50 protein-coding genes and 1 pseudogene are annotated in these 55,521 nt (G+C 46.7%); 15 read left to right on the top strand and 36 right to left on the bottom strand.

Going from position 1 to position 55,521, the window contains the following annotated elements; genetic code table 11:
• Together TY10_RS07040 and TY10_RS07045 are read right to left on the bottom strand one after the other, a co-directional pair.
• Positions 1-2,288, bottom strand: a 2,288-nt coding sequence (locus TY10_RS07040; protein ID WP_155985754.1) for a hypothetical protein, incomplete at its 3' end; no start/stop codon positions are given.
• A gap of 75 nt (positions 2,289-2,363) precedes the next feature.
• Positions 2,364-5,207, bottom strand: a complete 2,844-nt coding sequence (locus TY10_RS07045; RefSeq protein ID WP_042162001.1) for a hypothetical protein — start codon at positions 5,205-5,207, stop codon at positions 2,364-2,366.
• A 251-nt stretch (positions 5,208-5,458) separates the two neighbouring features.
• Between TY10_RS07045 and TY10_RS30320 the strand changes: the two genes are divergently transcribed.
• Together TY10_RS30320 and TY10_RS32480 are read left to right on the top strand one after the other, a co-directional pair.
• Positions 5,459-5,650, top strand: a complete 192-nt coding sequence (locus TY10_RS30320) for a hypothetical protein (RefSeq protein WP_042162002.1) — start codon at positions 5,459-5,461, stop codon at positions 5,648-5,650.
• Between the two features lie 85 nt (positions 5,651-5,735).
• A complete protein-coding gene (locus TY10_RS32480) occupies positions 5,736-6,161 on the top strand; it encodes a DDE-type integrase/transposase/recombinase (protein WP_420329385.1) in 426 nt (141 codons plus the stop codon).
• Positions 6,162-6,506: 345 nt separating this feature from the next.
• On the opposite strand, the gene TY10_RS07060 is transcribed toward TY10_RS32480, so the two are convergent.
• From TY10_RS07060 to TY10_RS07095, 8 genes are all read right to left on the bottom strand, one after another.
• Positions 6,507-7,385, bottom strand: coding sequence for an amidohydrolase family protein (locus TY10_RS07060; RefSeq protein WP_042162005.1), 879 nt, complete (start codon positions 7,383-7,385; stop codon positions 6,507-6,509).
• A 12-nt stretch (positions 7,386-7,397) separates the two neighbouring features.
• Positions 7,398-10,547 carry a GNAT family N-acetyltransferase gene (locus TY10_RS07065; RefSeq protein ID WP_042162007.1) on the bottom strand — a complete coding sequence of 1,050 codons (3,150 nt, stop codon included), beginning with the start codon at positions 10,545-10,547 and terminating at the stop codon, positions 7,398-7,400.
• Positions 10,548-10,572: 25 nt separating this feature from the next.
• A complete protein-coding gene (locus tag TY10_RS07070) occupies positions 10,573-11,091 on the bottom strand; it encodes a hypothetical protein (RefSeq protein ID WP_042162008.1) in 519 nt (172 codons plus the stop codon).
• A 141-nt stretch (positions 11,092-11,232) separates the two neighbouring features.
• A complete protein-coding gene (locus tag TY10_RS07075) occupies positions 11,233-12,135 on the bottom strand; it encodes an LCP family protein (RefSeq protein ID WP_052350415.1) in 903 nt (300 codons plus the stop codon).
• A 157-nt stretch (positions 12,136-12,292) separates the two neighbouring features.
• Complete coding sequence (locus TY10_RS07080; protein WP_042162013.1) at positions 12,293-13,411, bottom strand: FtsW/RodA/SpoVE family cell cycle protein; 1,119 nt, start codon at positions 13,409-13,411, stop codon at positions 12,293-12,295.
• Positions 13,412-13,559: 148 nt separating this feature from the next.
• Positions 13,560-14,093, bottom strand: coding sequence for a hypothetical protein (locus TY10_RS07085; protein ID WP_042162015.1), 534 nt, complete (start codon positions 14,091-14,093; stop codon positions 13,560-13,562).
• A gap of 80 nt (positions 14,094-14,173) precedes the next feature.
• Positions 14,174-15,565 (bottom strand): sensor histidine kinase, encoded by a 1,392-nt coding sequence (locus TY10_RS07090; protein WP_042162016.1) that lies wholly within the window; start codon positions 15,563-15,565, stop codon positions 14,174-14,176.
• 3 nt (positions 15,566-15,568) lie between these two features.
• Entirely contained in the window at positions 15,569-16,276 is a 708-nt protein-coding gene (locus TY10_RS07095; RefSeq protein WP_337588337.1) for a response regulator transcription factor, read from the bottom strand.
• Between the two features lie 221 nt (positions 16,277-16,497).
• On the opposite strand from TY10_RS07095, the gene TY10_RS07100 reads away from it, so the two are divergent.
• Genes TY10_RS07100 through TY10_RS07115 form a run of 5 tightly spaced genes read left to right on the top strand, consistent with a single transcriptional unit; the run spans position 16,498 to position 20,594 of the window.
• Positions 16,498-17,577, top strand: a complete 1,080-nt coding sequence (locus tag TY10_RS07100) for a spore germination protein (protein WP_272945276.1) — start codon at positions 16,498-16,500, stop codon at positions 17,575-17,577.
• The gene (locus TY10_RS32010) at positions 17,462-18,046 is read left to right on the top strand and encodes a spore germination protein (protein WP_272945277.1); all 585 of its coding nucleotides are present in this window, start codon (positions 17,462-17,464) and stop codon (positions 18,044-18,046) included. The genes TY10_RS07100 and TY10_RS32010 overlap by 116 nt, the downstream gene beginning before the upstream one ends.
• Positions 18,043-19,212, top strand: a complete 1,170-nt coding sequence (locus TY10_RS07105; protein WP_042162017.1) for a Ger(x)C family spore germination protein — start codon at positions 18,043-18,045, stop codon at positions 19,210-19,212. Before TY10_RS32010 ends, TY10_RS07105 begins: the two co-directional genes overlap by 4 nt.
• 2 nt (positions 19,213-19,214) lie before the next feature.
• Positions 19,215-19,457, top strand: a complete 243-nt coding sequence (locus tag TY10_RS07110) for a hypothetical protein (RefSeq protein ID WP_042162018.1) — start codon at positions 19,215-19,217, stop codon at positions 19,455-19,457.
• A 27-nt stretch (positions 19,458-19,484) separates the two neighbouring features.
• Positions 19,485-20,594, top strand: coding sequence for a GerAB/ArcD/ProY family transporter (locus TY10_RS07115; protein WP_042162019.1), 1,110 nt, complete (start codon positions 19,485-19,487; stop codon positions 20,592-20,594).
• Between the two features lie 51 nt (positions 20,595-20,645).
• Here TY10_RS07115 and TY10_RS07120 read toward each other — a convergent pair whose 3' ends face one another.
• The 6 genes from TY10_RS07120 to TY10_RS07150 all read right to left on the bottom strand — a co-directional run bounded on the left by TY10_RS07120 (position 20,646) and on the right by TY10_RS07150 (position 27,784).
• Complete coding sequence (locus TY10_RS07120; RefSeq protein WP_042162021.1) at positions 20,646-21,458, bottom strand: SDR family NAD(P)-dependent oxidoreductase; 813 nt, start codon at positions 21,456-21,458, stop codon at positions 20,646-20,648.
• A 70-nt stretch (positions 21,459-21,528) separates the two neighbouring features.
• Complete coding sequence (locus TY10_RS07125) at positions 21,529-22,302, bottom strand: SDR family NAD(P)-dependent oxidoreductase (protein WP_042162022.1); 774 nt, start codon at positions 22,300-22,302, stop codon at positions 21,529-21,531.
• Between the two features lie 212 nt (positions 22,303-22,514).
• Positions 22,515-23,300 (bottom strand): cysteate racemase, encoded by a 786-nt coding sequence (cuyB, locus tag TY10_RS07130; RefSeq protein WP_042162024.1) that lies wholly within the window; start codon positions 23,298-23,300, stop codon positions 22,515-22,517.
• Position 23,301: 1 nt separating this feature from the next.
• Positions 23,302-25,251, bottom strand: coding sequence for a UDP-N-acetylmuramoyl-L-alanyl-D-glutamate--2,6-diaminopimelate ligase (locus tag TY10_RS31360; RefSeq protein WP_063510425.1), 1,950 nt, complete (start codon positions 25,249-25,251; stop codon positions 23,302-23,304).
• Positions 25,227-26,078: a carboxylate--amine ligase gene (locus TY10_RS07140; RefSeq protein WP_063510426.1), complete on the bottom strand. Its 852-nt coding sequence runs from the start codon at positions 26,076-26,078 to the stop codon at positions 25,227-25,229. Before TY10_RS07140 ends, TY10_RS31360 begins: the two co-directional genes overlap by 25 nt.
• A 965-nt stretch (positions 26,079-27,043) precedes the next feature.
• On the bottom strand, positions 27,044-27,784 hold the full coding sequence (locus TY10_RS07150) for an SDR family oxidoreductase (protein ID WP_042162028.1): 741 nt from the start codon (positions 27,782-27,784) through the stop codon (positions 27,044-27,046).
• A 180-nt stretch (positions 27,785-27,964) separates the two neighbouring features.
• Between TY10_RS07150 and TY10_RS07155 the strand changes: the two genes are divergently transcribed.
• Positions 27,965-28,546 carry a TetR/AcrR family transcriptional regulator gene (locus TY10_RS07155; protein WP_042162031.1) on the top strand — a complete coding sequence of 194 codons (582 nt, stop codon included), beginning with the start codon at positions 27,965-27,967 and terminating at the stop codon, positions 28,544-28,546.
• Between the two features lie 80 nt (positions 28,547-28,626).
• Here TY10_RS07155 and TY10_RS32485 read toward each other — a convergent pair whose 3' ends face one another.
• Positions 28,627-28,881, bottom strand: coding sequence for an EamA family transporter (locus TY10_RS32485; RefSeq protein WP_272945278.1), 255 nt, complete (start codon positions 28,879-28,881; stop codon positions 28,627-28,629).
• 46 nt (positions 28,882-28,927) lie between these two features.
• A pseudogene (locus TY10_RS32205) lies at positions 28,928-29,536 on the bottom strand (DMT family transporter); the annotation flags it as partial.
• A gap of 123 nt (positions 29,537-29,659) precedes the next feature.
• Here TY10_RS32205 and TY10_RS07165 point away from each other — a divergent pair.
• Positions 29,660-30,547 (top strand): LysR family transcriptional regulator, encoded by an 888-nt coding sequence (locus TY10_RS07165; RefSeq protein ID WP_042162033.1) that lies wholly within the window; start codon positions 29,660-29,662, stop codon positions 30,545-30,547.
• A 297-nt stretch (positions 30,548-30,844) separates the two neighbouring features.
• On the opposite strand, the gene TY10_RS07170 is transcribed toward TY10_RS07165, so the two are convergent.
• The 3 genes from TY10_RS07170 to TY10_RS07180 all read right to left on the bottom strand — a co-directional run bounded on the left by TY10_RS07170 (position 30,845) and on the right by TY10_RS07180 (position 34,050).
• Positions 30,845-31,510 carry a YdcF family protein gene (locus TY10_RS07170; protein WP_042162035.1) on the bottom strand — a complete coding sequence of 222 codons (666 nt, stop codon included), beginning with the start codon at positions 31,508-31,510 and terminating at the stop codon, positions 30,845-30,847.
• A gap of 557 nt (positions 31,511-32,067) precedes the next feature.
• Positions 32,068-33,276 (bottom strand): M20 metallopeptidase family protein, encoded by a 1,209-nt coding sequence (locus tag TY10_RS07175; RefSeq protein WP_042162037.1) that lies wholly within the window; start codon positions 33,274-33,276, stop codon positions 32,068-32,070.
• 312 nt (positions 33,277-33,588) lie between these two features.
• Positions 33,589-34,050, bottom strand: a complete 462-nt coding sequence (locus TY10_RS07180; RefSeq protein WP_238327497.1) for a GlcG/HbpS family heme-binding protein — start codon at positions 34,048-34,050, stop codon at positions 33,589-33,591.
• A gap of 181 nt (positions 34,051-34,231) precedes the next feature.
• Between TY10_RS07180 and TY10_RS07185 the strand changes: the two genes are divergently transcribed.
• The gene (locus TY10_RS07185; protein ID WP_238327493.1) at positions 34,232-35,146 is read left to right on the top strand and encodes a LysR family transcriptional regulator; all 915 of its coding nucleotides are present in this window, start codon (positions 34,232-34,234) and stop codon (positions 35,144-35,146) included.
• Between the two features lie 66 nt (positions 35,147-35,212).
• On the opposite strand, the gene TY10_RS07190 is transcribed toward TY10_RS07185, so the two are convergent.
• The gene (locus TY10_RS07190) at positions 35,213-35,623 is read right to left on the bottom strand and encodes a FixH family protein (RefSeq protein ID WP_042162039.1); all 411 of its coding nucleotides are present in this window, start codon (positions 35,621-35,623) and stop codon (positions 35,213-35,215) included.
• Between the two features lie 264 nt (positions 35,624-35,887).
• Here TY10_RS07190 and TY10_RS07195 point away from each other — a divergent pair, with 264 nt between their 5' ends.
• Genes TY10_RS07195 through TY10_RS31370 form a run of 3 tightly spaced genes read left to right on the top strand, consistent with a single transcriptional unit; the run spans position 35,888 to position 37,240 of the window.
• The gene (locus TY10_RS07195; protein ID WP_238327494.1) at positions 35,888-36,838 is read left to right on the top strand and encodes a hypothetical protein; all 951 of its coding nucleotides are present in this window, start codon (positions 35,888-35,890) and stop codon (positions 36,836-36,838) included.
• Positions 36,810-36,977 carry a hypothetical protein gene (locus TY10_RS31365; protein WP_238327495.1) on the top strand — a complete coding sequence of 56 codons (168 nt, stop codon included), beginning with the start codon at positions 36,810-36,812 and terminating at the stop codon, positions 36,975-36,977. Before TY10_RS07195 ends, TY10_RS31365 begins: the two co-directional genes overlap by 29 nt.
• Positions 36,974-37,240 carry a hypothetical protein gene (locus tag TY10_RS31370; protein ID WP_238327496.1) on the top strand — a complete coding sequence of 89 codons (267 nt, stop codon included), beginning with the start codon at positions 36,974-36,976 and terminating at the stop codon, positions 37,238-37,240. Before TY10_RS31365 ends, TY10_RS31370 begins: the two co-directional genes overlap by 4 nt.
• 70 nt (positions 37,241-37,310) lie before the next feature.
• Here TY10_RS31370 and TY10_RS07200 read toward each other — a convergent pair whose 3' ends face one another.
• A complete protein-coding gene (locus tag TY10_RS07200) occupies positions 37,311-38,702 on the bottom strand; it encodes a hypothetical protein (RefSeq protein WP_042162041.1) in 1,392 nt (463 codons plus the stop codon).
• 161 nt (positions 38,703-38,863) lie between these two features.
• On the opposite strand from TY10_RS07200, the gene TY10_RS07205 reads away from it, so the two are divergent.
• Positions 38,864-39,841, top strand: a complete 978-nt coding sequence (locus tag TY10_RS07205; protein WP_042162043.1) for an arsenic resistance protein — start codon at positions 38,864-38,866, stop codon at positions 39,839-39,841.
• Between the two features lie 107 nt (positions 39,842-39,948).
• Here the strand turns inward: TY10_RS07205 and TY10_RS07210 are convergent, their stop codons facing one another.
• The 9 genes from TY10_RS07210 to TY10_RS07250 all read right to left on the bottom strand — a co-directional run bounded on the left by TY10_RS07210 (position 39,949) and on the right by TY10_RS07250 (position 49,179).
• The gene (locus TY10_RS07210) at positions 39,949-41,274 is read right to left on the bottom strand and encodes an alpha-L-fucosidase (RefSeq protein ID WP_337588338.1); all 1,326 of its coding nucleotides are present in this window, start codon (positions 41,272-41,274) and stop codon (positions 39,949-39,951) included.
• A complete protein-coding gene (locus tag TY10_RS07215) occupies positions 41,259-42,356 on the bottom strand; it encodes a mandelate racemase/muconate lactonizing enzyme family protein (protein WP_042162045.1) in 1,098 nt (365 codons plus the stop codon). Before TY10_RS07215 ends, TY10_RS07210 begins: the two co-directional genes overlap by 16 nt.
• A gap of 76 nt (positions 42,357-42,432) precedes the next feature.
• Positions 42,433-43,200, bottom strand: a complete 768-nt coding sequence (locus TY10_RS07220) for an SDR family NAD(P)-dependent oxidoreductase (protein ID WP_042162046.1) — start codon at positions 43,198-43,200, stop codon at positions 42,433-42,435.
• Positions 43,201-43,239: 39 nt separating this feature from the next.
• Entirely contained in the window at positions 43,240-44,421 is a 1,182-nt protein-coding gene (locus TY10_RS07225) for an extracellular solute-binding protein (RefSeq protein ID WP_042162049.1), read from the bottom strand.
• A 50-nt stretch (positions 44,422-44,471) separates the two neighbouring features.
• On the bottom strand, positions 44,472-44,690 hold the full coding sequence (locus TY10_RS07230; protein WP_042162052.1) for a hypothetical protein: 219 nt from the start codon (positions 44,688-44,690) through the stop codon (positions 44,472-44,474).
• A 60-nt stretch (positions 44,691-44,750) separates the two neighbouring features.
• Positions 44,751-45,344: an NAD-dependent epimerase/dehydratase family protein gene (locus TY10_RS07235; protein WP_042162054.1), complete on the bottom strand. Its 594-nt coding sequence runs from the start codon at positions 45,342-45,344 to the stop codon at positions 44,751-44,753.
• Between the two features lie 15 nt (positions 45,345-45,359).
• Positions 45,360-46,274, bottom strand: coding sequence for a fumarylacetoacetate hydrolase family protein (locus TY10_RS07240; protein ID WP_042162055.1), 915 nt, complete (start codon positions 46,272-46,274; stop codon positions 45,360-45,362).
• 45 nt (positions 46,275-46,319) lie between these two features.
• Positions 46,320-47,093: an SDR family NAD(P)-dependent oxidoreductase gene (locus tag TY10_RS07245; RefSeq protein ID WP_042162057.1), complete on the bottom strand. Its 774-nt coding sequence runs from the start codon at positions 47,091-47,093 to the stop codon at positions 46,320-46,322.
• A 1,129-nt stretch (positions 47,094-48,222) separates the two neighbouring features.
• Complete coding sequence (locus tag TY10_RS07250) at positions 48,223-49,179, bottom strand: carbon-nitrogen hydrolase family protein (protein WP_042162059.1); 957 nt, start codon at positions 49,177-49,179, stop codon at positions 48,223-48,225.
• Between the two features lie 281 nt (positions 49,180-49,460).
• Here TY10_RS07250 and pdxR point away from each other — a divergent pair, with 281 nt between their 5' ends.
• Complete coding sequence (pdxR, locus tag TY10_RS07255) at positions 49,461-50,906, top strand: MocR-like pyridoxine biosynthesis transcription factor PdxR (protein ID WP_042162060.1); 1,446 nt, start codon at positions 49,461-49,463, stop codon at positions 50,904-50,906.
• Positions 50,907-50,976: 70 nt separating this feature from the next.
• On the opposite strand, the gene cyoD is transcribed toward pdxR, so the two are convergent.
• The 4 genes from cyoD to cyoA are packed head-to-tail and all read right to left on the bottom strand — an operon-like array spanning position 50,977 to position 54,905.
• Positions 50,977-51,303 carry a cytochrome o ubiquinol oxidase subunit IV gene (gene cyoD / locus TY10_RS07260; protein WP_042162063.1) on the bottom strand — a complete coding sequence of 109 codons (327 nt, stop codon included), beginning with the start codon at positions 51,301-51,303 and terminating at the stop codon, positions 50,977-50,979.
• Positions 51,304-51,933: a cytochrome o ubiquinol oxidase subunit III gene (cyoC, locus tag TY10_RS07265; protein WP_042162065.1), complete on the bottom strand. Its 630-nt coding sequence runs from the start codon at positions 51,931-51,933 to the stop codon at positions 51,304-51,306. It abuts the gene before it with no gap.
• Positions 51,933-53,924, bottom strand: coding sequence for a cbb3-type cytochrome c oxidase subunit I (locus tag TY10_RS07270; protein ID WP_042162067.1), 1,992 nt, complete (start codon positions 53,922-53,924; stop codon positions 51,933-51,935). The genes cyoC and TY10_RS07270 overlap by 1 nt, the downstream gene beginning before the upstream one ends.
• Positions 53,925-53,942: 18 nt before the next feature.
• Positions 53,943-54,905, bottom strand: coding sequence for a ubiquinol oxidase subunit II (gene cyoA, locus TY10_RS07275; protein ID WP_042162069.1), 963 nt, complete (start codon positions 54,903-54,905; stop codon positions 53,943-53,945).
• Between the last annotated feature and the right edge of the window lie 616 nt (positions 54,906-55,521).

The raw sequence follows: 55,521 nt of genomic DNA on the forward strand, positions 1-55,521 counted from the left end.
GAAGGATTAACCTCGATAACAATACCATGTTGTGCAACTTTATTTTTCACATAACGCTGCATATCTATGGTCATTTCCTTTTCCATCTCAGTAGTTCGCACAAAAATTGGGGCCATCAAACGCTCCAGATATACCTTGTCATGATAAATACGAATTACATCTTGAATTGCCTTATTAATTGGCTTGAATGTGGTATATATTGAATTTACATCTATTATTTCCTCAATCGGTTTGAATCTAAGTTGGTAAACTTCATAAAGCATTTCAATAGTTATATTAAAGTTAAAAGCATCATCTATAATAATTTTAGCTACTTCATTAATTTTGTGCTGTAAGTACGAATAAGTTCGAAAATTAATATCAGATGATCTAGTATATACCCCCCAAATCCAAAGAAGATTATCCAAATATTCGCCTCGTGGAAGAATTACCTGTTCATTATCTTGAATCCATCTGTCTACTGATATTCCAAGTGAAATTCCATGTCCAATGCGATCACCAGAATGAAACTTACAATAATCAATAACCTCATCAATACGACGAATTCCCGAATTTAAATGACGGTAATCCTCACCTGCATGGAAGGTGAAAAATAAACTTTGTTGCTTTATCTTATAACCATCGCGATCTAATAAAAGCATTTGATCGTTGTCACTATTGCGCGCTCTCTCAAATACTGGAGCAAATACCTGAACTGGAGTACTATTCTCTAAACTGGCTGCATCAAGGCCAACAATAAAATTAGATAAGTAAGGAATACGTTCTCTTAAACATAGAATCATATCTATTTTGTTCAAATATTCCTGCTGAAGACGCCCATAATGAAGTGAACTTATTTGACTTCTATCACCTATATATTCCTTCCAATCTTTGTAAATATCATCTTTTTGCTTTATTAAATGATATACAATCCCAATACGCGGAAAAATCGTTTCTATGTTTTGATCTATATGATAATCCTCGATAAGTATTTGCTTGTAGGCTTGGAGTAACTTTTTAATATTTTGCCGATTAGTTGACTCGCGATTGGCTATTGACAGTCTCAGCTCTATCTTGCGTAAATATTGATTTTGAAATAAATTTCTTAGCATATCCAAGAAATAATGTGTCTCTCTTTTATCAAATCCAGAAGTAGCTCTATCAAAGTAGCTACGAAAATAATCAAGTCCATTTACAGCATTGGGTTGATTAACCTGCTGATAAAACTCATTCTTGATTCTTAGATAACGAAAGAATAGATAAAGAAATTCATTAAGTTCTTCCTTTTCTCCCCTCTTCTCTAGTTTTGTTCTATACTTCATAATTTGATGTAAAAATACATTCTCCCCGTAAGTGTTAATAGGAGTATATTCTTTAAACACTGCAATGATCCAATCAGTACCTTCCTCATGTCCACTAAAGTCATATTCTTTTCTAATATATTCAATTGCCTCTTTTAGTTCTTCTATCGAAGCTAGAGCAGTATTATTAAAAATAAGATGTGCAATACTTTGTACCTGACTACCTACATGGATTCGAATCCATCTAGTTACAGACATTTCACTATCGGATGTCATATAGTGTGCTAAAACCAAACGTAGTAATTGAGCAGTCAAGATATACTCCTTAACCTGTTTCGATTTATTACTATAGGAGACCTTAAAATTAACCAAATATTTACCGATGGCCGTATTGGAAAAATCCCCACTAAAATTCATACAATTTTGCCACAACATTGTGAAGGTAAAAGCTGCACTAGCATGCATGTGATTTTCAGAAACACCATTTCTAAGCGCATCATGTAGCGGTGCATCAGCTAGATTAATATGTTGATAGAATCCATCTAGTTGAAGAGGTTCATGCAATCCGTTATTTGAATAGTAACTAGCTACGAATAAATCTATCGGAAGCAATCGGCTTAATATACTAAACATATGAACTTTATCTAACTCCGTGTACGCACCCCATACATCTGCTAGTTGCTCATCATTAACTCCTAGTTCATGTTTCCAATACTTAAAAACCATCTCACCATCTCGATGTGAAAGAAGTGCACGAGTAAATTGTTGAATTAAGTGAAAATAATGATTATATAAACAAATCTCCATTTCCTCATCAGAAGATATTTCTGGTGGAAAATGCCTATGAAAACAAAATATGGGTGAAACTTTTTCTAACATAAGATTAATTTCATCTATACTAGAAGCCATATTTTCAGAAACTAGACATGAGCATAATTTATCTAAAAACTCCTTGACTTGCTTTCCATTTTTTTTTGTAGGCTGATGTATACAAAGAGCAATATTCACTAGTTCTTCACTTTGAAAATACAATAAATCTTTAATTGGTAAAAAAAGGCTACGTTAAGCATGAGTTGTATTTTTCTAAACATTATTATCAATGTCCTCGTCTTCTTCTAATTCTATTCCTATGGAACTTAAATCAGTGACAACTAACCCCATAGCAGCTTTAAATCCTTTATCTAGTTTATTTCTCATGTCTTCTTTTATTTTTTCATAAGAGGGATCTATATTAACCACGTCGTTAACTTGAGTTAAGTAGAAATCTAAGTGTTGCAAAACCCATATTTCATCTGTATCAAAAATATCGGGCGCAAGATAAGCCTGTTCGTCAAGTACTCTAAGCAAAGCAACTGCTTCACTTCTTCCATACCAAACGGCATAATTTGACGCCAATCCTTTAACTAAAGGTACAAGATCACTAAATATTGAAAATAACAGGGTTTTATCAGTATTTATATTCATTCCTCTTACTCTATTTTGTAAATTTTTATACTTTGTATCTGAAACTCCAGAGTATCCATTAAGAAATTCATTAATAGCAATAAAAACCTCATTAAAATCCTTCCATAAAACAATAACACGTTCATCTTGATGATAATTAATAATTTTCTCAAATAATGCATTATAAAACTGTTCAATAAATTTGTTAATTCTATTTATCTGTGTAGCTGTAAGTTTAAATTCCTTATCTCCCTGTTGCTTGGTTTTTAAACTAGTCAAAGCATTTTTTAATCTTGTTGCTGCTTGATTTTTTGATTTGGCATTTTCACCAACAATTGATTTCACATTATCTTCTTTAGAACTTAGGAATTTTTCAGGTATTATGCTGCTTTGTTCATGAAGCAAAATTATTAAATTAACCATAAGGTTATCGAAATCAGGGAAACCTTTAAACAGTGTTGAAGCTCTACTCCACAACGCATAGCCAAATGGGTATTCGTATAGTGACTTATAATAGATATAAGCCCCTCTACTAGCACTATGCTGGGTTAAATATTCCAAAATCTGATAATAACTCGGTTTATTAGAAGCTTTATTCTTAGAATAAATATACTGATCATAGTATAAGCGTGTTAGCAGTTCAACGTCCCTATCCTCAATCAATTCATTTATTTGTGAAAGAATCCATCTAACTTTTCTATCTTCTGATAAAGTTGTATGCTCTTTTTCTCCTGAGTTTCCTTGGACTAGCCAGCTTTTGTTCTCTAATAAAAGTTGTGTTAAAAATAATCCATGTTGAAAACTTATGGCAGGAAGAAGCCTATTAATAATTTGCCCATGCTGATTCAATTTAACATCCTTACCACCTAGTTGAAGGATATTTTTAAGTACTTCCACTTGTAATGACGAGCATTCATTTCTATCGAACCTTATATTTTCTAATAAACTGTGAATAACTTCACCAAGAATAATTAGTAGCAACAAAAGACTCCCCTCTTGTTTTACACGATTTCGTTCACTCTCAAGAGACGTAATCGCTTCAACTTCAGAATAATCTAAGTAAGTACTACTTTCATCATGTCCCCACTGAATGAATTTTTCTAGTATATGTCGTTGAACAGATGCTAGTCTAGTTGAAGAGAGAATTATTGTATCAACTATTGATTTAACTGTAACAAAACGTTCTTTTCTCTCTTCATTGTTCAGATTCTTCCCTTTAATCCACCATTCCTTAAAATGCTTGTTAACTTCATAAACATGATAATACACATTGACAATTCCCCGCGGCGTTCTATCAAAGATGCTATAGCTTTTGGTTATCGGTTGAATTATATTTTCTTTGTTATCTTTGTAACCAAATAATTCTTTATCCCCAAAAAGTTCATATAATTGATCAAGAAACCTAACTTGTCCAAAAGAAAACCTTGGAATAGTGTTCTCATTCCATTGCAGTAATTGATGCCTTCTAGCAGGCGGAATAATCTTCTTAACATACTCATGAGATAGTATCTGCTTACGTTCTTTGATAGATTCCTCATCATTAGGCTTAAAATGAGCATTAATATTGCTATACATTAATTTTTCATCCTGAATTAATGCTAAAGTTAAAGCATCTCGCAGTATCTCGTAATCACCTGATAAAATAGTCACCACATTGGGGTGATTTGCATACTGTAATATGGCTTCAATCAACTCGCGGCTACGTATCATCTTTAGATCAATATCATCAATAAACAAATAAATTAGAGGCTCTTCTATTGATTTTTCTCCTTCTTGTAAACTAATTTTCAGCAACAATCTTTGGTTGTCAATAAGGCATGTAATAAGTTCATGAAGTTTCTCTCTAAATTCAACATCAGGTGTTAACAGCCGGGCTGATTTTTTAATATGAGTTGCTAAATCGTCATATGTATGTATCAATAGTTGCCTATACTCATTCTCTGTATACATGTGATACTCTACTAAATCATTCATTTTACTTTGCAAAGGGTTATTTGAACGAAACAAGCCCTTATTAAAATATTCATTAAGCTCTTTTGTAATATGTCTGTTGGGCTTAGATATCTGTATTATCTGTTGATCAACCATTTTTTTAAGCATACCAACAATTGAACCCATTATCTTGGTATTATCTCCCAAATGATCCGGTTCAATAATCCCCAAAATCATGTTGTGTTCATATTTTTCTTTTAAAATATTATTTGTTACAGGCTTCAATTTATTAATTAATGTATATAAAATAGATGTTTTTCCTGTTCCTCTTGGTCCGAATATACCAATTGTATTGTTTACATCTTTTCTATAGTCTTTATTTGAAATGCCTCTTTCTTGTTGTCCTTGTTCACGAATTTGTTCAATCTGCTTTAGAAGCAAATCAAAAGTAGGTAAGATATTGTAAACTTCTTTTTTTAAATCACGTGCACCAATGAAAACTTTAATATTTGAATCCTCTCTCATTACTTCATCACTATCTTGAGCACTCATCATAACACTCCTTATTTGTCTGTATTTTATAAGTCCATGGTACCATATCTTTGGGATACACATCCGATTTTTTTTACATAAAACGACAAGTGATTTTTAGATTCAAATGATGATATTACTAAGAAATATTAATACGAAAAAGAACACCCTAAGGACGCACTCGATTTTTTTCGTAAAAGACCCGAAGTGCTAAGAGCATGTCAGCTCTATGCGTACTCTATGAATGACAGAAGCAATGGACCGTCAAGGAGATGTACGAAGTACTTACTGTTAGCGAATCGGACTATTACCGTAGCTTGAAGCAGCAACGCCTTCTGGTCAAAATCAAAGAAATTATCGGAAAACATGAAGACACCCATAATTACGGTGTCCAGCGTATTCTGCTGGCGCTGTCCAAAATCGAGATCATGACCAGAGCTACAGCACCGACTACCGAACGATGAAGAAGTACGGCCTGCTGAAAAAAGCCAAGAGTCACCCAAACGACATTACACGTGAAGTGCCGCAGCTCAAAAAAAAGAGAACCTGATCAAGAGAGACTTCAGATCCTCAGAACTCAACCAAAATTGGTTATCGGATATCACCGAAGTCCCTTGTTCAGACGGCAAGCTCTATCTGTCCGTCGTACTGGATTGTTTCAACGGAGAGATCGTGGGACTCGCCATGGACGACAACATACGCAAGGAACTCTGCATCCGAGCCTTTGAAAACGCATGTAAAGCAAGAGATGCTCGCGGAATGATATATAACAGTTATCGAGGCAGCCAAATCACGAGTCATGCTTTCCGGGAGAGTCTGGCTAAACGTGACGCGATTCAAAGCATGAGCGACACGGGGGGCGTTGTTATGATAACGCAAAGATGGAAAGCTTTTTGCTACGCTAAAGAAAGAAAAGCTGTACAAGATCAACACGGAGCGCTATCCGACGGCCGATATAAAATCGATCATCTTTAGATACATTATGCTTTACTACAACAGGCGGCGAATCTACACCTCTAATCCGGGGGGTGGCCCCCAGTTATTTATCGCGAAAGAATGCTGTCACAAGCAGCTTAGCAACGGAATTTCTTTGTGAGTGTTTTCAAACTGCTTTTTGACAACTCCATCCCATAGGGAACAATAAACATAATGATGGCGGCAACTGATCAAGAAAGCTCACCCGCCCAAAAGAAATATATAACCGCGGCCTTTACTGTCCCTATCATTGATCATAAATAGCCACTTCTCATAAAAAATAGGCCATCCCCCGATTCATCAAGGGATGGCTTATTGCTCATACAATCACACTATTGCCAAGCTCTACTTCAGCCCCGCAATCCGCTCCTTAATCTTAGGGAACACGCCAAACGCATTCTCATAAAACACTTTCTCGTGATGCTGCTCGGGCACGAGCCGGCGGATGAACTCCGCATACAGGCCGATCGGTGCAAGCGGCCAGTCGGTGCCGAACAGCATTTTCTCGTAGTGATCCGAATAGATCAGCGCCCGGCGGAAGTGATCCATGTAGAGCTGCTCGCTCATGAACCGTTCGAAATGAGGCCGGTCGCCAACGACCAGGCCGGATAAATCGGCATAGACGTTCGGGTTCTTAGCCACCACTTCGGCCGCATCCATCACCCACGGATCGCCCAGATGGCAGATCATGAAGTTCACACCACGCTGCTGGTAAGCTAGTTCATCAACAGTGAGCGGATGCGAGTATTTCAGCAAGCCGTTCATAGAGTAAGTATCGCCTGTATGAATGACTACGGGCAGATTGTACTTGGCAGCCAGCTCGTAGACCGGTGTATACACTTTGTCGTAGACGTAAACGTGGTAATATCCTGCATAGATCTTAATTCCAGCTACCTCTGGCGCTCTAAGCCGCGCTTCGATCCGGTCCAGCTCCTCTTGCGCATTTGCTCCGGTGAGCCTATTCGGATTAATGCCGACACACTCCATTAGAAACGACGGAACGCTCTGCTCTAAATCAAGCCCCATCGGATTGGGCGAACTGGCGTCGGGAAACGCTCCGTTCGACTGCTCCGTCACGCCCATCCCGATACCGAGGATCACGTCGTTCTTGTCGAACTCCGCCTTGAGTCCAGCGGCGCTATAATCGACTTTGGCTAATTCTCTCGCTGTGTAATGAAACTTGTCGATATCCGACAAATGGATATGAACGTCGATGATAGGCATATTAAGTCTCCTTTATGTCAACTGTGCTTGGGATGGGAAGGTCAGCTTCAGCAGGTCCCGGACCTCGTCTACCGATACATCCATATTGCCTAAGATGAGAAATGTCGGCTGCGTCCAGGCGGTTTCCCCATTCTTAAGCGTAACATGATGATTCACTTCATGGCTGCATACTTTATTGTTCACATACGCGGTTTGTCTATGATTATAGGGGCTGCTAACGGCATGCAGCTTATTCCGGCTTGAAGTTCCGCCAATTCGCAGAACTCCCTTCGTAACAAGATGAGCAGACAACTTTCCGGCCAAATATCTTTCTTCTCCCGGCAATTCCAGCCATCCTTCAGAGAACACAGGCGCAGGCTGAAGGAAATGTTCGTCTGAGAGCGAATAGTGGGGTAAAGTGACGCCGCTGTCGTTGGTTACCGCATGCAGGATGCAAAGGACAGGTACGCCGGGCAGCATCAGATAATGCTGATGGATCTTAATCCCCCTGTTTGCTTCCTGCTTCTCGATGGCGGTCGTCAATCGGATACCCTTCCAGACGTTTCCGTATGCATCGGTACGCTCCACCCATGCCGCACTTCTCGGCTCCTGCTGACGGCTAAAGCCATTCAAGCCGGAAATGCTGACACCAAGTCCGCCGTACCATGGATTCCACCATGAATTCGGAGCCGCTTCCGGATACGAGCTGTCCAGCCACTCTTCACCTTGATGCTTCAAAGAGTGCACCACGCTGCCGAATCCGGGAGCTGCTGCTATAGAGAGGACGCCATTGCTTACCGTATAGACTGATCCGGCTGCTCCTTCTTCAGTCTCACAAACAACTTTATCTTCCGAACGCGGGAACCACAGCGCCGACCGTTCCTGAACCCAATCCTCGCCGCGATAGACAGCCCGCACCTTCCTGCCGGATTGGCTTTCATCAGAAATCGAGCTTTCCTCCGGATCGAATTCAAAACCCGCTGATCGCAGATCCTGTTCCCGCTTTATTTCCATATCCGCAACCTTCAGCTCAGCTTCCTCACCGTTCTGAACATACAGCTCCAAGCTGCCGGCGAGCGGAATCATCTTTCTTTCGGTTAATTCTGCTTGCAGCGGACCGGCTTCGAACGGATTGCCGCCGCCTAGCTTAAATTCAAGATGGTCATCCAACACCGGAACAATCCGTTCATAGTGCTTCTGAGCGAAGGAACGGAAATCCCACCACTTGGCGAATGTATTCAGTGCGAAAACAATCGGTTTCGTCCGCACGACATCTCCGTCAGACAGACTGCCAAGCTCATGCTCCAGTCCTAGTGTATATTCCGGCCGGAGCAGCTTCAAGGATGGATCCCAGCAGATGCCGCAAGCGCCGTTAGCATCCTTGTTGAACAGCCAGTTCTCCGTAATTTGAGCGCTGTCCCAAAGACTCGGATCACTAGTGTAGGATGAATCCATATCTACATAATGACCCTGATAAGGAAGAATAAGCCGATTGCCGAAAAATCCGAAGCTCGTTAGCAGGTACGCGTTCTCCTGAAGCGCCTCGCCCCCCGTGTTGCTGATTTCATGATAAAACTCGGCAACGCCGCTTGCAAGCAGCTTGATGAACGATTTAATCTCGAGTCCGGGGAAATCTTCCGATTCGTAGAGTGCTTCAAGAATCTGACTATCCCCTTCAGAGTAGACCTTCACTTCTTTCGCTTGCTTCTTGGAAAATTCTTCAGCGAATGGCTTGCCCAGCTTCGGATGGCTGTACCAGAAGCTATGCTGCGATCCCGGGTATTCGATCCACATGATGTTATCGTGCTTGCTGAGATGGACGGACATTGCACCGTTCACAGCAACCCATTGACCTCCGTTTTCCCCTCCAAAGCGCCCATGCGTTCCCTTTAACATGACGGCCTGTTTGCTTGTATAAGTAACGGTTTGCCCACCTGCCGGAATAGCTGACACCTCAAGCTCTTCTGAGTATAGCCCATAGGATCGTAAAATAAAGGCTGCCGTAATCGTAGTCTTGCCCTTCGCAGGAACGGTGAAGCGTATGCTCCGATTGGTCCATTCCACACATTCAGCTTCCGGCAGCTCAAAAGCGAACTCCGCTTCCACAGCAAAGTTGTTCTCCACGTTCAAATAAAGCTCTGCAGGAACACCCGGATGAAGCGCCTGGCCCGGCAGTTCTACTCTGATTTTGGCCGGGAATTTCGGAGCGATGCCGGTACGGAATTCCGCCCCTTTGTCGTCAATTGTCCAATGGCTTCTGACGACAGGATGGGTCTTCTTATCATTCTGCTCTTCATGGATCGGATCAAGGGCGAATTCTCCCTCTATGATGATGGTTTCGCCAGGAGCGATTGTTCTTGCAGTATCCAGAGCAAAACGGATATTTTTATCGTTCTCGCCTTTAATTGTAACGGCAAGCTCCGAGGCTTTCTTATTCGTAATCCGGTAACGTACGGGATAGGCAGAGCCGAATACGAGACCATGATTGTCAATTTCAGTGAAGATCGTATAGTCAGGCGTATCTAGCGCAGTCAACCCGCGGCCGGACTTTTCAAATTCCGCCCGTACGGAGGTGTCTCCCTTGCTCCACGTATATTCCATGAAGTCGAAGCCGCGCTCCCGGCGGCCGTCCGGCTCGATAACAAGCTCGCGGGTGCTGTCTGCATACCAGTCCAGCTCTTCGAAATAAGGAGCAAGTGCTTCGGTCTGCAGAATAGTCGGAATGAAGTTCATCAGATGAACGTAATCTTCATTTTTCTCCCAGAAAAATCCGCATTTCTTATACATAGGCACTGCTTTTGTATTGCCTGCCCAGGTAAACAAATCGAGGCGCGGCCAGCCTGCTTCCACTGTTTTGCGAACTGCGTTCAGAATCAGGTTGCGGCCAATCTTGTGACCGTGATAATCAGGTCTTACATTCAACAGAGGCACATAGAGCGCCCCTTCGTCCTGACGATAGTGGGCGAAGCTGCAGAAGCCGACAACCTCTTTGCCATCGACAGCGAGAAACACATGAAGATTCGACGACGTCTCCATCTCCCGGCGCACCGTGTCCTCCGTTCTCTGATCATTGCCGCCTCCCCAGCTTTCCTTGCTCAAATTCCACATATCCGCGAGCGCTCCAGCATAGGAAGGATCATATTCAACAATGCGGATTTGCTCCGCAGCGGTATTCGTCGTCATGCTCTCATCTCCTTATCTCTTTTACCTAATAACTGCACCAGATCACTTGATCCCCGTTCGCTCCAAGCTCATGTACTTCCTTGAAATTTATGACGATATCATTTTCACTTTCACCTGTATACGCATTCAGATCGGCATTATAGAATTGTACAACCTCTACCTGATAAAAGCCGTTGTTCAATGCAATGACGTGATTGGCGCTATTCGAACCGGGGATCGTCTCGTCTCTAAATTGTGCAGCCATCGTCAGGCAATCATAATCGGCAATATACAATTTATTAGCCGTGACCTCGATATATCCTTGCACTTTCCTGAAGCACGCAATATCGTCTAAGCTGGCCCCAAACTTAACTTCTATCTTCCAGGAATGCTCAATTCCTTCTTCGGTCATTTGAAAGACCAATATGCGGCCAGCTTGCATCTCGTCTGAGAAATGCTGCAACAGCTCTTCAAATTGCCAATCCTCATCTACGAATGAATCATATCGATCTGCATTGACTAAAGCAATAAAATTCGTGTCGCCACGATCAAGACAATACTTCATGCTTCACCTCCTCCAAAAAAATAGAGATAAATCTATCATACCATATAATGGAATATAACAACTAATCCTATCCTTCATGAAAAAAAACAAAGAGCAAGCCCGAGCGAAATTCAATTCTCGCCCCAGCTTGCTCTCTTCCCATTAATTCATCAGACCGAAATTGTTTTCTTTGAACTTAATTTCAGATTGAAGCTCCGCTTCTTTACCCAAATCTAGCAGCGCTTGCTGTAAATCTTCTTTCTTCACATAGACAAATGGGCTTCTCCAGACGGAATCCATTTGCAGCGTATGAATCTGATTAGGCTTGATTTTATTGAAGCTATAGATCCACTGCTGAAGCTCAGGTCCCGGAATATCAGACTTCACATTGTCACCGATAATTTCCAATACTTTGCCCCATTGGGAAATGCCTTGAAAGTTGCCGAGCTTCTCAATGATTTGCTTAATAACTTGCTGCTGCCGGTCATTGCGGGCGAAATCAGAAGACTCTTGTGTGCCCCGATTTGATTTGCGGTATCTGACAAAGTCGAGCACTTGTTGACCATCGAGCGTTTGCAGACCTTTTTTAAGATCGATATTCGTACCATCTACGGTATCCCGGTATTTCATATCCATATCGACATCAATTTGAAGTCCGCCAAGCGCATCAACCGTCTGCCTCAGCGCGTCAAAGTTGACGACAACCATATAATCCAGCGGAAAACCCGTCAAATCCGAGAAAAATTGCTTCGTATTCGGAATGACCTGTTCCTTGTCCTTTAAGTAGAAATGCGCATAATAGTAATTGGCTTTACGGGAGGGCAAGCCTGACGGCTTTAACAGCAAATCACGCGGCAGCGACAACATGCTGGCAGAATGGGTTTGCGGATTCATACTAACCAGCATCAGCACATCCGCATTCATCATGCCATCGCCCCCGTCGCGGCTGTCTACGCCTGCAAGAAGGAATGTGATCGGTTCGAAGGAATCCTTCTTCACATAATTGTCTGGAGCGTCAACAGGCTTAGGCGCCGCAATGCTTTGAATCGCCTCATTCGCTTTCAAATACAGATAGCCTGCATAACCTCCAGCTCCAAGCAGGAGAGCCGCAAGCGTCAGCCCAATGATTATAATAGGCTTGCGGCTTGTTTTTTTGCTTTCTCTTTCTTTTCGGTTCGGTAGACATGATTTCCTTCACTCCACTCGTTTCGTCTTCTATCCGTCAGTACAAATCATTCTTATGAGCATTTACACTTAATACAAGGCCAATCGCGATCATACTGCTAAGCAGTGAACTTCCTCCGTAACTGATGAACGGCAGTGAAATTCCCGTCAAAGGAACTAGTCCGACATGCATGCCGAGGTTAACGAATATTTGAAAAACTAGCATGCCCATTAGCCCGATGACGAGATAAGCGCCTTCGCGGTCTCGGCTCGATTTGGCAATATGAATCATCCGGTATATGAGCATGAAATAGAGCAGCATTAGCAAGGCTGAGCCGATGAAGCCAAATTGCTCGCCTATCACGACATAAATCGAATCCGAATAGGCATAGGGAATGAAGCCTTTACGGACAAAATGCGCGTCGCTGCCCAGCATTCCTCCTGAGCTGATCGCATACATCGCGTTCTTCACATGCCATGACTTATCCGGATCGCTGGCCGGATCTAGAAAAGCTTGTATTCTCGACATTTGATGGGGTTTGACAATTTGGGACAGCAGCTCGAAGTTGGCCGTGTAGAGCCACAATATGGAGCCAATAATAACGGCAATAAGCCCCAGCAATGAAATCAAATAGAGGGCGCGAATGTTGCCCATCCATAGCAGGCTGACCAGTGCGCCTATAAAAACAAGAGCTGTGCCGAGGTCAGGCTGCTGCATAATTAATAGAATCGGTATCATAAAGATAATGCTTACCGGAACAATATCTTGAATCAGGCGGAGCCTTTGTCCCTCCCGCTTCCCAAGTACATGTGCAATTAGCATCACCGTAAAGATTTTGACTAATTCCGAGGGCTGAAGCTGAAAGCTCCCTATACTGAGCCAACGTACTGCACCGTTAATATTCTCTCCGGTAAACTTAATCAGAATGAGCATCATAATGCCAAATGTATAGAAAACATAGCTCAGCTTCCCTACCAGAATGCGATAGTCAATCCAGGCAAGCAGCAGCAGCGGAATGCAAAATGCACCGAATAAATATAAGTAGCTAATATGCAGGCCATCTAACTTGGTATCCGAGGTGGCACCGTAGATAGCAATGGTACCCATCGTAACAAGGCACACCATGATGAAAAGTGTAAATTTATCGAGTTTTGCAGCAAAGCGGGTGAACATCATAACGGACCTCTATATCTATTGATATGGTATAAAATGGGCATCACAAATAATCCGATAAGCGCAAATACGTCATGAAAGGACGCAGTGCTACGGACTATAGGATATTTTCCCCTTTGTGACTTTGACTTTGACTGCTGCACTGGAAGCCTTATTCCAGCTGGAGATTGTCTTGATACTCCTTCTTGGATAATAATTCGAGTTTGTCTTTACTCAGCTCATAGATATCAAGGCCATTGCCTGCAGCGCCTAATGACCAGCCAAGTGCAAGCTCGGACGAGCCGTCATGATTAAGATCCGGAAATCCGACAAAATCCAGACCATAGCCAAAGCCTTTCACCTCGAAAATCTTCTTCCACTGCGTATTGCTTTGCTTGAAGAGCGCCGCTTTCAACGTCCTGCCTGTCCCTTTCTTCTCTTCATATACGACGACAGCTTCATTGATCCCGTCCCCATCCATATCTCCAAAGGTAATATCATCGCCTTCTTTTCCTTGCAGCGGAACGACTAATTGAGCCTTATGGGGCAGCAGCTTCCGAAATTCACGGTTTACTTGTTCACGCTGCATACTCGCTTCTGACACGGGAGGCTTGATCGTATCAGCAGGAGTAGTCGGAATTCCGCAGCCTCCGAGCAGCAATAACGCAACCAGCAGTATACCGCCTGTAATGTGTTTATTGAGCATTGTAACTCCCTACTCTCCTGACAACATTATTACTATAATAGCTTCGAATGAGAACGAAGTGGTTATGAAATAGTTAAATTTTATATCGGCAAATAAATCTGAACGGTCGTCCCTTTGCCTGCCTCACTCGTAATTCGCAATTCCCCTTGATGCAGCCCAATGATCTGATTCGCGATGGACAACCCCAGACCGCTGCCCGTGGCATGCTGGTCGGCTTTGTAAAACTTTTGCAGCACGTACTGAAGATCCTCTTCTGCAATGCCGATTCCTGTATCCTCAACTGTAATAATGACTTGTTCTTGTTCTGGAGCTGAATGTGCTTGAATAAGAATCCGGCCGGAGGAATCCGAGAACTTGAGTGAATTATCAATCAAATTAATAAATACTTGCTTCAACCGATTCTCGTCTGCTTGAAGAATGGGCAGATTGTCCGCAGCCTGAATTTCCAATGCGATCCCTTGACGGGCAGCTCTTGGAGAAAGCTGTTTACCGACATGATGCAATAGTGGTGCCAGTTGAACGGGTCCTGGATGTATAACGATTCGTCCGTTGTCCAGCTTAGAGAAGTCTAATAGCTCCTCCAGCATATGATTCAACCGGTCACCCTCCGACTCAAGAATATCAAGTCCTTCATGAAGGAGCTCTTTATTGTCATGCCCGCTTGTCTTGAGAGTAATAATCCAGCCTTTAATTGAAGTGAGTGGCGTACGCAGCTCATGGGATACCGATGAAATAAAATCATTTTTCAACTGCTCGCTTTTCGTAATGCGGCTCGCCATCATATTCATGGTGTCTGCAAGAGAACCAAGCTCATCCTCATAGCGTTTGTGCACCCTTGTGCTAAAGTCTCCTTCAGTCATCCGGTCTGCAGCCAGCTTAAGATCCTTAATCGATCTTGTAATCGTCCAGGATAGCAGCAAGCCAAGAACGGTAACGATAGCGATAACCAGCAGCCCGACACTAATTAATACAATGGCAATATGTTTAACCGTATTAATCGTATCCGTCAACGAAGTAACGAATCGGACTTCTCCCACGATGACATCATGCGACCTCAGCGGAAAAGATACGGCTAATATCGATTCCTGTGTCGCCGGGTCCTTCCCTCTCCAAGTGCCGGCATGTCCTTGAAGAGCTGCTCTTACATCCATGTATTTCGTCATGCTGGGATCACCTTGATGAATACCTATGGAATCCTGCAGGAGCCTGCCCGCACTGTTAATGATCTGAACCTGCGCATCTGAATTATGGGCAAAGCCTTTCAACAATCGCTCCGATTGCTCCTCCAGATCTGCGTCCGCAAAGTACTGCTCATAGAAGGAAGCAGACAGCTCCGCTTGGTTCATCAGGCTCCGCTCTACATTATGAAGATAGTAGTATCGGACGTACACGATAAGAAAAATTTCAAGAATGAGGACCGTAACACAGATAACCGTCACATAGCTCCCGACTAATCGTTTCTGAATACTCACTGTTTAATTCCTCCACCGGTATCCTAATCCCCATACCGTCTCAATCCGCTCCGGGTTCGAGCTGTCCTCCTCGATCTTCTCTCTTAGTTTGCGCACATGAACATCAACCGTTTTGGGATCACCGACATAATCCTCTCCCCATACGAGATTAAGCAGCTCGTTACGGGATAGCGCAGTATCCGGGCGTTCTAGAAAAGCACGGACCAGCTGAAATTCCTTCGGCGTTAATTCAACGATGCTGTCATCCTTAAACACTTTATTCGCATTCAGATCCATTCGGATCGAACCGGACTCAATGACGGAGATTACAGGCTTTAGAGCGGTCTCCGTCCGGCGCAATATCGCTTTTATTCGAGCTACAAGCTCCAGCGGGTTGAAGGGCTTGACGATATAATCATCCGCACCGATTTCTAATCCTTTGATTTTATCCAAATCTTGTCCTCGAGCCGTTAAGAAGACGATGATGACTGCCGGCTCCCGTTCTCTTAACTGCCGGCAAATCTCAAACCCGTCCGCATCCGGCAGCATAATATCCAGAACGACAACATTGGGCTGGTGCTCGATGAAGCGCTGCAGCGCGTCTTCCCCGCATGCCGCCTCGCTCACTACAAAGCCGTTGTTTATTAAGTTAATCGATATAAAACGTCTAATATTCGCATCGTCTTCCACAATAAGCACTTGATTCCGATTCACGTTCTGTATGATTGCCAACCTCCCATCTATCAAGCAGAATGAAAAAAAGCTCTCCTGCTAAAGAGAGCTTCACATTCTATAGCTTACGAAATTATTACATGTGGATATTACTCTAAATCGATAGAGTTGTCAAAACTTCCGCTCCATCCGCTGCCCCTCCCCCATGCTGCCGAATATCTTTCCCTCGTCAGGGAAAAGATGTAAATGATTCGACATCACATTTCGGACAGGAGACTCGCATGCGGAAAATGACTACGCCATCATCTGCCCCTACTTCATCCGCTCAGCCTACCTACCCGGACATTGCTGCTCGTCTGGAAGAAAATTTGAAGTTGATCGAAGGCTTCTTTGCCAACTGCAGAGATTTGACAATTCACTCTTGGAATTACGGACAGCACTTGGAGCATTCGGCCTTTACGGTCTATTTCGATACGTTGACGAAAACGACCGTGACGAATTTTGCAAAGAATACGCTGCAAAACCTGGTCCCGCATGAGCTTGGACCTGCTGAGACCATTACGATTAGTGATGTTATTGATTACTTTGAAAACCATGGCATAGCCTCCCCTAACGTGGAGCTTATGAGCAATATGCAGCAAGCTGTCCGTGGTATTCTGGACGGAAAAGTCATCATTTTTTTCAACGGCTGGCCTAAAGCGATCGCCTATTTCGCCCTTGATGTCGAACAGCGGCAAACGTCCGAGCCCATTACAGAGCCTACCGTTCAAGGCCCGCATGTGAGCTTCATTGAAAGCTTGGACCGCAATATCGGGGTCATTCGAAGCCTGCTGAAATCGCATGAGCTGAAATTCGAGTATATGATTACCGGGGAAAAAGCGCACAGAACCGTGTCCTACGGTTATTTGAATGGTGTCGTCAAACCGGAAACTTTAGAAGCGTTCAAACAAAAAATTGAGGGTATTGAACAAGAAGAAATTATTGAAGTGTCCTACCTGGAAGAATGGGTGAATGATTCGAACTACTCGCCTTTTCCGCAGGTCCGGTATACCGAACGCCCGGATACGGCAGTTACCTCTCTGCTGGATGGCAAAATCATTGCCTTAGTGGATGGCAGCCCAGCGGTGCTTATCTGTCCGGGGAAATTCATCGAGTTCTTTACCAATAGTGAGGATTATTACTATCGGACGACTTTTTTCTTCATTAATTCGTCTAATCCGGCTGGCCGCATTTCTCATCGCGCTCATGCTGCCCAGCACCTACATTGCGTTGTCAACGTTTCACTCCGAACTCATCCCGACGGTTCTTCTGTTAGCCATATTAGATACACGGGAAGGTATCCCTTTCCCGGCTATGATTGAAGCGTTGATTATGGAGTTTTTCTTCGAGCTGCTGCGCGAGGCGGGCATTCGTCTGCCCCGGCCGGTTGGCTCCGCCGTCAGCATCGTTGGGGCATTGGTTATCGGGCAAGCCGCTATACAATCACAGATTGCCTCTCCCGTGATGGTCATCGTTGTAGCCTTGACGGGTATCGCTTCCTTCGCGCTTCCTCAATACAATATGGCCATCGCCTTGCGAATCCTGCGCTTTCCGTTAATGTTTCTGGCAGCAACGTTTGGTGGACTTGGCATCATGGTTGGCTTTATTCTCATCTACCTCCACTTAGCGACCCTCCGCTCCCTTGGAGAGCCCTATTTGGATTCATTAGCTCCGTTACATGTAAAAAGGCTGAGAGAGATGATCTTCGTACTGCCAAGAAAGGTGCTGGTTCATTCGCCTCGGAGCAAGCAGCTGCATAAAAAATCTGCAGGAAGGAAGAGATCACAGTGAAGCCGCTCCTCTCCTTTCTTACCTCCTTTCTCGTTCTATGCCTGTTGAACGGATGCTGGGATAATAATGAACTGGACGAGTATGGCTATGTGCAAGCGATATCGATCGATCAAGGCGAAGGCGACTTCATCGATATTACAACCCACTTTTACAATCCTTCCAGTAAGATGCAAACGGATGTGACATCAAGTGCGGCAGCTAAAGGAATTAATATTCGTACCACAGGTGAAACCTTCTTTGAAGCGATGCGGGAGATTCCTACTAAATTTGGGCGCAAGGCCAAATGGGATCATATGCGCGTCATTATTATCGGAGAGAAGCTGGCCAGGGCGTTAAACATCCGGGAAGTGCTCGATTTCTTCTCAAGAGACCATGAACCGCGGGGCACGATTCTCCCCATCATTGCTGAGAAGTCGGCGGCAGATTTTCTGGATATTAAACCGTTTATCGAACAGACCATTGGTCAACAGTATAGAAAGATGGAGACGACCGCCTCTCTCTATTCTGCAAAAACTTCTGATCTTCCGCTCTATGATCTCGCGATACAATTAAGCAGCCCTTCCAAAACCTCTATTATGCCATATCTGCATAAGAACACCTTGGATAAGAAGGCGGCAATATCCGGCGTCGCATTAATTCAAGACGGGAAAATGGTAGGGCTTCTTAGGGAGAAAGATACCGAAACGCTGATGATGCTGACCGACAGATACAAGTATGGCGTATTTGAATTTCCTTGTATGAATGATGAGAAAAAGCAGATCTATAACAAGGAATCGCTTGAAATCGTCAATTTCAACAGCCGATTAGTCGCCAGTGTGAACAATAATAAAGTAACCGTCGATGTCCATATGTCTATAGAAGGAACGACCGGAGAACTGCGCTGCTCTGACTTGAAGAGCAAGCAAGATATGGAGCGCTTCGAACAGACGATTAAAGATCAGGTGGAGCATCAGATTGAGCATACCACTCGTACCATTAAGGCCAAAAAAGTGGATGTGCTCGGAATCGGCAATCAAATTTACCGAAAAAACCCGAAGCTTTGGAAGCAGCTGGAACCCGATTGGGCCGATAAGATTGCCCAGATGCAATTCCAGACCCATGTCCAAGTTCATGTGTTAAGTACGGGTATGAACGCTGGCACGATATTTGGGACAAAGGAGCATTGAGGATGTTAGGAAAACTCATCTGCGTCTTGCTGCTCGCCTCTGCGATGCTGATTCATGACATTCCGAAAGTGAAGAAAGCAAGCAATCGGGACCGGCTTGTGTATATCGCCATGATGGCGCCAATGCTCTATCTTGCTGTTATCTTTGTGACGGCTCAGCCATGGCCTAACCTGGATATGATTTTCAATTTGTTTACCGGGCCTGCAAAACTCTTTATTCGCTGGCTCAATCCTATGCAAACTTGACTGCTATACAAGCTGGAGGAGGACCCTATGAAGCAACCAGAACGCGTTAGTTCGATTCAAATGTCCATGCTGTTTCTCTTCTTCATGACGGGCTCCTCCATCGTTATCGTCCCTGCACCCTTAACGAGCATTGCAGGCAATGGAGCATGGATCTCGCTTCTCATTGCCACGGCGATAGGAATGCTTCTGCTGGCTGCTATTCTTTATTTAAACCGGCTGGCCCCTGAGCTTTCACTGGTTGGGCAAAGCCAGGCCGCACTCGGCAAGGGACTTACCTTGCTGGTGCTTATCCCCTTTACCTTCGTATTGACTTGGAATATATCCGGCGTTGTCATCGAGATCGGCATCTTCTTCAAAAATACGATGCTGAAGGAAACGCCCACCTACGCGGTAAGCACCTTATTTTTTATTATGATCGGGTTCACGGCTATGGCAGGGATCGAGGTTATCGCCCGGATGGCCGCCGTATTTATGTTTCTCATGTTCGGCTGTATTGTTATGATCTGGATTCTGGTTGCCAACCTGTATCACCCGCAATATCTGCTTCCCATCATGCCTGATGGAATGGGGCCGATTCTTAACGCCTCATATGTGGTGTATGGCTTCCCCTACTCCGAGCTCGTCGTCTTCTCGGTCATCTTAGCATTTGTACGCAAGGACGAGAACGCCCAGCTGCGCAAGCATATGTATATTGCACTGATTATCAATTCCTTGACGCTGATTGCTTCCGTTATAAGCAGCATTATGGTGCTTGGACCGCTGTCGGGAAATTTGAAATACTCTTTGTACCAGTTAGCTCGGCTAATCTCGTTCCAGGAAGTAATCGAGCGAATCGAATCCGTCATTGGTTTCTCGCTCATTGTCGGCTTTTATTTCAAAGCTTCTATTCTGCTGCTCATCCTGATTAAACTGTTGAAAGAGCTACTAGGCTTGAAAAATGAACGGTTAATCGTATTCCCCGCCACCTTCATTTGCCTCTTGCTGTCGTTAACCACCTATATAAAAGAATCTCAGCTAGAGGAGTTCGTTAATGTGACATGGCCGCTGCTTAATACGCTAGCCTATACGGTACCTGTTCTTCTCATTCTGGCGGTAACAGCTATTCGATTCCATAGCAATCAGGACAAAAAGCAATAACGGCCGCCCCGTCTTAGCGGAGCGGCCGTTCTCAATCTCAGTACATTCAGCTTATTCGGCGATAAGGGACACTTTTTCCCATTCCTTCACTTCATCGATCCGTTTGCTCAGCGCATCGCTGATGCTGTAGACAGCCATCGAGCCCACTGGGAAATGCAATGGAGGATTATCGCTGTTGATCATTGCGATCATGGCTTCCACCGCTTTTTCCTGTTTGCCTAGCTGGAGCGAGTTATAGCTTTGGTAGAACGCATCATAGACTGGAGCATATTCAGGAAGCTGGTTAGACTGTTTTTGGGATTGTCCCATAAATTCCGTCTCGAACACACCTGGCTCCACGAGGGTTGTTTTAATGCCGAACGGAGCAAGCTCCTGAGACATCGCTTTCGAGAAGCCCTCAACGGCAAACTTGGAAGCCGCATAAATGCTGTATGCCGGTACAGCCCAGACGCCGAAGACCGATGAGAGATTGACATAGTGGCCTGAGCCTTGTTTCTTGAAGACCGGCAGCGTCTCACGGATGACGTCCAGCATGCCAAATACGTTGACGTCAAATTGATGGCGGATTTGCTCGTCCGTATATTCCTCCAGCATTCCGAACAGGCCATAGCCGGCATTGTTGACGACAATATCAATGGTGCCGAACCTGTCTACTGCTTCTTGAACCGCAGCTTTAATCTGTTCCTTATTCGTTACATCCAATACTGCAAGATGAACATTGTCAGGCGATTTTTCCTTCAAATCGGCGATGTCCTCCAGCTTTCTTGCGGTTGCTACGATTTTATCCCCGGAATCCAGTAATTGCTCGACGAACTTACGGCCAAATCCTGAAGATGTACCTGTAATAAACCATACTTTACTCATTGCGAATCATCCTTTTCTATATTGAAGTTTAGTTATTAATGTCATTAATTATTGCAAGGGAAGCCTCTCTTTATCCTTGGCGATAGATCGGAGCTCCCAATGGTGATCCCCCCGTGCCTCCGTCTGCGCTAATTTCAGCGCCTTGGACGAATGAGGATTCATCCGATGCCAGGAACAACGCCACATTCGCAATTTCTTCAGGTGCACCCAATCGCTTCAGCGGAATGCTTTGCGAAAGTACAGACTCCAGCTTCGCAAAACCTTCATCTGTCGACTGTCCCCATATTGGAGTACGAGTCGCACCAGGGGAAACGGAGTTAACCCGAATGCCCCGCGGTGACAATTCTGATGCCAGCACCCGTGCCATGCTGCTTACAGCGCCTTTACTAGCAGAATAGGCCGCTAGGCCAGGGCTGCCCGCTGTTGCCAAAACCGAAGTGTTCAGTATGACGGAGCCTCCTGCCTTCAAATGTGCAGATGCCGCCTGAACCAGAAAGAATACGCCGGTTACGTTGACTCGAAGCACTTCTTCAAAAACGGATAATTCCGTTCCTCCTACAGGCGTTTGAGCCGAAATGCCAGCATTTGCGAATACGATGTCCAGTCCGCCGAACTTATCAACTGCTGCAGCTACCGCCTTTTCAGCACTTGCCGGATCGGAAGCATCCCCTTGAACAGCCAGAGCGTCCGGACCAAGCTGCTCAACGGCCGCATCCAACGTGGACTGATTCCGTCCGGTGATAACTACCTTCGCTCCTTCGGCAACGAATAATTTTGCAGTCGCCAGCCCAATTCCGCTATTGCCTCCAGTAATTAATGCTACTTTTCCGTATAATCTTCCCATTTCCACTCTCTCCCTTGCTTTTTTATGAACAACTGTTGTATCCATCGCCCCATTGGGAACGATCATTCTAAATAAATTAAAAAAAATAAATCGACTATTTAGCTTCAAGAAAAATGGGTGCCTTTGAAAGCCGCCTTCGTTCTTCTCAAAACGATAATAGCATATTGAGAACGATCAGTAAATAATTATTTTTTACCGACTGTTCTCAATAGTCAAATGATACTAGCTTCGTAGGCCGGATCTTTCCGGTGAATGCTGCTCCTGTCCAGATAAGCGCCTCCGGACCGTTCAATGGCACGCTCTACAAGAACGTCCATTGCGTCCACTACGTAACTTCTAAATTGAAGCGGCAGCGGAATGCAGGACAGCTCTGTACAAGCCAGAATGATTCGGTCACAATAATACGTTTCCCTCATTTGCTGCACAACCTTTATCAATTCTGCAGCGTTTAAATTACCGTCTCGTTTGACCTGCTCATAAATAATTTGAGACACCTTGCGCTGGAGTGATGGTTCCGGAACGACGTATTCCAAGCCATAGCGCTTGCAGCTTTCTGCATATACACCGCTCTTGATTGTTCCGTCCGTTGCGAGCAGTCCGACACGTCTAACCGCATCGCCCGATTTGCTTACCGCTTGGACGGTTTCATTCACCATATGGATGATCGGGACGGACGTCAACTGCTGCATCTGCTGATAAAAGAAATGTGAAGTATTACAAGGAATCGCGATATTCGCCGTTCCCGCTAGCTCGAGCAATTCCAGATCACGGCGTACCGCTTCTATAAATTCATCATGATCACCGCTCGTTATCGCATCCGTTCGATCAGGAAGCGAAGCATGATTCAGCACAACCATATCAATATGCTCCTGATCCTGCTTCGCAGCGGTCCGCGCAATGACCCGCTCCATAAATACAGCCGTAGCTTGTGGTCCCATTCCGCCGAGCACACCTAACTTCCGTCGTGCCGGGGCAGCTGTCTTTCCCCGTAGCGCCATCCTATTTCCCCCTAACAACTTCTAGCGTGTCCAATTCTGCTGCATGAACGGAATGAATAATTTCAGCTCCAGCAAGGCTTTTCGCAGCCATAAATGCATTGACAATTTCTTTCTCATTGAAAGGTGCTTGCGTATTTCCTAATAGCTGGGTCGTCTCATGGCCTTTGCCTGTAATAAGAACGATATCCCCGGGCTGACATTTGGATAGGGCAAAATGAATCGCATCCTTGCGGTCAACGAAGGAATGATAGCTGCCCCCCGCCTGTTTAACGCCTCTTGTGATTTCGTGAATGAGACGTACAGGATTTTGATGTTTCGGATTATCCGAGGTTACGACAGATAAATCCGCATACGTTCCAGCGACCTTGCCCATCGCTCTGCGCTTCCGCTCCCCATGAATGCCATCCGCCCCATACACGCCGAATACAAGAATAATTCTGCCGCTTGCATAAGAACGAATCGTCGTGAGCACCTGCTCCAAACCATCTTCCGTATGGGCGAAGTCAACGATCACTTTATTGGCTGCATCCTCATACACGGTCTCCATCCTGCCTCGTATACCGGTCAGGTTCTGAAGTCCAAGCTGAATCGTAGAAAGACTGATGCCGTGGCTGACCCCGTAAGCAATCGCCGCCAATGCGTTATACACATAGATCTTCCCTGGAAAATGAATCTGAATGGCTATTTCCCCTGCCGGAGTATGGGCTATGAAGGCAGAACCATTTTCCAAACTCTGAATTTGGGTCGCATAGACATCGCATAAGGAATGAATGCCATAAGAAAGGACTGGAGCATTGCGATCATTCAGCCTCTTGATGAGCAGCTGACCGTAAGGGTCATCTGCGTTAATAATGTTCATATCTGTCGTTTGATCAAATAATTGAGCTTTTGTTTCAAAATAGTTTTCCATAGACTGATGCAGCTCCAGATGATCTGGAGTTAAATTCGTAAAGATGCCCGTCTTGAACTGGCTATACGCCGTGCGCTTCAAGTGCAGAGCATGTGAAGATACTTCCATGACGCAATCCTCTACACCTGACTCCCTCATCGTTGCAAACAATTGCTGCAAATGAAGCGATTCAGGTGTAGTGTTCCGGGTCTCAACTGCGATGCCTTTGATCTGGCTGCCCATCGTGCCGATCACTCCCACCGAACGGCCCGCCTGCTCCAGAATGGCTTGAATGAGGTACGTTATGGAGGTTTTGCCATTCGTCCCTGTAACACCAATAAGATTCATAGCCGCAGTGGGATTGTCGTAAAAGACAGCAGACAGCTTGGCGAGAGCATCTCTTGCATCCTGTACCATTAGAACCGGAATTCCGGCTCTAACATCGACTTTCTTTTCGACCACGACGGCCACAGCTCCACGCTCAATCGCCTGCTCAATATATTTGTGCCCGTCTGTTTCGAAGCCGCTGATTGCCACGAAGAGACTTCCCTGCTTCACTTCCCTCGAGTCGAAGGCAATCGCAGCAATCTCAATTTGCGGATCACCTTGCAGCAGAATGTGTTCAAGACCGGCAGTGATGGATGACAACAACATAAAGCGAACCTCCTTTGTAACCTTTGTAAGCATCTGTGTCATATGGGTTAGCCTTTGCGTGCTTTCCTCAAAAATTTTGCCGAGCAGTATCCCCATGTACGCGAAGGCTGGCTGCGGATCCCTCCAGTCCCATATCGCATAAGCCTTTGGCCGAAACAGCAACGAATGAACAACCTGGGCGCGTGTCAGCTGTCCCGTTCTCCAATAGTCGCGTATTGCCAGCAAATCCTCGTAGGCATACCAGAATACACGCTTCGTTGCTCTTGTTTCGGCGGGTTGTCGTTCGCCGGTTCCAGTCAACTCACAATAAGTGAGATACGGAATATTCATTCCTGCGTGCTGAAGCAGGACATTCAAGTTTGTAATGCGGACATTAATCTCGATTAAATAAAATTGGCCGGTTTCCATCTTTTTTCAAACTCAATTTCCGCAAAGCCCTTCCATCCAATCTGCTCCAGAAATTTCGCGCCGATCTCATACAGTTCCGGCACCTTCTTATACTCAGTAAAGACGGAAGCTCCAAAGTTGACCGGATACTGGCGAAGCTTATGGCAGCTTACCCAGTTCGTCACCCGCGATTGTTGGTTAAGGTAAGCGTCAAACGTGTACATATGATCGTCGAAGCCCGGGATGATGCGCTGTACGATCACTTCCAGCCCCGCCTTCTCTGCCTCACCCAATGCCCGGACAAGCTCTTCTTTGTTATTTACTTTGAAGAGCTTGCGCCGAAAGTGGGCAACAAAGGCGGGAGAATCAACCGGCTTGACGATACAGGGATAATGAATAATATTTTCAATTTTCTCGAAAAAATGCTCCTCATTCCGCTTCACTGTCTCTGGCACACGAACTTTGTTTTGCGTAGCTAGCTGATGAAGCGTTCCTTTGTCCATGACCTGCGTATACAGCCCTTGCTCCGTCTGCGGAATCAAGTAATAGCGTTTCAGCTCCGCCAAATGCTCATCCACGATCTCCACATAAGAATCATGGCAAGGGATAAGAACTGGCGGGTGGCTTTGCTTGCTGCCGTAATCGATCAGAAACCGGACAAAGCCTTCTTTGTCCTCCTTATAATGCGGAGCGATCAGCTGCTCTGAGCAAAACTTCGACTTGGCTCCATACGCCTGCTTGCTGGAATAATCCACGGCAACCGTATGAATGCCGTACTGGCCTAGACAGCGAATCGTGCTAAGGCCAATATAATAATTACAGCCCAAAATGACCGCTTTATGTTTCACGTGAGCACATCCTATTTTCATCTAATATGTATTCTTCAGCATTGAACGGCATAGCTTGTTGGTCCTGTATGTATTTAAACAGATACATATTTCGAACTTGTATCAACATTGTAAATTTGTTGCCGCAAGGGTCGAAAGACTTAAAAATCAAGGGTAAGTGTTTGTTCGTATCAGAGGCTTAACGCGAATCACGAATCGTAAGGGAGTTAGTTCTGAATAGTTTAACCTTATTGCTGAAAGGTATGTCACAAACGCCCATTCCGAATGCGTCACGCATTTGAAAGCCGTAACATCCAACTCTCGTCTGAATTCCCAGCGGCAAATCAAGTGGGCGAACTGATACTGACATATAAATGAGGAACAAAATGTAAAAGTACATTTTGATGCGTCCATAAATGCCTAATATCGCCCTCAAAATGCAAAAATACATTTGAAATCGCCCATTTCGGCCTTTTCGACGCTTTTTAGTCCATTCAACCTGCACTTTTACATTTTGATGCAATAAATCACCAAAAAATCGGATACCCACCTGCACTTTTACATTTTGATTGGACAGGCCGATGCCTATAGAGAACCTGCTTCGCAAAACAGCGATCTTCTCTTCGCTAATTGTGAGTTATATAACAGTAAATAAAGTGGCTAATTCATATTCTTCTGAACTGATTGTTCTTAGAGGGATAAGCGGGGTTTCGGGGTTGATGCTTTGGGCTTTGGGCTTTGGGCTTTGGGCTTTGGGCTTTGGGCTTTGGGCTTTGGGCTTTAGAGTATTGAGGGTGAGCGGAGGGTTTTGAGTTCAGGATGATTTTTTGAAGATTCTATCCATTTCTGATGCGAAGCCCAGGAAAACTGGAATCAAGAATAGCAGCATGAACCAAAACGCGCAGCGACCCCGGGGCTGCGCGAAAAAGCTGCCGAGAAGCTCTCGACAGCATTTTTCCGCGCGACAATTTGATGTAACTCTCCGATTACGGTTGCGCAGTCGGACGAATAATAATCTCATTGACACCTGTATCTTCCGGTTCATTAATCGCATACGCAATTGCACGTGCAATGCTGTAAGGAGAAATCGCCAGCCCACCAATATGAGCAGCCATTGCCTTAACCTCAGGGCTATTCACCGTACCGAGCAATTCCGTCTCCGTTATGCCCGGAGCGATAATAGTAGAGCGAATATTGGAAGAAGGCGATTCTTCCTTGCGAAGACCTTCCGAAATCGCACGAACGGCAAATTTGGTGCCGCTGTATACGGCCGAAGTTGGGCTCACTTCATAGCCTGCAACGGAAGACACGTTAAGGATATGTCCTCCCTTCTGTTCGCGCATCGTTGGAAGAACGGCAGCGATGCCATACAATACGCCCTTAATGTTGACGTCGATCATCTGATCCCATTCCGTTACCCGCAGTTCATTAAGCCTGGATACCGGCATAATGCCTGCGTTATTGACCAGAACATCAATGCGACCATATTGGCTCAAGGTGAACTGTGCCAGCTTTTGCATATCATCGGAGGAGACAACGTCTGCCTTCATATATACAGCCGTTCCGCCTTCCTGCTCGATTTCTTTCACAACAGCCTGCAGCCGTTCTTCTCTCCTTGCCGCCAATACGACTTTTGCGCCGCGTTGAGCAAGCAATTTGGCTGTCGCCTCTCCAATTCCGCTTGATGCTCCTGTTATAATGACGACTTTATCTTTAATATTTTCCATTTCATTACCTCTCCTTTTAATGAACCTGTGTATTTTATTGAATTCGTGTTGATTAAATAACGGCCGTTGATTAATATTATATAGTGAACACCGCATCGTTCAATCGTTAATCCAAGCGCATTTGTTACATATGCAACAGATGCCATCAAATTGTTCAATAACTGGAGGCTGGAAGCGAAGATGGAGACAACAGCCAAACTCGATAGACGAATTATTCGGACGAAAGAAGCGATTAACAAGGCTTTTCTGACGTTATTTTCCGAAAAAGAGCTTGAGCAAATTACGATTAATGATATCGCCGACCTGGCCAACGTTAATCGCGGAACGATCTATCTGCACTATACAGATAAATATGATCTGCTTGATAAATGCATCGAGGAGCACATTCACCAATTGATCGCGTTTTGCGGCGAGCATGAATCGAACGCCCAACTAAGCTCAATGGTTAGTGATCTAAAGCCGGTTTTCGATTATTTTGCAGAGAACGCACTATTCTTCACTGCTATTTTTTCCAATCAAAGAGCATCACTGTTCCGGGAGCGTCTGCTGCAGTTTGTAGCGGTTAACGTTAAGGAAAAGCTCGATAAGCAAAATTCGCAGCCGGAGATCGACAATGAATTAAATGCACAGTTTATGGCGTCAGCGTTCACCGGCATTCTCGAGTGGTGGATTCGCAGCAAGATGCCGCATTCTCCTGAGTTTATGGCTAATCAAGTTCGTAAACTGTATGAAAAAAATGAGGTTTTCCCTTCTCGCGTATAAAATAGTAACCCTCCACCAATTACAAAAAACTTCTGCCCGCCAGGCAGAAGTTTTACTGCATTATTTTCACAAAAAAGTGTCTACCCTCCTCTATTGCTTAACGATGAAGATACCATCTCTTCCCGCTTCTTTGGCTCACTGGAACTCATGCTTCGATTCGCTATTAGAACCCCCGCAATGATGAGTGCAGCACCTGTGTAACTGTTTAATCCAACAATCTCCTTTAAGAAGAAAAAGGCAAAGATCGCAGAAAAAATAGGTTCGAGCGAGAACAGAAAAGCGACGCTTACAGCAGTTGTATACTTTTGAGCGACAGATTGCCATGACAAAACCATATGCGCTGCATATTAGAGCTAATCCAAGAATCGCTAGCCAATGATTAGCGTTCTCTGGCAAATGCGGTTTTTCAAAGATAAAAGTAAACGCAGCGGCATACAGAGCAGCAAAGCCAAGCTGAAAAATCCCCAGCTGTAAGGGATCTGCCTCTCGGACGAAACGGTTCGAGACCATAATGTGAACAGCATAAAGCAGTGCAGCAGCCAAGCAATAGATCGGACCCGCATCCAATGTCAACTGATCGCGTACCGTCATGAGCACCAATCCAATAGATACGATCACAACGCCAGCCATGATATTTCGGGATGGGAGCTTGCGATGCAGTACCGCTTGAATGACGGGAACCATTATTACCGTCGTACTCGTCAAAAAACCTGCAGTGGTAGCAGATGTATTCTGTATCCCATACAACAGCATGCCAAAAATGACTGCCAGTAAAGCACCGGAAACTGATGCAAATTTCAAAAGCTTCCTATTAATGTTCAACAGTTTTTTGCCAAAAATCACTACAGTCACTAGAAAAGCTATGCCGCAGCGCAATGCTACTATCGTTGCCGGGGGCATTCCGTCAATGCCAAGCTTCATAAAAATATAAGACAGTCCCCAGGCTAGAGATACTGTAGCTAAAACTAAATTCGCTTGTTTTTGTGTCATTTGATTCACCTTAACTCCTATCTTCTTGTCCTGAACAAAATCTTACATATGCCGAACACATAAGAGAAGCGAATATATGATATATTGAAAATAAGAATATCTAATATCTAGGCGGAGCTAATTATGAAAAAGACGAAGTATGAAGTGTTTATGAAAATCATTGAATTCGGAAGCTTGTCTCGTGCAGCCGATTATTGCAACTATTCTCAATCGGCCGTCAGCCAAATTGTTATCGCTTTGGAAAATGAATTTGGCATCAAGCTGTTGAATCGAAGTCATGCTGGCGTTTCTGTTACTTCAGACGGCGCAGAGCTGCTGCCTTATATTCAAAAGCTAAGCCAAGCCTATAATGAGCTTTCTGACAAGGTATCGGAGCTGCATGGAATTGAAAGCGGCCTGATCCGAATCGGCACGTTCTCCAGCATATCTTGCCATCTGCTCTCTCCCCTTCTGAAAGACTTTAAAGCCAAGCACCCGAATATAAAGTTCGAGCTGATTCAAGGGGACTACCGCCAGATCGAAATCTGGATTTTGGAAGGAACGGTCGATTTCGGTTTTGTGGATTTGCCTACTTTAAAAGAATTTGAAGTGATCCCGATCATGGAGGACCGGATGCTCGCTATTTTGCCAGCAAATCATCCTTATGCTCGTGAAGAGTCTGTGCCTCTCAGCATTTTCGAACAGGAGTCTATGATCCTTTTGGAGGAAGGGACAAAAAAAGAAGTGCTGGAAATGTTTCGCCAGCATCATATTAAAGCGAAGATTGAATACCGCCTCGATGATGATTACACAATCATTGCCATGGTAGAAAGCGGGCTCGGCATAAGCATCTTGGCTGAACTTATTCTTAGAAGAACTTCGTATAACATAATCAGCAAAGAAACATCGCCTAGTTTCTCCAGAAGCATTGGCATAGCGATAAAGAGCAGAAAACAAGCCTCGATCGCTGTGCGATGCTTCCTGGATTTCGTTGTTGAAAACAAAGAAAGCTATATTCGTCTTATGAAATAAAGACTAGATTAGAATAATCATGGCGCGTCGAAAGATCTGAAAAGAATGTCGAAGGTAATGCATGGTGGGGCATGTCCATGAATCAGTGCGATATTTTCGGATTGAATTTTGATGCCGGCACCTTGGAAGGCGCTACAATCTCCAACTCGCATCTTGACGAAGCCAGAAATCGAATTTAATTTACAAGTTACTGAATACCTTAATAACTTATTAGGCCGCCAAGAGGCGGCTTAATTTGCAGCTGGTTGAATATCAACATTCAGATTTAACAAAGGACGTTTTTCGGGATGATACCTTTTATCCTTCTGCTCCCCCAATCAATCCAATCACCTGCTCTTCTAACGGCAAAATATGCCCGATCTTCCCCAAGTGTTGAATTCTCAAAAACTCGCCGTACACCCGCGATCTTCCGCTCTCCGTCTCCATCCAATTATCTCTTGCTACGGTCACTCCCTTATAAACAGCATCGAAACCATAGGGAATGTAGGTTATAGGGTTCGTGATATGCTGTGCAAGCGTTCTATACTGCCTTCCAGCTGTATGGTTCTTGCAAATAAACAGGACAGATTGTATGGCTTCAAAATCAAATACCTCTTTAGCAAACAACACGTTTTCCAATGTATTCCTTGACCTGTCTTCAACCGACATGACCGCTCTGCTTATTCCGGACTTAACCAGCTCCTCGACGATGACATGAGCTTCCGGTGTAAGCGGATCTTTCCAATCCGGATGTTTCACTCCCGTAGGACTTACCCCGCCGGTAACAATAATCTGCTTGGCCAAACCGAGCTTGTATGCTTCAATTGCTTTCAGCCAATGACCAGGATGCGTTCCAGCGAAAATAAATAAGGCATCACATGGTTGAGATTCTGTTATGGGCAAAAAAGCAATCTCGGTCAATCTTTCAATTTGATAATCGTTTAACTGAGGTACCTGGGGCTCTTTCGGGATGAATGGTTGCAACTTGAATCCTCCTCATGCTGGATTGGTCCATATGAATTGAGAAACTTCTATTCTAAGCACCAAAATGAACTTATGATCCTTATTCGATAGTTCGTCCCCAAACTCCTTGCTTTCTAACCGCGAAAAAAAACGGGGGAGCAGCACCAATTAAACTACACGAGACACAGTAGGCGAGCAGCTAAGTAACTTCATTTTCGCAAGCTCATTCCGGCAGTAAAATCAGCTCCAGTCATTTCCATCTCAAATCAAAATGCAAAAGTGCATGCTGATTAGCGTAAAAAGCTCCAAAACAGCGCTCAAAATGTAAAAGTGCAATTGGAATCGCTATATTTTACGCGAAATGGCCTTTTTAGGCCAATCAAAATGCACATTTGCATTTTGATGCCATAAATCGCCAATTTAACGGCTGACAACCTGCACTTTTACATTTTGATTCATTTTTGTCGCAGTTAGCGGCCAGGTTTTGCCATGTAAAAAGCAAAAAAAAGCTGCCGAGACCCTCTCGACAGCCACCCTGCTTCTGCCACCAGCACCAGCACACCGGCAGCAAAGCTGAATTATTGTGCCTGCGCTTGTCTCACCCAAGAGACAAACAGCTTCGCACCAGTTGTCAATATATCCTCGTCCAGATCAAAATTCGGGTGATGAAGCGGATAGGTCTGCTTCTTCTCAGGGTTAGCGATGCCAAGAAAAGCAAAAGCGCCTGGCACCTCCTGCAAGTAGAGTGCGAAGTCCTCACCGGCTAAGCTTGGCTTTTCCAACTGAATGATCTGGTTCTCGCCAAGCAGCTGCCTTCCGGCATGCAGAGTAATTTCTACAGCCCTTGCATCGTTGATGAGCGGTGTGCCCAGCCGGTAGTACGAAGAATAACTTCCGCCGTAAGTACCCGCTATTGCTTCTGCCCTGCTCTCCAGAATCCGGTGGATCTTATCCGTCAGCTCCGTATCAAAGACACGATAGGTTCCGCTGAGTTCGCTGTCCCCGGCAATGGCGTTGGTCGCTGTTCCGGCATGCAGAGTTCCGAAGCACAGGACTGACGTCTGGAAAGGATCGACCTCCATCGCCAGCGCATATTTCACGTCGGTAATGAATTGGACAGACATAGATAGCGCATCCACGGCAAGATGCGGCGTGCTGTGATGTCCGTTAACGCCTTGAAAAGCGATTCGGAAATGTGAAGATGCCGCCATCGCCTCGCGCCTGTGAATACCGACAACACCCTTTGGCAGCTCCGGCCACACATGCATCGCAAAGCACAGATCGACGCCTTCCAGCACCCCCGCTTCAATCATGTCGCGCCCGCCGCTGATCATACGTCCGTCAATCGGACTCAACAATGCACTCTCTTCGGCAGCTTGAAAGACGAATTTTATTATCCCGTTAACTTCAGAACGATGCCGGCTGAGCGCCTTGGCAGCGCCAAGCAGCATCGTCATATGGGCATCATGCCCGCATGCGTGCATGATGCCTTCCTGCTTAGAGCGATAATCAGTCGTATTCTCTTCCGTAATTGGTAGAGCGTCCATATCGGCACGAAGTACGATCGTCGCACCCGGACGGCCGCTGTCCAGTACAGCAACTACTCCTTTGCCGAAATGCTTGCCCACCCCCTCATGAACCTCCAGCCCAAGATCTTTCAAATAACGGGCGACTTTCCCCGCTGTCCGGTCCACATCAAATAAAACTTCCGGATATTGATGAAACTCTCTGCGAAGTGCGATCAGCTCTTCCTTCAATGTATCAACGTAAATTAAAGCGGCATCCATCCCATTCATTCCTTCCCAACATTGCGTTATCACCCTGAATCAAGGGTTCAATTTGATCACTAAAATAAAAAAACATCCCAACTAGCATAGCTAGCATTCGGGATGTTTCCGTTCGAACGGTCAACAAATATGAGATCGCGATCGCGTATCATGCTTTTTAGGATGTGAAAAGTCCGGCAAAAGGATTTCCTGCTACCCAGCTTTAGTCTAGCACATAACCGCCAAGTTGAAAATCATGGCTCGTCCACCCACAAACAGAAGCAGACCCCCGGTCACCCGAAGGCCTTGCAATGCAGATCTGGCTTGTAATTCTTAATACCGGTAAGAACCGATACGGGCATTGACGTTGGCTCCATTCGACATCCCGGCAACCATCGATTCAAAGGCTTGAACGGCAGCAGTCGCTATTTCGATATCCTGAGCAGCACTCCCTCCGCTTACACCAACCCCGCCTACGAAATGATCGCCGATTTTTAACGGAATGCCGCCTGCAAGAATGACGAGTCTGCCTTCATGGGTCGTATTAATGCCGAATGCAGGGCCTCCCGGCTGCGCCGACTGAGTCAAATTCGCAGTTGGCTGCTGCATGCTGATACTCGTCCAAGCTTTGTTCTTTGAAATTTCTACGCTGGCAATCCGGGTTCGCTCCATCCGGTTTAAGACGAGCAAATGCCCTCCATCGTCCACAATTGAAATCGCAATCCGTATTCCCATTTGCCGGGCTTTATTCAACCCCACCTCAGCCATATGCTTAGCTGCCTCCAAAGTTAACACCAAACGATCGCCCCTCCCTAAATTCTCATACAGAATATGTTCCAGCAGAGAAAACCGTGATAATAAACCAGATTACAACGCCCTAATTCCTTATTTGTCCCCAGAACAATGTATAAAAAAAGGGCACGTCATTCACCTTAAACAGTAATGAATGAAAGCCATGGAAGGTGCCCTGACTCTGATGTCCATTAATTTGCATGCCTTAATGCTTTTTTATCAAGTCGCTCAGGCCGGCAGCGTGACCGAAGCCTCCAAAAGACTTTCCATCAGCCAACCGGCGATTTCCTCGCAAATCCGGCAATTTGAGAAGCAGCATCATATCGTTCTGTTTGAGAAAAAGGGCAGGCATCTCGTTCTGACTCCTTTTGGACAAAGACTGCTGCAGCCCACCGCAAAGCTGTTTGAATTAGAAGGCCAAATTCAGGCCATGATTACAGATTATCGAAATCATCCAGGGGGTAAGCTGAGAATAATCGGCAATTATTTGGCAACAAGCGTGCTCGTTCCGAAATGGGCGGCATTGTTCAAGCAGAAGTATCCCGATGTTGATGTCGAGATCTCGACGGTTAATTCACAAAAGGCGCTCCTTAGCTTGAAAAACTACGAATCTGATATCGCGATTTTCGGCAATACTGAAATAACCGATGAAGATTATCAGACACTCTACTGCCTGGAGCTGTATCGGGATGAATTCAGGTTTGTCGTCGCTCCAACGCATAAATACGCCAATCAAAGCGTTTCGATGAAAGCGATGATGAATGAACCGTTTATTATGCGGGAAGAAGGAAGCGCTACGAAGATGAGGCTTCTGGAAATTTGTCATAACAACAACGTGGAGCCGCCAAAAATCGAACTGCAGTTCAACGGGCTGAATGAAACGATTCAGGCGGTTGCAGCAGGCTATGGAGTGAGCTTTGTATCCTCGCTTGTATCAAGCGCCTTTATTGAACGGGGAGAACTGGCCGAGGTTGATGTGCCAAGGGTGCGTTTTACGAACAGCATTCTGCTATGCGCACACAAAGAGGATAAACTAGAAGCGTTTGTTAAAGCTTTTATATCGATTGTTCGAACAGACAAGACCATACAAACACATTAAGCCGTCCCGATCCAGCGGCCCTAATAGGACAGCATCGGGACGGCAATTTTAACACACGCGTAAGCTTCAGGATGATTGCAGCGGTTCGCCCGCCACATCTTGAATAATCAATTCCTGTTGCGGAGCGGTTGCGCTTCCGTCTGTATTTTTCACATGAGCATTTATATAATAAGTTCCGCTTTCCGGAAAAATCGTTTTGGCCCGGTACACGCCATCCCGCCAATGAGAAGCCTTCACCACTTCATGCGTCGTGCGGTCTTCATTCCAGATTTCGATCTGTACCTCTTCCGCATCTGCAACGTTGTCGTTCCCCTGTGTAACATGAGCGTCTACCAAAATAGCTCGCCCTGGCAAAAGCACTTCCTGAACCGGCTTTACTTCCACCTCAACCTTTTGGCCGCCGCTTTGTTCATCATTTGCTATGGAACATGCGGACGTCATGAGCAGCATGGCAATTCCAATTATCGTTTTTTTCATGTCATAGCCTCCTTTGCCACCTAAGTATACCTATACATTAATAGAATGAATAATATAAGATTTCTGCGATCTATACATAAAAGTAATAGATTCCTTTGTCCCACCAGAAAAAACGATAAAATCCATAAATTCAATCGGGGAGGAAATGATCTCGCATTCTACTCTTTTTTTCCTGCAAAACTATTGACACATCGGGCATAGCAATGCTAGTATCACTCTTAATGTCGACTACAATTGTCGGAATTCAAAAAGGGAGAGATTACTATGCAAAGATCAGTGTCACCTGCAGCCAAGTATATGGTTGCCTTTCTACTAGCAGCAGCATTTTTACTCAATGCCGCAATTTTACCTGCTGGTGCTGCCGCAAAAACCGAATCCGCTGCGGAGTACGGTATTTTCCTTAAGGACAAGTACAACTTGACTGTTGCGCCTAAAGCTACAAAAGGCGATTTCATTCAATACACAGCTGCAATTCTGGGCAACCCGAAAGCGGATAAAGAAGTTGCTTTCACAGATATTGCTGCTGCTGACCCGCTTTATGCAAGCGCAGCTGCTCTGCACGGCAAAGGTATTCTGGGCGGAACTACGGTTGAGCCTAAGCAGCCGCTGAAACCGCTGGTTGCAGCGCTGATCTCACTTCGCGCAGCCAATCTGCAAGAGCTGGCTCTGACTTATCCGAAGGAGAAAGTTGACAAAGCGCTCGTTAAGCTCGGCGTACCGGTGAAATCGGTAACTGGCACAACGGCTCAAGAGCTTGCAGCTGCTGTCGATACGGGCCTGATCCCTACTGAGTTTTACGGCGAGTTCAAAAACAATGCCGCTGCTTCCACTGCTTTGACACAAGCACTGCTTGGCAAAGTGTTGACGATCAACGGCAAATACAAACAGTACATCGGTTATGTCAGCGATGCTGATATTTACTCCAAGTTCTACACAGCTTATACAACTTCCAACATCATTCAAATTCCTAAACTGCAAGAGGTTGTAGACCGCGCCCTGAAGCAAGATATCGTGACTGGCTACAACTTGAAGGATTCCCGCTTTGACGCTAACTTCGTTGAATCCTTGTCCGTAACTTACGGTCACTCCAATGTGAAGCATGCGCTTCAACTGATCGGCCTGCTTCGCAGCGAAGGCATCGATGCCAAAGTACAATTCGAGCCAAAAATCATCCGCTTTCATTCATATGAAAGAATGGGGCACGCCAACGATTGACGATACCAACCAAGCGGTATTGACAGAGAACGGCAACTATATCAACTATGCGAAAGAATATGATATTAAATTCGAATTTGTAAACACGGCTGACAAAGCGCAGTTTGACAAAATCATCTGGTCCTATGCGAAAAAATGACGCGGCTGGCCAAAAATGGTCTGATTGCGGGCTCGTGGTTCCAACCGCTCTACTACTCGCTGACAAAAACAGAAGGCTACAAAGAAATTGCCAACAACAAAATCGTTGACGGTCATTACTATGCACAAACCTTCTCCCTGCCAGACAAAACAGATGCAATTGCTAAAGGCTTTGCTACTGTTGATCCATCTGTAAAAGTTACTACTTACACGTTCTGGGTTGACGGTCCTTTCTTCAACTACCTGAACGGTGAAGGTCTGTAAGAATAGCCTTTAATTAAACAAGCCACCTATTCGAAGTTATCGAAACAGGTGGCTTGTTTTTTGTGCATTTTCAGAACCGGTAGGCTACATTCAGCGTATTTGCCCATGCCAGCTGTCCGTTAGGCATCCAGTCCAGCAGTGTACCTGCTCCGGCAAAGAGGAAGGATCGGTCCTCCGTGTTGTAGACCCAGATTTGACTGTCTCTGAATTGAAAAGCCGCCAGCTTCCCATCTGGTGACCATCGAACGGAGTAGACTGCGTAGTAATCCTCGCTCTTTTCATAGGCGATTAGATCGGCAATTACTTGTTCCGTCAGACGCTTATCCGTGAGAACCGATTGTTTTTTGCTTCCGAAATCCAGCACAATTCTGCCTAGAGGATTTTCTTCCCAAACGTCTGCTGGAAGAATCAGATGCGAATTATCCGCCCAGCTTAGCGGGTAGACGAATAAAAATCCGTCACTGTGGGACATATGAGCTGCATTTTCCAATGTATAGATCGGCTTCCCTTTTGCATCAAACACTTTCAAATCGGCAACTGGACCAATCAAATCGTCATGCGCGTACAACACAGCAATTTTCTTCCCGTCAGGCGATGAGGATAAGCCGTAAACCGGCTTGTCGAACTTATACAGTAGCTCGCGTTTCCCGTCTTTCAACCCCACCTTGTAAAGTCTTTTATTGCCTTGTACCAAGTAGGTGTACCCCGAATAGAATTGATCGGAGTACATATCATTGTATCCATAATCATTTCCGTAACCATCCTTGTGCTTATCCAGCACAACAGGAAGCTCCAACATTTTATGATTCAAGATGTTATACAGATGATGCTGGTCTTTCCCATAAAATAAAAAAGATGGACCGGCTCCCCCGTTCCCTTTGATCGTCTTTATCCAATTGCTGTCCCAACCCGGAATGATGCTTTGCTCGTTGGTGAGCGGGTTTTTCAACGTAAGGCTAGGCTGCCTGCCATTATAGCTTACGACAACTATATTGCTGTTCGGTTGATCCTCGCGGGAATACGTTCTTCCGTCAACGGTTTTGGCTGCATCCAGATTGAACATAAACGTGAGGGTCTCTTTATCAAAGACAAAGCGAATCCGCAAAAATCGCGGCGTCTCCCACTCGAGCGAGTACTGAAGCTCGGCCTGCTCATCGCTTTTCTTCAAGCTGCTCTCCAGCGCTTTTTTGAACGAGTCCTCCTGCATATCGAAATTAGACTTTACCATAATAACCCTTTGCCGATCCGGAACCGTTTCAAACTGCTCGATGTATAAAGACGGCTCTTCTAATGTAAGGGGTTGATTCATTGCTTCTTCCGGAGATGGAGTTTGAGTTGGAGTTGAAGCTACCTTTACGGCTTCAAAGCTAATGTCAGAAATCTTGTTAACGGGAGGCTGTTCCGTACTCGTACATCCAGTCAATACGAACATTACGACAATCAGACTAACAAAATATCGCACACGATCCCTCCTTGTTTTCGGATACTCTCACATGATTACATTCCGCTTCATGAATTTACATATAATAGAAACGCTAGCGGCCGCTCTAAAGTTGCAGCAACACGGGAATGCCATCTTTCTTTTCATGGTATAATTTAGTTTAAAAAAGGAGTTTCACTGCATTGATTACAAGAGAGAAGCTGGAACAGCATCAGATCTGGGTCTATGTTGTCGCATTAGTCATCGGAGGCATTTATGGAGCGTACAGCCCGGGGGCTGGTAATGCACTGCATATCGCGATTTCCCCTCTGCTCGCCATTCTGTTATACAGCATGTTCGCCCAAATCCCATTCCTGCAGCTGCGGGAATCCTTATCCAATGTGAAATTCATTAGCGCTTTGCTCGTATCCAATTTTGTCGTTGTCCCTGCCGTTGTATGGACATTGACGCAAATTTTCCCGCAACCGCAAGCTGTGCTCGCAGGATTGTTTCTCGTGCTGCTGACACCTTGCATCGACTATGTCATCGTCTTTACGCAGCTCGGACGCGGCAATGAGAGGCTTATGCTCGCCGCAACGCCGATTTTATTCGTCGTTCAGATGGCCCTCCTGCCTCTTTATCTGTGGCTATTTCTTGGAAAAGATACGGCCGTCATTGTCAAAGCCGGTCCGTTCGCCGAAGCCTTCTTCTACCTGATCGTCATTCCGCTTCTGCTTGCGATCGCTACACAGCTATGGGCAAACAAACGCTCAACAGGAACGGCCTTCCTGGAAGCAACCGCATGGCTGCCTGTACCATTTATGGCTTTAGTGCTCGTCGTAGTTGTCGCTTCACAGATCGGTAAAATTATCGATGACTTCCGCCTCCTACTGCAAGTACTGCCCATCTACGCCGGATTTCATCTCCTTATGCCGCTGCTTTCCCGCCTCGTCGTCAGATGGTTTCGTCTCGATACGGGCGCAGGACGAGCCGTTATATTCAGCTCGGGGACGCGAAATTCGCTCGTCGTTCTCCCGCTTGCTCTTGCCCTGCCGGGAGAATGGGCGACAATTGCGGCCGCCGTTATCGTTACTCAAACGATAGTAGAGCTCATTGCGGAGCTGTTCTATATTCAGGTGGTGCCATCCTTCCTATTAAGGGATTCGAAGCCTGCTAGATAGAAAGATCAACTTAAAAAAGCCTAACAGCTCGAAAGGGACAAGCCCCTGTTTTTACATACAGAGGCTAGTCCCGATTTCAGGCCGTTAGGCTTTTTCTACATCTATTATTACCGGCGTCCCGGCCATACCGGTGCCGTCTCGAAGTCGACAGCGACTACAGTGTTCCAGTCGTCGCAATCCTCTGCTGCTAGCTCGATCCATACACGGCTGACACAGTAATCCCCGTCTACACCGCCGAAGAAACCGTGCGTCTCTTCGACGCGGTAAGCCAGCTCCTTGCCCGTTTTCAGCAAACGGACACCTTTAATCTTGCCGCCCACCTCACGCAGCTCCACCGGGGTACGAGGCACATCGCGTAAGTGCAGGTAGATCGTGTTGTCTTTCGTCGTCATCGGCCCATAGAAGCATGGCGGATAATGCGCAGGTACACGGCTCGTTCCATAGATGCTCTCTCCGGAGTGAGCAAGCCAGCTGCCGATTGCCGCATAGCGCTCCTTCGCTTCCTCCGGCCAAGTCCCGTCTGCGCGTGGTCCTACATTCAACAGAAGATTGCCGCCCTTTGTTGTAACCTCCAGCAGCGTATTCAGCAGCGTAACTGTGCTCTTATAGGCAGATGTGTCCGAATGATAGGCCCATTGGTTATTCATCGTCATGCAGGTTTCCCACCACTCATCCGGCGGATGAAGCGGCACGAATTGCTCCGGCGTTTCATAATCGCCCGCTTCCGGCAGCCTGTCGTTAATGATCAGGTGCGGCTGCAGGTTAAGCATCATGGACTTCACTTCGCTGCTTCTCCAGCGATCAGCACCAAAGCCTGGAACGTCGAACCAGATCAGATCGATCCGTCCGTAGTTGGTCAGCAGCTCGCGAAGCTGCTCGACAAAACGCTTGTGAAACTCCCACCAGCGCTGAGGGTCATAGACATTAGGCTTAGGCGATTGGATATGCGAATTAATCGGAATAGTAGCAAAATCCGGATCATACCAGTCGATTGTCGTAAAATAGAGCCCAACCTTCAGTCCCTCAGCCCTTGCTGCTTCTACAAACGGTGCGACCAAATCCCGCTTGGGACCACGCTGCACCGCATTGTAACCGGTTGTCTTCGTATCAAAGAGACAGAAACCGTCATGATGCTTCACCGTCAATACGATATATTTGGCACCGGCTTCCTTCGCCGCTCTAGCCCATTCGCGCGGATCATACAGCTCGGGATTGAACTCATCAGCCATGCTTTCGTAAGATTCCATGTCCGTGTGCTGATGGAAGTGAGGCATAAGCGGCCAAGACGCTTCAATTTCCCGCAGCGCATAAGGTCCCCAATGGATAAAAACGCCAAATCTTGCTTCATCAAACCACTGTGCTTCTGGATGTAAGGCTTTCATAGTATCGCTCTCCTCTTGTCTGTTGTCGTTATCTGTTATCGAACGCGGTATTGTTCAAAATATTGCGGGATAATGGTCGTCGACGCACCCGGTTGCTGCGGAAGAACGTAGAAGCCGTCTTTTACCGTAGCCGGTTCCTCGAAAATATGGCGGATCCAAGGAATGTACTCCAGCATAACTGCTCCCGGAGTCGCCGCAACCAGATGCTGATGGATTTGACCCATGTCGCCGACATGCGGGCATACCGGCAAGTCATAGGCCGCAGCAAGCCCTGCTACTTGAAGCCATTCCGTTACGCCCGCTACGCGAGTTACGTCCACTTGCACATATTCAACCGCACCCTGCGCAATGTAATCGCGGAACGCGTATTTGTTGTACACATGCTCGCCCAAGGCGATCGGCACGTTCAGCTCATCGGCCAGCTTTTTATGATTGGCAATATCATCGGGATTAAGCGGCTCTTCCAGCCAGATGAGATCGAATTGCTCCAGCTTTTTGCCCCAGGTCATAGCGGTCGTAATATTCCATTGCTGATTGACGTCGATCATCAGACCGGTATGATCACCGATTGCCCGGCGAACCGCCTCGACCCGCTCGAAGTCCTCTCTCGGATTTTCCTTGCCGACCTTCATTTTCACAGCGGTAAAGCCTTGGTCCAGTATGGCACTCATATCCTCAATCAGTCGTTCCTTACTCCAATTCAGCCAGCCGCCGTTCGTGTTGTACGCCTTGATTCCATCGGGCTTATGTCCGCCTAAATACTGCCACAGCGGCTTCTCGGCCGCTTTGGACATGATGTCCCACAGCGCAATATCGACGGCTGCGAGCGCCATATGGGTTACGCCGGCCCGGCCGATCCAGTGCATCGGTCCGAATCGCATTTCTTCCCACAACTGTTTGACCATAAACGGATTTTTGCCAATTAAAGCTGGTGCGTAGTAGCGGTCAATCGTATCCGCAATCATCTCATCGCCTTTAGCGCAGGTTCCTGTATAGCCATAACCGGTAATGCCTTCATCTGTCTCGATCCGAACGCCGGTCACGCCCCAATGTGTAGCGACATTGATAGCATCCGTAATAGGCGGGGTAATAGGCACATGTAAAATGAAGCTTTCAGCTTTCGTAATTTTCATTCCAATTCCTCCATATGATCGTTTAGGTTCAGCGATGATTGCTTATAGATTTGCAGGCTTAGCAGGGCTAGTAGCACTAGTAGCCCAAGGAAGCACCGCCGTCCACGGGAAGTGCAACGCCGGTTACGAATTGCGACAAGCGGCTCGCGAAGAACAGCGCAGCGTCCGCAATTTCATACGGCTTGGCCGGTCTGCCAAGCGGATGCATATCGTCCAGCATGACACGGGTGCGGGCAGGGTCATCCTGCTCCTCCGTCCATTTTTCCAAAAGCGGTGTGGATACCCCTGCAGGACAAATGCAATTGACCCTTACGCCATCAGGCGCATAATCCAGCGCCAGCGACTTTGTCATCGCCACGATCGCTCCCTTGGTCGAAGCGTATACCGCATTTTGCTTTTGCCCGACCAATCCGTTCAGGCTGGCCATGTTGACGATGCTTCCCTTCGATTGCTTGAGCAGCGGGATAGAATGCTTGGTCAATAGGAAGACACTTTTCAGATTGACGTCAATGACTTTGGTCCATTCCCGCTCCTCGACATCTTCAATCAGCTTCGGCAGTATGGTGGCGGCATTGTTGACGAGCACATCCAGTCTTCCATATTGCTTAGCGATCGCTTCTATCAAGCGGCGCACGTCGCTTTCCGATGAAACGTCTGCGGGGAATGCCACGGCTGCCGCCTCACCGTAAGCCATCTTTATGGCCTCCGCCACTCTCTGGCCCTCCGCTGCGTCGATATCGGCGATGACGACGATGGCACCCTCTTCAGCAAACCGCAGCGCCGTCACTTCTCCGATTCCGGAGCCGCCTCCGGTAATGAGACATACTTTTCCTTCTACTAGCATTCCGATCCGTCCTTCCAAATTGCAGTGTTCATCAAGTAGCTACACATATCGGCTGACGATGCAGCCGATATCGGCGGCAGCGCCTTTAAGCGCATCCTCAACGGACAGCTTGCCGGTTATGCCGTCCTGCAGCGCTTTCCATAATAGATTTTCGGTTTCCGGATATTCCGGAAATTTCGGCGGAATGATGACGCTCGTCGCCATCGTCTCATCAAGCAGCGACCAGCGCAGCGCTTCCAGCGAGCCGGCAGGTGCGCTTTTTTTCTGCGCGTCCATCACCGATCCCCGAACCGGTACATGCCCATTTAGGGCATCGATACTTTGAGCCTCATAGGAAGTCAGAAACTTCAATAAGGAGATTGCTTGCTCCGGCTTCTGCGTCGAAGCCGTTACGGCGAAGGAATGGCTGCCGCAGTAGACGGATCTTTGCCCGCTGGCATCCGCAGGCGTTAACGCGAGTCCGAAACGTCCCGCTGCCGCCGACGATGGATCAAGCAGCAGTTGATAATAACCGGGCCAATCCGTTACCATCATGCATTCGCCATCGCGGAAGCACTGCGATACCTCGTCGTAATGCATGCTTGGCAGATTTTGCGGTGTAAGCTGCTGCTCGTACATTCTTTTCAAATAACGCAGCGCCTCTCTTCCTGCCTCGCTATCAAATCCCGGCTGCAGCCTTTCGTCGAACAGTTCCCCTCCTGCACTCACCAGCAGCTCGAAGAACGTGCCGAACAGCCCCGATTCCATTCCCGGATATGCAAATCCAGTCCAGCCCTGCCCTTTGGCCGCCACAGCTGCTTCATACAGCTCCTGCCAGGTTTGCGGAACATCTAGCCCTAATTGCTGAAGCTGATCCTTCCGGTAGAACAGCAGACGGGCATCGAAATTGCGAGGGATGCTCTTCAGCTTTCCTTGAACGCGTGCCAGCTCAACGAGTGCAGGCGAGAAATCGCTCAATTGCTCGGCGGAAAAGTAATCATCCAGATCCAGCAGATGGGATGCTTGAGACGGTGCATATTTCGTATGCGTCGATATCAGATCGTAATCGCATTCGCCGGAATCGAATAATTCGCCCACATGGCGGTTAAGATCAGGGTGCGCCCCCAGAAATGAAACGCTTACATGAATGCCCATATGCCTCTCGAATTTGTCGAAAATATGGTAGAGCGGATTGTACGCGGGACCTTCAATTAAGGCCACTCGTAAAATTTGGTCCGTCATATAATTCCTCCTTCCGATTTGAATTCGTATCCGCTATCGGAGACGGATAATTAATGGCCGCTGTCGGGCTGCGGCCGAAGCCTTTTTTTCGGAACGATGCCAAATTCAGTCGCCATGCGATTAATGGAGTAAAGTGGTTTAAAGGCATTTTCTTGACCCCTGTAGGGCTCCAGATGAGCGTTGTCCATTTTATTCCCGTACCAGGAGCGAAGCAGCTCGATGGTCGGCACCGATGCGCCGCTGTCTGGAGCAACAAGATTGCAGGTCATGCACCGGGACTGAAATGGCGCCTCCAGCAAATCGACGAACGCATCTACAATATCGCTCGCTTAGACTCTGCCGAGCTCTACATAAGGAACGGAAAGCTCTGTTGCCGTATTAATGATGGGTGGTTCAAAGTCCTCATCCGGCACAACAGCTCCCAATCTAATGTTGATGAAGTCCGTATCGGGCTTCGCTCGATGAAAGTAACGCGTCACTTCCTCTGCCATCGCCTTGCTTAAACCGTACGCATCGGTTGCGAGACACGGATGATCATCGGGAATAGGAAGCTCCACTGGGACGAAAGATGGATCGAGTACGCCTGCAGCCGCAATAGAGCTGGCTGTTATAAATTTTCGGCAGCCCCGGTCCAGCAAGCAGCGATAAAGTCTCCTCATACCCGCTACATTCACCGCGAACGCATCCTCTTCATTGCTCCCGCCAGTGACTGCTGCGAGGTGAATAACCGCATCTATCGTTTTGCCGTCCAGCTTTTGCAAAGTCTCTGGCTGATCGAAGGAGCCTTGTATTTGCCGAATGTGGCTGCGTTCAATATCGTTAACTGTGCTGCGGCTCATGACCGTGATGTCATGTGTTTCCCCTAGACGCTCAATCAGTCTTTGTCCAATGAAGCCTGTTGCTCCGGTAATGAGGATGTGCATACGCTCATGTCCTCCCTATGCCAGTTCCTGCTCGCTAACTATGCAGTTCGTTAACGTTCCCAGACGTTCAATCTCTACGGTTACGATGTCGCCAGGCTTCAAGTAAACCCGCTTGTCTGCCGGATAACCAAGCACGACGCCTTCAGGCGTACCGGTCAAAATCAAATCGCCAGGCTCCAGCGTCATATGCTGGGAAATGTAGCTGACGATCTCATCACAATGGAAGATCATATCCGATGTATTCGAATGCTGTCTCACTTCCCCGTTCACCGTACACTTCATTTCCAGATCATTAGGGTTCGGAACTTCGTCTGCCGTAACGAGGTAAGGGCCAATTGGACCAAAGCCGTCGCAAGTTTTGCCCAACAGCCATTGCGGAGTCCGCATTTGCAAATCTCTTGCCGACAGATCGTTAGCGTTGCAATAACCGAAAACATAGCTCAGCGCTTCGTCTTTGCTTGCATACTTGCAAGATTTGCCCATAACGATAACAAGCTCTACTTCGTAGTCGACCTCGCTCGTTACACGCTCAGGCAAAGCGATGTCCTTCCCGTGACCGGTTAGCGAGTTATTAAATTTATTGAACAAAATCGGATACTCTGGGATGGCTGCATTGGTCTCAGCTGCATGCTTCCGGTAGTTAAGGCCGACGCAGATGATTTTCCCCGGTTTCGTAACGCTTGGACCAAAGGAAACATCCGCTTCATTCAACAGCCAGTCCGCTTTGCCTTCATTCGTCTGCTGAAGACGCTGTAAATAGTCGTTCAATGTTGATATTGCTGTGTTACCGCCGCTGATGACTTCCATTACATCAGCAGATACTCCATCTGCCGGCAAATCTTGCAGCGCCGATTGGATATCGACGATCCCGTTATCAAGCTTAACCCCCAGCGTGTTCGTTCCGTTACGTTCAATCGTTACGAGCTTCATGTTTGTCCACACCCTGTCGTTAGAATATTCAATCAATTAATGCCATTAAGCATCCTTGCCGAATACGACTCCACCGTCAATGTACAGCGGTGAACCCATCATAAACGAAGCTTCGTCCGATGCCAGAAACAGCGCCGCATTCGCCACATCCTCGGGTCTGCCCAGCTCTCCGCTGAGCTGTCTCGTCTTGATGGCTTCGATCGCGGCAACCGGATCTTCATATGCACTTTGCAAATATTGCTCAACAAACGGCGTCATAATGGTGCCAGGCAGCAGGGCATTGACGCGAATATTATATTTGGCGTAATCGACCTGCATCGATTTGGTCAAGGCAAGCACAGCACCCTTGGAGGCCGAATACGATGCCCGGCGGGCAAGTCCGATCTCCGCGACGCAAGAGGACATATTGATGATAGCGCCCGATTTTCTCTCCATCATATAAGGCAGGATGTGTTTGCAGGGCAGGAACACACCACGCAGGTTCACGCGAATAACCCGGTCCCATGCCTCCGGCTCCAGCTCGTGAATAGCCCCTACGCCGCTGACGCCTGCGTTGTTGAATAGCACATCGATAACGCCGTACGCCTCGATCGCCTTTTCAGCCATCCCTTTCACCGAATCCGAATCCGTCACATCGGCTTGAAGGAATATACCCTGTCCGCCTGCGGCGTTAATCCGCTGGACGGTCTCTTCACCCGCTGTTTCATCGATATCGTTAACGATGACCGATGCTCCCTCGCGAGCGAACAGCTTGGCCGTCGTTCGTCCGATACCGGAGCCCGCTCCGGTTACGAGCGCAACCTTTCCTTGAAGCCTCATTCTAAAACCTCCATTCCTTAATCGAATGATTAACTAAGCTCTGGCGGCACGCAGTCGCGTGATTCGCGCAAGCGGTATTCAGCCGACGTTGCATAATTACATGTTTCGCTCTTTCAGCCGCTGCCATCATCCATTCTTTAATATTGCTAAATAGTCCGCTATTTTCAGAAGCGGTAATCTTGTTAATGACAACAATAGTTTAACACTAACGTTCAAAGTCGTATTTATCCGGTGCTCCAATTATTTGATGATTAGTCCGGTAATTTTTATAATTTACATCGTTGCTTCCGCACTCACTGCAATAAAAAAAACGCCAGTTGGCGTTCTGTAGGAAATGAATGAATTGGTTTGTACCTATATTGAATTTACGATGGTTGAGTTGCTACAGCCTCAGTTAACATGTATGCACACGAACATACAGAGGCTAATACCTGTGCAGTGTAGTGTTGACGGTGACCAAATATCCGTTGTTGCCCTATTCCGCCGTAGTTTGCATCCACCTCTCACCGCTCCCCCACTATGCTAGCCTAATCATGCTAAACACCGAAAAAAATAAAATGCAAAAGTGCATTTTGTTTTGCATCAAACCGCCCCAAATCACCCTCAAAATGTAAAAGTACATTTGAAATCAACCATTTCCGCCGTTTTGGCCCTTTTTGAGCCAATCAACCTGTACTTTTGCATTTTGATGCGATAAATCGCCCATATTCCGCCTCACAACCTGCACTTTTACATTTTGACACCTCACCAACTGGCCTTTGCTAATTCTCTCGTAATAAAGTAACTGTATATTAGTTTCTCTGAGCTGTATGTTAGTTCCTCTGAGAGCTAAATGATGGCTGAAGTGGCTTTACTCTAGTTTCCAACAAACTATCGTGATCGCTCATCCCCTTCTCCTATCGCAAAATTATCTCAGGAGCCTCCCTATATATATTGTTCTGGAGAGTATGGTACTGGTTTTGCTGCATCATTGGCACAGGTAGGGTGAGCGGAGCGTTTTGAGTTCAGGATGGCATTTTGAAGATTCTATCCATATCATCGTGTAAACGATGGAGCTATGGAATCAAGAACGACAGCATGAACCAAAACGCGCAGCGACCTCGCCCCTGATGCACTCCTGCAGCTACCGCTACCTCTCCACAACCCTCCGAACAATCTCCTGCTTCTTATCATTCACAACCAGTTGGAAAACATCAGGCCGGCTATAATGACCAACGGCATCAAAGTCGAACCGGCTTTGCGCAACCTGAGATAGATCCAGCGTCGCCATCATAATGCCCTCCTGATCGTACAGCGGCTTGACGACATATTCACCCAGCGGACCTACGATTGCGCTTCCCCCTCGGCTCAAAATCTCTTCGTCGTCCTCCATATCCGCATAACATGCCAAATCATCCGGATACGAAGCCTTTGTTGCATACTGATTGGAGGAGATGACGAAGCATCGGCCTTCGCAGGCAATGTGGCGAATCGTCGACTGCCAGGTGTCTCTAGCATCTGCCGTCGGAGCGATATACAGGTCAATACCTTGTGCATACATGGCTGTACGGGCGAGCGGCATATAGTTTTCCCAGCAGATCAGTCCTCCGATTCTTCCGAACGGCGTGTCGATTACGGTCAGCGTGCTGCCGTCTCCTTGTCCCCATAATAAACGCTCTGAACCCGTAGGAACGAGCTTGCGATGCTTGCCAAGCAGTCCGCCATCCGGTCCGACATACACCATTGTGTTATATAAAGTTCCTGTGCTGTATTCCTGATCACGTTCAACAACGCCGATCACGAGATACACGCCTAATTCTTTTGCCAGCTCCCCGAAAATGTCGGTTTCAGCCCCCGGCACCGCAATGGCGCTTTCCCAATAACGCTGGAAGTCCTTTCTTCCAGCGTTTGTCCGGCTGCCGACACGGGCGCCAAAGCTCAAGCCACGCGGATAACCAGGCAGAAAAACCTCCGGAAAAACGACCAGCTGCGCGCCCTGTCCGGCTGCCTCTCTTGTCATGCTGGCGATTTTATCCATCGCGGATTGCTTGTCGAATAATATTGGCGCAGACTGAATTACAGCTACATGAATTTGTTTATTTTTCACTCCATCATCCCTTTCTCTATCCGAATTATCTTAAGCTTGATCATAAAAGAAAAAACTTCAAAAACAACCATCCAAAATCGGATGAATAAAAGCCAGCCAATTTGCGGATGAAAGAGATATAAGCAGCCATCCAATTTTCAGCAGAGATGACCCTCCATGTTCATCGTTTCGAAATTAATTTGTCAAGGCAAGGATGCATTTCCGCTTCTTCTTAACGGGATATCGGTGGTATGATAACAATCGCAATAGGTCAATTTTGCAGTAAATAATGAGGTGAAATGATGTGGAAGCCCGACCGTCAAGTTAAAAAACCGATCTACGAACAAATCGCCGACCATCTGGAACGGCGAATCTCATACGGCGAATTTCCACCAGGCAGTCTGCTTCCCTCCGAACGGAAGCTGGCTGAGCAATTAGGCGTCAACCGAAGCACAGTCATTCTTGCCTTCTCAGAGCTTCGGGCGATGGGCATTATTGAAAGCCGGACAGGCAGCGGCACGCGCGTGAGCACCAGCAAATGGGAGGCTACACCCAAGCATACGCCGAATTGGAGCCGTTATGCCGAGGGCGGCAGCTTCCTCCCCAATGTGCCGTTTATGCGGAAAATCCGCGAATCACTGGCGCAGCAGCCATCGCTCATCGACATGGCCAGCGGCGAATTAGCCGCTGATTTGGCGCCGATTGAAGAAATTACAGCACTAATGGGCGAGCATCGCTATACCTCATACTTAGGCTACGACAATCCCCAAGGCTACACGCCGCTCCGGGAAGCGCTCGTCTCCCATCTGGAGCAGCAAAGAGGGATTCGAACGACAGAGTCCTCCATTCTGATTACGTCCGGCTCGCAGCAATCCCTCTATTTAATTACGCAGTGTTTGTTGTCGCCAGGGGATGCTGTAGCGATTGAAGATCCATCCTATTGCTATTCGCTGCCTCTATTCCAGTCAGCTGGACTTCGGCTGTTCCGTCTGCCAGTCGATCAATACGGGGCGCGCTCCGAGGACATTCGTTCGTTGTATAAAAAACATCGGATCAAAATGGTGTTCTTGAACCCGAATTTTCAAAACCCGACAGGAAGTGTTCCGAATACGGAACGGCGCAATCAGCTGCTCGCTGCGGCAAGTGAGCTGGGGCTTCCCATTGTCGAGGACGATCCCTTCAGTCTGACGGCTTATGAAAGCTCGCCTCCCCCGCCGCTCAAATCGATGGACCCGCTTGGCTCTATTTTATATATCGGCTCCTTCTCCAAAATCGCCGCTTCCGGGCTGAGAATCGGATGGATGGTTGCGCCGAATGCCATTGTCGAGAGGCTCGCCGATGCGAGGCAGCAGATGGACTTCGGATTAAGCGTTATTCCGCAGCAGGTCGCCGCTCAGTTTTTAAATTCGGCATACTTCGAGCCGCACTTGAACCGATTGCGGATGCAGCTACAATTCAAGCGGGACCTGTTAATTGAAGCACTTAGGAAAGAGCTTCCCGGCTTAATCACGTTCAGTGTACCTCAAGGAGGTTTACATCTGTGGTGCAAGCTGGTGCCAGAGGTTCATGACGGCAAGCTGCTGGACGAAGCGATCCGGCGAGGTGTCGTATTCGTGCCGGGGAGCGTCTATGGCTCGGAATCCGGCTACGTCCGCTTTACATTTGCGAGAGCAAAGGCCGAAGAGATCGCTCCTGGTGTCGCCAAGTTTGCCGAAGCTTTGCGCAGCCTGCTGGATGCCGTCCAATAAAAATAAACAACCGCGAAAGCTTCATCGAATGAACGAAGCCTTCGCGGTTGTTTTATTTTCAAACGAATGCCTAGCCTGCAACTTGGTTGAACATCATAATCCACATGGACCCGGCGACTACAACTAGTAGAATGACAAGTCCAAATATTAAGGACAGTAAGTTATAGCGCGGACTTTTTTCCTCACGCAGATGCATGAAGAACAAGAGCTGCACAATTAGCTGTAATACAGCTGCTCCCATCAACATGACCGCATTCGCTGTCCCCTCCAGCCAGTCATTCCTTACAATTGCAATCGGAATAACCGTCAGTACGATAGAAAACACAAACCCTAACGTATAGGATCGCACGGAACCATGAGCCTCTTCTGACCGGTGATCCGATTCGAAGCCTGCCATTTAACTCACCCCCATTAGGTAGACGACTGTAAATACGAAGATCCAGACGACATCAAGAAAATGCCAGAACAAGCTAATCGTCTGAACTTTGCGCTTCATAACCGGCGTAATCCCCTTGCTCGCCAATTGAAGAATGACCGCAACCATCCAAATCAGTCCGATGCATACATGCAAGCCGTGGGTTCCTACCAGCGTATAGAAAGCAGATAGAAACGCACTCGTTCCCATCGTCGCTCCTTCTTGCACCAGATGTGTAAATTCAGTGATCTCCAGACCAATAAAAGCTGCGCCGAGAATAGCCGTAAGAGCTAGCCAGACCATAAGCGCCTGCTTCTTGCCCTTATTCATTGCTAATACAGCCAGTCCGCAAGTATAGCTGCTTGCAAGCAGCAGAAACGTACTGACGATAATGCCGTTCAGCTCGAACAGCTCAGCTGGCCCTGGCCCGCCGTTCGTATTGCCCCGAAGTACGATATATGCGGCGAAAAAAGTACCGAATATGAGAACATCGGTCATCAAATAGATCCAGAAGCCAAAGGTACGCATCTCTTCCAGATTCGGATGATCATGATGCTCCTCTTGCGAAATGCCGGCGTGCAGCGCCGGTTCCGCGGAATGATTGGAAGCCATTAGTTTTTCCACCTGCCCGTACTCGCCTCAGAGCTTCTGATCTCTTCAACGGGAATATAATAATCAGTATCATGATTGAATGAATGTTTGAGCATGCAGATCGCAAGGCCCGAGATGCCCGCAATGACAAACCATAGCCAGTGGAAAACAAAGCCGAAGCCCGCGACAAAGCAGCAAGCAGACATCAGAATTGGAATAGCTGAATTTTTAGGCATATGAATGGGCTCGAGCTCTCCAGTATACAGCTGTGATTGAGCCTTGGCTCCGCCTTGCTCCATTCGCTGCTTCTCTTCCCACCATTCGTCCTGACTGCTGACCTGAGGCAAAACAGCGAAGTTGTAATAAGGCGCCGGAGAAGGAATCGACCACTCCAGTGTTCTGCCGTTCCATGGATCGCCAGTTGTATCGCGATTGGCAGCGCTATGTTTTACGCCATGTGCGATTTGCCAGACCTGGAACAGAAACGCAATCCCCATTAAAGCAGCGCCGATCGTGGAGACTAAGTTCATCTCCCACCAGCCTTTATCCCAGCTATACGAGACGACGCGCCGCGTCATGCCCATGAGTCCAAGCACATATTGCGGCATGAAGCACAGATAAAAGCCGATGTTCCAGAACCAGAACGCCCACTTGCCGATACGCTCGTTCAATTTAAAGCCAAATAACTTCGGCCACCAGTAATATAAACCTGCGAAATAACCAAATACGACGCCGCCGATAATGACATGATGGAAGTGTGCAATTAGAAAGTAGCTGTTATGGAATTGAAAATCAGCTGGAGCTACAGACAGCAGCACACCGGTTAGCCCGCCTGTGACGAAGCACGGGATAAAACCGATCGTCCATAACATTGGCGTCTCGAACGTAATTTTGCCCCTGAACATGGTGAACAGCCAGTTGAACACTTTTACACCTGTTGGTATGGCGATCAGCATCGTCGTTAAGGCGAAGAAGGCGTTGACATCGGCTCCCGAACCCATTGTGAAGAAATGATGCGCCCAGACCAAGAACGATAAAACACTAATGATCATCATGGCGTACACCATCGACTTATAGCCGAACAGCTTCTTTTTCGAAAAAGTCGATACGATTTCCGAGAAGATGCCGAAGGCCGGAAGTACGATAATATATACCTCGGGATGTCCCCACATCCAGATTAAGTTGATGTACATCATTGGGTTGCCGCCACCGTCCAGCGTAAAGAAATGTGCTCCGGCATAACGGTCAAGAAACAGAAGCGCCAGCGTAGCCGTCAGAATCGGAAACGAAAAAATAATCGCAATACAGCTGGACAAAACCGACCATGGAAACATCGGCATACGCATCAGCTTCATGCCCGGCGCACGCATTTTCAGAATCGTTACGATGAAATTGATGCCGGTCATCAAGCTGCCAATCCCTGAAATTTGAATACCCCAAATATAAAAATCCTGCCCAACGCCCGGATTGTACATCAGCTCCGAGTACGGCGGATAGGCCAGCCAGCCTGCATCCGGTGAACCGCCGATGACAAATGATAAATTAAACAGCATCGCTCCGGCGAAAAACAGCCAAAAGCTAAGCGAGTTCAGAAACGGAAAAGCCACATCTCTTGCCCCGATTTGCAGCGGGACCATGACGTTGAACAAACCGAACATAAACGGCATCGCCATAAACAAAATCATGATGACGCCATGTGTCGTGAAAATTTGGTTATAATGATCCGGCGCCAGGAAGCTCATCTCCGGCATGACGAGCTGCGTCCGCATCAGCAGCGCATCGACCCCGCCGCGGAACAGCATTAGAAACGCCGATAGGATGTACATGATTCCGATTTTTTTATGATCAACGGTTGTGAGCCATTCCCGCCACAGCCAGTTCCATTTCTTGAAGTACGTCATGCCGACGACTACTGCAATAAGTGTCAGTCCAATACTGACGTCGGCTCCATAGATCAATGGATCGCCCGTTACGAAAAACTCGGACGCAAAGCTTTTTACTTTTTCCCACATCGCAAACTTCCCCCTTCTCTATTGATGCCCTTCTGCAGAATGCCCGCTGTGAGAGGCTTGCTTCTGCTCCGTCGAGTTCTCTTGCTCTTGCTCCTGCTCCATAAGCGGCATGTTATGGTGATGTCCGGAAGCGGAAGCATATTGGGTCACTGTTTTTTCGAAAAGTCCCTTAGGAAAAGAAGAGAAGGTCATCTTCTGCTCGGTTGAAGGCAGCACCAACTGCTTGTACCCCTCGCTTGTAAGTGCAGGCGACTTATCTTGAACTTCTTTGACCCATTGCTCAAAGTCCGCCTGTGTTGTAGATTCCACGTCGAAATACATGCTGGAGAAATGAGTGCCCGTGAAATTGGCTCCCGAGCCCCAATATTCTCCTGCCTCATCAGCTTGCAAATAAAGCGTCATAGCCATCCCTGACATTGCATACATCTGCCCGCCAAGCTGCGGAATCCAGAAGGAATTCATCGGCGAGTCTGCCGTGATTTCGAACCGGATTGGCACGTCTTTCGGAATCTTCAGCTCATTGACCGTCGCAATTCCCTGTTCCGGGTATTGAAACAGCCACTTCCAATTCAAGGAGGTTACTTGAACGGTTAACGGCTTTTGCGCAGACTCCAGCGGCTTGGACGGCTCCAGCGCATACGTGCTTCTTACAGTAATGACGGCTAAAATAGTAATGATAATAATCGGAATGCCCCACCAGATGGCTTCCAATTTAAAGCTGTGCTCCCATCGCGGCGTATATGCCGCTTTTCGGCCTTCCTTATCGCGATACCGCCACACAATAAATGCGGTGAGCAGCAATACCGGCACAACGACGATGCAGCACAAAATCGTCGAAATCAGCATTAGATCCCGCTGCTGGGCAGCAATCGGTCCCTTAGGGTCCAATACCGCCATATTGTCCGTGCATCCGGCAGCAAGGAAGAGCATGACCGGTGCAAGAACAATAGCCATCCGTTTGATGGCTTTCGTAACTTTCATTGTTTTTCAGCTCCTATCCGCTTCCATGGTTCTTGAATCTTTCTCACTTTATAAGAGAACCACGGGCGTGTCACCAGCCGCTGAACGTCAACGTCCCACCAGCCATGTTCAATAAATTGCAACATTAATGGGGGCTGGGTGGGCTAGGGAGTTGGCTTGGTGCGGGGCATGCAGGGAGCTGCGTAATGGAGTGGTATAGCGATGCTGGTTCGCTATTTTGCGAAGGCAGGTTCACTCGGCGCTGCGACGAGGCCAAACAGCGAACCAGGTTCGCTATTTTACGCATACAGGTTCGTTCCGCGCAGGGGCGATGCCAAACAGCGATGCTGATTCGCTATTTTGCGAAAGCAGGTTCGCTCGGCGCTGGGACGATGCCAAACAGCGAAGCTGATTCGCTATTTTGCGAATACAAGTTCGCTCCGCGACCGATGACCAGTATGCCTCTCGCCTACAGCGAACTTATTTTCGCAATTGGAGAACCTTGGTTCTCCAGTAGCGAAATTGTGTTCGCTAATCACAAATTGGCAGGCTTGCTAATGCCGATTAGCGAAAGCAGCTTCGCAATATTGCGAAGCTGCTTCGTTCTACATGATTAGCTGTCTTGCAGCGAAGCTAG

This window comes from Paenibacillus gorillae (genome assembly GCF_000513275.1).
GTDB classification, from domain to species: Bacteria; Bacillota; Bacilli; order Paenibacillales; family Paenibacillaceae; genus Pristimantibacillus; species Pristimantibacillus gorillae.

What these genes read in the sequence shown, in the direction of transcription:
- TY10_RS07045 (WP_042162001.1), bottom strand. Translation starts at nt 5,207, where the DNA reads ATGAGTGCTCAAGATAGTGATGAAGTAATGAGAGAGGATTCAAATATT.
- TY10_RS30320 (WP_042162002.1), top strand. Translation starts at nt 5,459, where the DNA reads ATGTACGAAGTACTTACTGTTAGCGAATCGGACTATTACCGTAGCTTG.
- TY10_RS07060 (WP_042162005.1), bottom strand. Translation starts at nt 7,385, where the DNA reads ATGCCTATCATCGACGTTCATATCCATTTGTCGGATATCGACAAGTTT.
- TY10_RS07065 (WP_042162007.1), bottom strand. Translation starts at nt 10,547, where the DNA reads ATGACGACGAATACCGCTGCGGAGCAAATCCGCATTGTTGAATATGAT.
- TY10_RS07070 (WP_042162008.1), bottom strand. Translation starts at nt 11,091, where the DNA reads ATGAAGTATTGTCTTGATCGTGGCGACACGAATTTTATTGCTTTAGTC.
- TY10_RS07080 (WP_042162013.1), bottom strand. Translation starts at nt 13,411, where the DNA reads ATGATGTTCACCCGCTTTGCTGCAAAACTCGATAAATTTACACTTTTC.
- TY10_RS07085 (WP_042162015.1), bottom strand. Translation starts at nt 14,093, where the DNA reads ATGCTCAATAAACACATTACAGGCGGTATACTGCTGGTTGCGTTATTG.
- TY10_RS07100 (WP_272945276.1), top strand. Translation starts at nt 16,498, where the DNA reads ATGCGGAAAATGACTACGCCATCATCTGCCCCTACTTCATCCGCTCAG.
- TY10_RS32010 (WP_272945277.1), top strand. Translation starts at nt 17,462, where the DNA reads ATGCTGCCCAGCACCTACATTGCGTTGTCAACGTTTCACTCCGAACTC.
- TY10_RS07110 (WP_042162018.1), top strand. Translation starts at nt 19,215, where the DNA reads ATGTTAGGAAAACTCATCTGCGTCTTGCTGCTCGCCTCTGCGATGCTG.
- TY10_RS07115 (WP_042162019.1), top strand. Translation starts at nt 19,485, where the DNA reads ATGAAGCAACCAGAACGCGTTAGTTCGATTCAAATGTCCATGCTGTTT.
- TY10_RS07120 (WP_042162021.1), bottom strand. Translation starts at nt 21,458, where the DNA reads ATGAGTAAAGTATGGTTTATTACAGGTACATCTTCAGGATTTGGCCGT.
- TY10_RS07125 (WP_042162022.1), bottom strand. Translation starts at nt 22,302, where the DNA reads ATGGGAAGATTATACGGAAAAGTAGCATTAATTACTGGAGGCAATAGC.
- cuyB (WP_042162024.1), bottom strand. Translation starts at nt 23,300, where the DNA reads ATGGCGCTACGGGGAAAGACAGCTGCCCCGGCACGACGGAAGTTAGGT.
- TY10_RS31360 (WP_063510425.1), bottom strand. Translation starts at nt 25,251, where the DNA reads ATGGAAACCGGCCAATTTTATTTAATCGAGATTAATGTCCGCATTACA.
- TY10_RS07150 (WP_042162028.1), bottom strand. Translation starts at nt 27,784, where the DNA reads ATGGAAAATATTAAAGATAAAGTCGTCATTATAACAGGAGCATCAAGC.
- TY10_RS07155 (WP_042162031.1), top strand. Translation starts at nt 27,965, where the DNA reads ATGGAGACAACAGCCAAACTCGATAGACGAATTATTCGGACGAAAGAA.
- TY10_RS32485 (WP_272945278.1), bottom strand. Translation starts at nt 28,881, where the DNA reads ATGGTTTTGTCATGGCAATCTGTCGCTCAAAAGTATACAACTGCTGTA.
- TY10_RS07165 (WP_042162033.1), top strand. Translation starts at nt 29,660, where the DNA reads ATGAAAAAGACGAAGTATGAAGTGTTTATGAAAATCATTGAATTCGGA.
- TY10_RS07175 (WP_042162037.1), bottom strand. Translation starts at nt 33,276, where the DNA reads ATGGATGCCGCTTTAATTTACGTTGATACATTGAAGGAAGAGCTGATC.
- TY10_RS07185 (WP_238327493.1), top strand. Translation starts at nt 34,232, where the DNA reads ATGTCCATTAATTTGCATGCCTTAATGCTTTTTTATCAAGTCGCTCAG.
- TY10_RS07190 (WP_042162039.1), bottom strand. Translation starts at nt 35,623, where the DNA reads ATGAAAAAAACGATAATTGGAATTGCCATGCTGCTCATGACGTCCGCA.
- TY10_RS07195 (WP_238327494.1), top strand. Translation starts at nt 35,888, where the DNA reads ATGCAAAGATCAGTGTCACCTGCAGCCAAGTATATGGTTGCCTTTCTA.
- TY10_RS31365 (WP_238327495.1), top strand. Translation starts at nt 36,810, where the DNA reads ATGAAAGAATGGGGCACGCCAACGATTGACGATACCAACCAAGCGGTA.
- TY10_RS31370 (WP_238327496.1), top strand. Translation starts at nt 36,974, where the DNA reads ATGACGCGGCTGGCCAAAAATGGTCTGATTGCGGGCTCGTGGTTCCAA.
- TY10_RS07215 (WP_042162045.1), bottom strand. Translation starts at nt 42,356, where the DNA reads ATGAAAATTACGAAAGCTGAAAGCTTCATTTTACATGTGCCTATTACC.
- TY10_RS07220 (WP_042162046.1), bottom strand. Translation starts at nt 43,200, where the DNA reads ATGCTAGTAGAAGGAAAAGTATGTCTCATTACCGGAGGCGGCTCCGGA.
- TY10_RS07225 (WP_042162049.1), bottom strand. Translation starts at nt 44,421, where the DNA reads ATGACGGACCAAATTTTACGAGTGGCCTTAATTGAAGGTCCCGCGTAC.
- TY10_RS07230 (WP_042162052.1), bottom strand. Translation starts at nt 44,690, where the DNA reads ATGACCTGCAATCTTGTTGCTCCAGACAGCGGCGCATCGGTGCCGACC.
- TY10_RS07235 (WP_042162054.1), bottom strand. Translation starts at nt 45,344, where the DNA reads ATGCACATCCTCATTACCGGAGCAACAGGCTTCATTGGACAAAGACTG.
- TY10_RS07240 (WP_042162055.1), bottom strand. Translation starts at nt 46,274, where the DNA reads ATGAAGCTCGTAACGATTGAACGTAACGGAACGAACACGCTGGGGGTT.
- TY10_RS07245 (WP_042162057.1), bottom strand. Translation starts at nt 47,093, where the DNA reads ATGAGGCTTCAAGGAAAGGTTGCGCTCGTAACCGGAGCGGGCTCCGGT.
- pdxR (WP_042162060.1), top strand. Translation starts at nt 49,461, where the DNA reads ATGTGGAAGCCCGACCGTCAAGTTAAAAAACCGATCTACGAACAAATC.
- cyoD (WP_042162063.1), bottom strand. Translation starts at nt 51,303, where the DNA reads ATGGCAGGCTTCGAATCGGATCACCGGTCAGAAGAGGCTCATGGTTCC.
- cyoC (WP_042162065.1), bottom strand. Translation starts at nt 51,933, where the DNA reads ATGGCTTCCAATCATTCCGCGGAACCGGCGCTGCACGCCGGCATTTCG.
- TY10_RS07270 (WP_042162067.1), bottom strand. Translation starts at nt 53,924, where the DNA reads ATGTGGGAAAAAGTAAAAAGCTTTGCGTCCGAGTTTTTCGTAACGGGC.
- cyoA (WP_042162069.1), bottom strand. Translation starts at nt 54,905, where the DNA reads ATGAAAGTTACGAAAGCCATCAAACGGATGGCTATTGTTCTTGCACCG.